The organism is Waltera acetigignens, from assembly GCF_025567015.1.
Lineage (GTDB): Bacteria > Bacillota > Clostridia > Lachnospirales > Lachnospiraceae > Acetatifactor > Acetatifactor acetigignens.
In genome coordinates this window covers 1-57,671 of record NZ_JAOQJO010000022.1, presented here as the reverse complement: position 1 = coordinate 57,671, position 57,671 = coordinate 1, and the positions used below count along the sequence as shown (strand labels likewise).

Here is a 57,671-nt window from a genome sequence, read left to right as displayed (position 1 = left end):
GAAGTCTTTTTTCGGTTCTTATCGCTCGCCCAGCTTTAAATTCGGCACCGCATTCAGATCATAACCGCTGCGGACACCCTTAATGTACTCGTAATAGCCGGCCACACCGATCATCGCCGCATTATCGGTACAGAAAATGGGGGAGGGATGATAAAATGCTATGTTACGTTTTCCGCATTCTTCCTCAAACGCTGCCCGCAGGGAAGAATTCGAAGCCACGCCGCCGGCAATGGCAAATTTATTCAGTCCATAAGCCTTCACTGCATGGAGGGAATGGCTCACCAGCACATCTACGACTGCTTTCTGGAAGGAAGCAGCCACATCCGCCTGATTAATCTCTTCTCCCTTCATCTGGCATCCGTTCAGATAGTTCAGCACTGCGGATTTCAGACCGCTGAAGCTGAAATCATATTCATTCTCCGCCACTGCTGCTCTGGGGAAGTGGATGGCATCCGGATTGCCCTCCTTCGACACCTTGTCAATCTTGGGACCGCCGGGATATCCCAGTCCGATGGCACGAGCCACCTTGTCAAAAGCTTCTCCCGCCGCATCATCTCTGGTCCGTCCGATGATCTCATATTCACCGTAATCCTTGACCACCACCAGATGTGAGTGGCCGCCGGACGCCACCAGACAGATAAAAGGAGGCTCCAGTTCTTTATTCTCAATGAAGTTGGCACTGATGTGTCCCTCAATATGATGTACTCCAACCAGGGGAATTCCGGTAGCAAAACTGATTGCTTTTGCCTCAGATACACCCACCAGAAGTGCTCCCACCAATCCGGGACCATAGGTCACCGCAATGGCGGTAATGTCTTCCAGCGTCACATGGGCATCGGCAAGCGCCTGCTCAATGACCTGATTGATCTTCTCGATATGTTTGCGGGATGCGATTTCCGGCACCACACCACCGTACAGGGTATGTAATGCAATCTGTGAGGAAATGACGTTGGAAAGCACTTCCCTGCCGTTTTTCACCACAGAAGCCGCTGTCTCATCACAGGAGCTCTCAATTCCCAGAATATAAATATCTTTTTGTTTTTCTGTCTCTGCCATTTTTCTGCCTACTTTGCTTTTAATTATTCTCCTGCTGTTCCAGACTATCATTCAACTGATCCGCCGTCTCCCAGCCGTAGATCCTCCATTTGCGGTTTTCATCCCTGCGAAGCAGATATACCAGCATGGTGGAACTCTTTTTTCCATTTTCCGTCATGCCATAGCCACAGGCAATCCGGGCAAAAGAATATCCGTCTGCTGTATAATAGTCCACATTGGTGCTGGACGCAAGAGAAACACTTGTTATTTTTCTCTTATTGTCCTTATAGTTCTTAACCTCTCCCTGTAATCGGGTCAGATAGGTATCTTCTTCGTTATTTGCCCGGAGTTCCTCATCGAACAGCTGAAGGGATTTCCTGCCCAGTTCCTGAAGTTCCTCCGTGGTACAGTCTTCATTGTAGAAGCATTTGATCAGATCATTGTAATATCTGATTACTTCCTTAGGTGTCGCAGGATAATTATTGGTCAGATCTCTGGAGAGTGCCGTATCCACCTCTGACATAATGGCCTCCTGCTGTTCTGTCCTGCTTTTTCCCGACAGATACGAATAATATCCCACTACCAGGACAATGAGGAAGATCAGAAAAACCGTAATTTTCGTCATCGACGTGTTGTTTTTTTTCATATTTTCCTACTTCCCTTCATCAAAGTTCAATTCCATGGTCCAGCCGTCCTTTGCCGCATAAGCTGCGGGGAAAATCTTCCGGACATCATCCATGAATTCCTCAGGTCTCGTCATAGAAGGGCTGTAATGTGTCAGCCACAGTTTCGGTGCCCCCACTTCTTTTGCGATCTTCGCCGCTTCGTACATTGTCATGTGCTTATGTTCTCTGGCTTTGACCAGCTTGTCGGGTTCGCCATACATTCCTTCCAGAATCAGCAGATCCGCTCCCTGGGCATTCTGACGGATGCTTTCAGTAGGACGGGTGTCTGTACTGTAGGTCACCTTCAGGCCCTTTCGTTCCGCTCCCAGTACCATATCCGGAGTGAAGACTCTTCCGTTTTCCTCCAGAGTCTCCCCCTTTTGCAGACGGCTCCAGAATTTCATGGGGATTTCCTGCTCCAAAGCTCTGTCCTTATCAAATCGACCCGCACGGTCAATCACCATACTGTACCCATAACAGAGCACATTGTGGTTCACTTTGAAAGCTTCCAGACGGAATCCTTCAAAAGAAAATGTCTGGGCATTCTCCGTGATCTCCATGCATTTTACTTCAAAAGGAAGCTCCGGTGCGATCACCCGCAGGGAAGCCACCACTTTGGCAAGTCCCCTGGGCCCGATCAGGAGCAGCGGTTCCGTGCGCTCTGCATTTCCCATGGTCAGAAGCATTCCCGGAAGACCGCTGATATGATCTGCGTGAAAATGGGTAAAGCAGATAATGTCGATGGGGTTCGGGCTCCAGCCTTTTTCCCTCATGGCAATCTGGGTGCCCTCTCCGCAGTCGATCAGAATACTTTTCCCGTTATAGCGCATCATCAGGGAGGTCAGCCATCTGTAAGGCAGTGGCATCATTCCTCCGGTTCCCAATAAGCAAACGTCTAACATCTTTCCTCGCAATCTTGCCTAAGCAGCATCTTTTTGTTCTTTCTGTCTATAAAAGCTCTGTCTCCGGCATTTCTTCCACCGGAACGGCAAACGTATGGATCCATTTGTCATAGCAGTCTTCGCACAGGTCAAACTTGTGTCTGAGCCCGTCTTTCCTGCTGAAATAGCCAAATCTCACATCTGCGGCGAAACATCCTTCACGGACGATTTCATTTTCTATCTTCAACTCCTTGCCGCAGCCGTTACAGATTACCTGCTGTAATTTACCGTTTTCTTCTTTTCGCATCCTGTTTCCACCTTTCTGACTGTAAATGTTACCTTTTGACCCTGGCATCATTATAATGGATAATCCGCCGGAAAAGTGATGGTAATACTTGTTAACGGCGCCACATGATCATGGCATCCTCTGTCGGTTTTTCATAAAATTTCGGGCGGATCCCCTCGGAGACAAAACCGAATTTCTCATACAAGTGGATGGCCGGTGCATTGCTCACTCTGACTTCCAGCGTATATGCTGTGATCCCGCGCTCATTGCCGAGGTGTAACAACTCTTCCAGCATTTTGCCGCCAATGCCCAGATTTCGATATTCCGGTGCTGTCACCACGTTGTCGATATTGCCCTCATGAAAACTGTCCGTCAGCCCGGCGCAGCCCGCGATATGACCGTCTGCCTCCGCCACGACATACAGGCAATAATCTCTCGTCAGAAGTCCTCTGAAATCTTCCGCCAACCATGGCATGCTGAAGGACGCAGCTTCGATCCGGCTCAGTTCTTCGATATCCGTATTCTGTAACTTACGAACTTCTATTTTCATGCCTGTGCCTCTTTTGCAGCCTTCTCCTGTTCCTCTCGTTCCCGCTCTGCCTGGCTCTTACGCAGGTATTCGGGTTCATGCTCCGCTGCGGTCACCGTTCTGCCATGTGCATAGTAGACAGCTCCCAGAGAAGCCACACTGGCAGCACGCTGACGATTATTTGCAGCCGGAGCAAAGGAGCAGGGAACCTTCAGTTTCTGTAAGATCTGTTCCCTGTAGACCGGAACGCCGTCTCCTAAGAAGATCACTTCCCGTCCCAGACGGTTTAATTCCTCCACCAGCTCGTCCACGGCAATAGCGCACTGCTCTTTGATACTGTGCATCACAAGTTGATGTTCTGAGCTTTCCTTTTCCGGGATCTCCTCTTTACAGAACTCATAAATTCCGGTATATACCTGATTCCTTCTGGCATCCATGATGGGACATACCAGCTTGTCCGTTCCCCAGAGGTTAAAAGCCAGTCCCTCCAGTGTCGGGACCTCTACCAGCGGAAGGTTCAGTGCCAGTCCCAGTCCCTTTGCCGTAGCCGCCCCGATCCGAAGTCCGGTAAAAGAACCAGGTCCTGCGGAAATGGCAATCGCATCAATGGTATGCAGATCCAGATCGATCATCTGCCGGATCTCATCCAGCATGGGTAATAATGTCTGGGAATGTGTTTTCTTGTAATCCGTGGTGTATTCCGCGATCAGGACGTCATCCTCCACGATGGCGGCGCTGGCCACCAGTCCGGAACTGTCCAAAGCTAATATTTTCATACTGTAGTCCTCTCCTCAATCGTGATCCGGCGGTAATCAAAGCCTTTCTCCAGATCCTTTTCTATGGTCACCTGCCTGTAATGTTCCGGCAGGATCTCTTCGATCAGATTCGCCCACTCGATCAGGCAAAGTCCTTCCCCGTAAAAACAATCCTCATAGCCAATCTCCTCCATCTCCTCCACATCGCCAATACGATAGACATCAAAATGGTAAAAGGGCATACGTCCTTCCTCGTAGATCTGCACAATGGTAAAGGTCGGGCTGTTCACCGGCTCCGTGATTCCGAGGCCATCTGCCACACCTTGGGTAAATACGGTCTTGCCTACTCCCAGATCACCGATCAGCGTGTAGACCTGTCCGGGAAGTGCTTCCCTGCCGATCCGTTGTCCCAGTGCAAAGGTCTCTTCCGCACTGTGGGTCTCTATGATCTCTTTTTTGCATTCTCTGTTATCTGCTGAATCGCCTGTTGTCATTTTCCTTACGCTTTCTATTGTTACGTGTTACATGTTACGGTTATGCAGTTACTGTTACTTTTTATATAATTCGTAACTATTCAGAGCCATGCAAAACTGCGTTCTGCGAATACCTGCATACAGACAGATAAGCAGTTTTATATGGCGAAGTAACCACATGCTCTATTCTTCTGCTGTATCCATGCATCTAGCTGCGGATCTTCACTTTTGTGGGCGGCATATGGGTGGAAATCATTTCAATAACATCCGTTGTCTTATCCTGCATCTGACTTTTAGGAAAAATTGTTGCATTATTTTTCGCCGTATACACAATGATGCTGCGTCCGGTGGATACCGCTTTCAAGCAATCCTCCCATTTCTGACAGGTGGAGCTGTCCCCCTGGGAGATGGTAATGCCGTTCTCATCCAACACATAATGCAGCGGTTCCTTGAAGACCGGATTGTTTACTGCCTGCTGTTTGCTCTTGATATAGAGTGTCCATGGGAGATATAACAGAATCACCACGCCAAGAATCAGATAGATCCAGTACTGTCTCGAGATACCCACGATCACGCCCAAAGCTCCAATCACTGCTCCCAGAAGTCCGGACACACTGTTGTAGCTGTGCCGCAATAAAAAGTCATATAAATCCCCCGATGTAATCTTCACATCCAATTCTACCATAATGAATTCTTTCCTTATAATAATGTGACTGCATAGTTACTTGCTATTATAATCCCATCCCCACCATCCGGCGACTGCGCATAGGATTGCATACTATAGAGAACATTATAAATTTTTTTCCATAAAAAAGCAAGTAAAGAACCGCAGGGATTCCAATATCTGTGACCTGCGGTTCTTATAGTTTACATTTTGTTTAATTATGATTTAACTTTTATCACATATTATTCATGCCGTAATGCTTCGATAGGGCTTAATTTCGCTGCCTTTTTCGCCGGATAAATTCCAAAGAAAATACCTACAGCCGAGGAAAACATACTGGCTCCCAGCACCGTACCCACACTCACCTTTGCGGTAAATCCAATCAGGCTGCAGATTCCGAAGGCTCCTGCCACACCGATCAGAATACCGATCAGGCCGCCCAGCAGGGTAATGATGGCGGATTCCGACAGAAACTGTAACAGGATGGATCCGGTCCTGGCTCCCAGAGATTTCCGGATACCGATCTCTCTGGTACGCTCTGTCACAGATACCAGCATGATGTTCATAACGCCGATACCACCTACCAGCAGGGAGATGGCTGCTACGAACACTACAAAGATAGTGATATAGCTTAAGATCTGATCCATCTGGCTCATAATATCATTAAAGTTCTGTACAGAGATGACATTCTGTCCTCTGACACCATGCCTGTTCTCTAGCAGACGCACCGTATCCTGCGCCACCTGAGAGGCATTTTCCGCGCCATCACTGACGATCAGCAGGTCCGTGTAATCCACATAGAATCCATACCCCTCAGAAATTGTGGAGATAGGTGCCTCCATGGTCACCGTACCGTTTCCTCCCATTCCGAACAGCTTCGATGCGTTGTCCTTACGGATACCAACGATCGTAAATTCCTGTGTCACTCCATACAACGTATAATCAAAACTCATTCCGATCACATTGGTATTACCAAACAGCGTTTTCGCGCTGCTCTCTGTAATGACACAGACCTTATTCGCCGTATAATAATCCGAATCGGTAAAATAACGTCCCTTGATGATCGGATCCTGGCTCGAATATTCCAGTCCCGCCTTACCGAAAGTTGCAGCAGCATCAAAGGTTCCCTTTCTGCCGGTGGCGCTTCCGCTGAAACTCCAGGACGGTGTTACCGCCTTGACATTTGGAACTTTCTCCAAAATGGCATCCATATCCTCTTCCGTGAATACCACCTCTGTTCCGTTTTCCGCGGTGTTACTACTATATACTGCGATCTGGCCGCCCGCCATAGAATTCAGTTCTCCGTTGATCCCACTTTTCACTCCATTACCTATGGAGATGATCATGATCACAGAAGAGATTCCTATGATAATGCCCAGCATGGTCAGAATCGAACGTCCCTTATTACTGCGGATATTCATCAATGCAATTTTGATGTATTCCCATACTTGTGTCATGGATCCGCCTCCTACTGTTCCATAGGCACAGCCGTTACTGCCATGCCCTCCTCCAGGCTGACACCCGTGAGGCTGTTCACAATGATCTGGTCTTCCTCAGTAATGCCATCCAGGACCTCTGTGTATTCATCGGAGGAGATTCCGCAGGTAATTGCCCTCTTAACTACCATGCCGTTCTCGATCACATAGAGGAAATCTCCGTTTTTATCCGCATTGATCGCTTCTACCGGGATCAACAATGTATCCTGTGCACTGTTGGTATGTACGGTCAGCTTAGCATCCAGTCCCAGAATGATCTTGTCATCCGGGTTAGTCAGATGTACTTCTACCCCTACCATGGGCGTATTGGATGCGTTCAGTGTTGCCATACGATTGATCTTACTGATCTCGCCTTCGTATTTATTGCCGGAGATGGTAATATCTACTTTCTGCCCGATGGCAAGTTTTGCCACATCGGACTTGGAAGCATCAAAGGAAACCTTCACATTCTGGCTGCTCTCCAGTGTGATCAGCTGTGCTCCTTCTGTTACGCTGGCTCCGGAGACACCGGTACACTCCGTTACAATACCGTCAAAGTCCGCAACAATTCCTTTTTTCGCCGCATCGTACTGTTCCTGTGCCTCCTGATAGGTCAGCTGTGCCAGATCCTTATCTGCCGCATAGGCTTGCGACTGATAGCCATTCAGGATCGTTCCCTCACTGCTGCCCTTCTGGCTCTGCATCTCGGCCTTGTAATTTTCACATTCCGTAATATGCTCCTGCACGGTAGCGATCTCATTCTGCATACTCACTACATAATCACTGGAATTAGCAATAGACTGCACGTAAGAATTTCTGGCCTGACTGCTGCTGATATCCTGTAATTCCTTATTGATTTCCTTGGCCCGTTCTGCTGTCACACCGTCCTGCAGTTCTTTGTTTAGGTCTGCCGCTTTTCTGCTCAGATCGTAGCTCTCCTCAGACAACTGTCTCTGGGTCTCCCTCTGGCTCGTACTCAGTTTATCCTGCAGTTCCTTGAGATATGCCTTGTAATCGGTAAGCTGCTGATCCAACACTGCTAGATTGGTATTGGCCTCATTCAGTTTTGCTGTACTTTTGCTGTTCTCTGTCATAGTACTGTTATAAGAAGCATTACTCTTATCCTGCTGTAAGGACGCCTCCTGCAGGCGCTGTTCCATCTGATCCATGTCGTAGGTCATCAGGACATCTCCTGCCTTGACGGCATCTCCTGCTGCCACATTGATCTCGCTTAATCTTCCGCTGACCGGAGCAAATAAAACGGTCTTTTCCTCACTGGCTACTTTTCCGCTGGTGCTGACATTTTCTTCGATGTCTCCGCGAAATGCATTAGTGGTGCTTACCATCACTCCAGCATTGCCGGAAAACGCACAGCTTACCATGCGTATCACGATCAGTACAATTATGATAGCCGCAATAATAACAGGTGCTTTTTTACGCTTTTTGCTTGGGTTCTTTGCCTTCTGTTCCTTTTTTGCTTCTTTTTGCTTTCTCTTTTCTGCTTTCTTCATTTCTTTGATTTTTTTAGCACTCAGTGCCTGTTCTGTTTTTTCCTGCTGTTCCATGATCCCTCACTTATGATCCTTTCTATATTCATTCATACTCTTATCTTTTCATAATTTGTTAGCCGTGACCGGCGGCATGGCATTGCATGTGAAAGATTTATTTTCCACTACGCTCCTGCTGTCTGCAGCTCCTCCACCGGAACGATCTGTCCGGAATCGGATTCCACTTTGCCGTCCTTGATCTTGATCACCCGTTTTGCCTGTGCCGCAATATCATTGTCATGGGTGATCAGGATGACTGTTCTCCCCTCATTATGTAAACCTTTCAGAATATCCATGATCTCTTTTGTGGAATTGGAGTCCAGATTGCCGGTAGGTTCATCCGCCAGGATCACCGGTGGTGCCTGAGCAATAGCTCGGGCAATGGCCACTCTCTGCTGTTGTCCTCCCGACATCTCCGAAGGCTTATGATCCATACGGTGTTCCAGCCCCACCTTTTTCAGTGCTTCTCTGGAAAGCTCCTGCCGTACACTTCTGGATACTCCCCGGTAGATCAGTGGCAGTTCTACATTTTCCACCGCAGTCAGATTGGGGATCAGATTGAATCCCTGGAAAATAAAGCCGATCTCCCGGTTGCGGATATCCGACAGTTCATCGTCTGTCAATGCGGATACATCCTGTCCATGGAGCCAATATTCTCCACTGGTGGGCACATCCAGGCATCCCAGCATATTCATCAGCGTGGACTTACCGCTTCCGGAATGTCCGATGATGGCCACAAATTCCTGTTCGTCGATGGTCAGGCTCACATGATCCAACGCCCGCACCTCATTTTCCCCAGGATTGTAAACCTTGCACACATCTTTGATCTCTACTAATGCACTCATTCCTCACATACTCCCATTTCATGATACATTTTCTGTGTATTCTTCATTGTGTCACTGTACTGTTTGCATAATACAATAATATCTATTGAGTGTCAACACATTTCTATAAGTATTTGCAACTATTCAGAGTCATGCAAAAGGAAAGCTCTGGAAGGGCGATTTTGCGCATGCGGTTCTGAATAGTTATTACAGCTACTATAACAGGGAAATCCGAAAAAAATGTTGGGAAAATTCTAAAGATTTTCTATATTGACAATATGTTCACAAAGTGTTATATTCCATGCATAAGGTAAAGTTCTTCAGGGTTGGGTGCAATTCCCTACTGGCGGTAATAGGTCATCCTTAAGTCCGCGACCCGCAGATGCATTCTGCGGCTGATCCGGTGTGAATCCGGAACCAACAGTACAGTCTGGATGAAAGAAGACGTATCACTTATATTTTTTTGTGATACCCATGCCCCGGAAGCTTGTATTCCGGGGCTTTTTTTGAAGGCTTTCCTTGATTTTCTCATAGGAAAGGAGTTCTGAAATGAACAAATTAATGCAAACTGTAACTGAAAATGTGGCCTATGTAGTCATCTTCCTAGCGGTCATCGTGGGGTGTTTCCTGGTGGCTGTGGTGCTGGAAAAGAGTGCCCAGAAGAAAAACGGAGTTTCTGAGCCGATCTTCAACACCAGAAAGCTTGCCATGATCGGTATGTTTTCCGCCATCGCCATGATCCTGCATGTGCTGGACTTCCCCATCTTTTTTGCCCCCGGCTTCTATAAAATGGACTTCAGTGAGCTGCCGATCTTAGTCGGTTCCTTTGCTTTCGGTCCCGTAGCAGGTGTCATGATGGAATTCGTGAAGATACTGCTGAAGCTGTGCATAAAAGGTACCTCTACCGCTTTCATCGGCGATCTGGCGAATTTCGTAGTGGGCTGCAGCCTGATCATCCCTGCCTCCGCTGTGTATTCCTTTAAGAAAACTAAGAAAAACGCCATCCTTGCCTGCATTGCCGGTACACTGGTCATGACGATATTCGGTACCGCATTCAATGCCGTATATCTGCTTCCCGCCTTCTCCAAGTTCTACGGAATGCCTCTGGATGCCATCCTGGCAATGGGTACCGAAGTCAATCCGCTGGCAAAGGAAGGCAGCATTGTAAGCTTCGTGGTGGCATGTGTGGCTCCCATGAATCTCATCAAGGGAACGCTGGTCTCTGTTGTGACACTGCTCATCTACAAGCCTTTAAGCCCTATTATCAAAACAGGTCATAAGGCATAATAAAGATTTTTCACTTTTCGTATCGTTTGGTGTTATTGGTTATAAAAAATTAAGAAGAAAGAGGGATAACATTTTGCTGTGTTATCCCTCTTTCTTCTTATGATAATACGATGTTGGGGTCAAAAGCCCCCGACTTTGATGCCTGCAGATTGTTCCGTGCTACGCATTCCCACTTCTCCGCTCCGCTTCGGTCCGTGCTAAACATGTGCCACTGGCACATAGCACCCTGCCCTCTATTCGCATATCGTGGGATTATCATCCCACTTTTATGCTCATATCGGGGCGGGTCATAACATTACTGCTTCTGGATCTTCATGGTCAGACCGATACGTTTCTTCGCCACATCCACAGTCAATACCTGCACATCCACAATATCTCCGACGCTGACAGCTTCCAGCGGATGCTTGATATAGCGGTCGGTGATCTGGGAGATGTGCACCAGTCCGTCCTGATGGACACCGATATCCACGAACACACCAAAGTCAATGACATTACGCACGGTTCCTTTCAGAATCATGCCGGGCTTTAAATCCTTCATATCCAGAACATCACTGCGCAGGATCGGCTTCGGCATATCGTCTCTGGGATCTCTGCCCGGCTTCTCCAGTTCCTTCAGGATATCTGTCAGCGTGATCTCGCCGATTCCCAGCTCTTCTGCCAGCAGTTTCTTATTCTTAATACGCTTTTCCAGTCCGGAAATATCTTTTGCATCATTTGATGCATTCTGTACTGCCGGTGCATTTTTCTTTGTAGAAGTTTCTGCAGAATTATCAAAGCTCACACCACCCATGGCCGCTGCCAGAGCCTTGCCCATAGCGGTATTGGTATTATGCACTCTTACGGTCTTACCTTTCTGCTCTTCCCGTTTCTTTGCCGTATTGGCTGCATTACTGCCGTTCTTCTGTCCGGAAGCCTGTGCCCCGCTCTTGCCGGAAGCTTTCTTAACTGCCGCCTGTTTCTGGGCTTCCTTAATGTCCTCCATTGTCAGTCCCAGCTTCGCCATCAGCTGCTCCGCTGCTTCGTAGGATTCGGGATGAACGCTGGTGGCATCCAGAGGATTCTTACCATCCGGGATCCGTAAGAAACCGGCACACTGCTCATATGCCTTAGGTCCCAGCTTCGGCACCTTTAACAACTGCTTTCTGCTTACAAAACGCCCGTTATTTTCTCTGTAATCTACAATATTCTTCGCAATAGTCTTGTTAATGCCGGAGACATATTCCAGAAGGGATGCGGACGCAGTATTCAGATCCACACCGACCTTGTTTACACTGTCCTCCACCACGCCGCTTAAGGCATCGCTTAATTTCTTCTGGTTCATGTCGTGCTGATACTGGCCGACACCGATGGACTTGGGATCGATCTTCACCAGCTCTGCCAGGGGATCCTGTAATCTTCTGGCGATGGATGCAGCACTTCGCTGTCCCACGTCAAAATTGGGAAACTCTTCTGTCGCCAGCTTACTTGCGGAGTATACGGAAGCACCTGCCTCGTTGACGATCACATACTGTACCGGACGATCCAGTTCCTTCAACAGTTCTACGATTACCTGCTCGGACTCTCTGGAGGCTGTACCGTTTCCTACGGAAATTAAATCCACATTATATTTTTTGATCAGTTTCTTCAGTTCAGCTTTGGACTCCTCCACCTTATTCTGCGGTGCTGTAGGGAAGATCACTTTCGTATCCAGCACTTTTCCGGTAGCATCCACTACCGCCAGCTTACATCCGGTACGGAATGCCGGATCCCAGCCTAAGACCACTTTGCCTGCGATAGGAGGCTGCAGCAACAGCTGCTCTAAGTTTTTACCGAAGACATTGATCGCTCCGTCCTCTGCCTTTTCTGTCAGATCGTTACGGATCTCTCTTTCAATAGCGGGTGCTATTAAACGATCGTAGCTGTCTTCCACTGCGGCACAGATTACCGGTGTAGTATATTCATTTTCCTTCGTGATCAGCTTTTTCTCCAGATAACGCAGAATACGTTCCTCCGGTGCATTGACTTTAACAGTCAGTACTTTTTCTGCCTCTCCGCGGTTCAATGCCAATACTCTGTGACCTGCGATCTTCTTCACAGGCTCTTCGAAATTGTAATACATCTCGTAGACACTCTGAGCCTTCTCATCCTTCGCCGTACCGGTCACAATGCCTTCCTCTACGGTGATATTGCGGATGTAAAGACGATGATCCGCATCGTCGGAGATCATCTCGGCAATAATATCCTGTGCTCCCTGCAATGCTTCCTCCGGAGTCTTTACTTCTTTTTCTTCGGAAACATACTTTGCTGCCTCGTTAAGCACCGGTTCTGTTGCCTCCTGGCGCAGAATGTATTCTGCCAGAGGTTCCAGCCCCTTCTCCTTTGCAATACTGGCACGGGTCTTTCTCTTGGGACGATAGGGGCGGTACAGATCCTCTACTACTACCAGCGTCTGGGCTGCCAGGATCTTCTCCTTTAACTCATCGGTAAGTTTTCCCTGTTCCTCGATGCTCTTCAACACCTGCTCCTTTTTATCTTCCAGACTTCTCAGATAGGTCAGTCTCTCATCGAGATTACGCAGCTGCTCGTCGTTCAGAGATCCGGTGGCCTCCTTACGGTAACGTGAGATGAAAGGGATGGTATTTCCCTCATCGATCAGCTTCACCGCTGCTTCCACCTGCCATTTTTCTACCTGAAGTTCTTCTTTGATTTTCTGTATAATATCCATAGTTCCTCCTGATGGCCTGTTGCCATTTTGTTTTGCGCATGGGTATATTATACTGGAAATCGGAAGTTTTCTCAATCTTTTCATTCTTATTTCATTTGCTTATTACAGGAAAAGATGGTACAGTACTTAATATAAGCGCGGCAGACAAATTCACCATATGCCGCCCGGAAATGAGGCTTTCTATGGATTATTATCAGAATCAGAATAACGAAATGAATCAAAATATACCACAGATCGATCCGAAATACAGGGGTTTGTCGATCGCTTCTATGGTCTGCGGCATCTGTTCCCTGGTATTATGCTGCACGGGACTGCTGTCCATTCCCACCGGTGCTCTGGGCATTCTCTTTGCATTGCTCACCCGGAAAAGAGGGCAACGCATGAACAATATGTGTGTTGCCGGGATCTGGCTGTCCTGTGTGGGACTGGCACTCGGTATCTTCATCACGATCAGCAGCATTGTCACGGTATTTACCGATCCTTCTTATAGGAATATGCTGGATCAGATGTACCAGCAGATGTACGGTGTCGATATGGAAGAATTCTGGCAATCTTACCTGTAAGACATGCCTATGTTTTCCGATGCATTCTGCGGTTACGAAATCAAAACCCGGAGCAGCCGGAATAACCAATAGAACGCAATAATAAAAAGAAAAGAGGATTTCTATGATACAATATGCATCCAGAGCCCAACTCAAAGAAAAAGCCAGAGATCAGATGGCAGGGCATTACGGCAATGCCATCCTGCTGTCCATCTGCCGGAGTCTGATCGTATTTTCCCTCTCCTTTGCCGTCAGCATGCCCTTCACTATGATCCTTACCGTACGGACACTTATGGGGGGAAGCGCAGAGACATCTCTGGCGGAATATCTGCTTTTGACAGCCTGTACGACTTTATTGTCGATTTTCACCGGAGTATTTCAGACCGGCATCACATTATTTTATCTGAATACTGCCTGCAGCAGACCTGCTGTAACTGCCAATCTGTTCTACGGCTTCAAATACTTATTCAAAAAATCGCTCGGGATCTCCGCAGTACTGATCCTGCTGAATACGGCATGTACACTTCCGTTTGATATCTGCTATTTTCTCCTGCGGTCAGGGAAAGGCTTCGACGCCATAACTATGGCAATCCTGTGCATTGTGCTTATGGTCATCGGTATGTGTATCTATATTCCGTTATCCCTTGGTTTATCCCAGGCTTACTATTTACTGTTGGATTTTCCCCAGTATAGCGCTATGGAGCTGATGAAATTAAGCTTCCGTATTATGAAAGGACATAAATGGGAGCTGTTCTGCTTACAAATGAGTTTCCTGCCGCTGGGATTTCTGTGTTTGCTGAGCTTCGGTATCGGAACTCTGTGGCTGGTGCCATATATGAACATGACCCAGACCTTATATTTTCTGGATCTGATGCAGAACGAGCACAGGCATTAATTGCCTGTGCTCTTTATTGTCTGTGCTATCACCGTGATGGTGTCCAGTACCATATCTTTCTGCGCATCATCCGTATAATTTCCGGTATACACATAAATTTTTCCATTTTTCAACTGATAGATCTGAATCTGGTCCGAAGCAATATTGTTACTTAAAAGTGCCTCACGGCCGCCCATGGCTTCTATCGTTTCCTCTGTCCACGCGCCGGTATCTACCATCATATCCAGTCCTTCCTGGGTCAGTGACATATTGTCCTCCAGATAGAACACCGGTGTACCTTCCATACTGCGCATTTCACTTTCCTTTATCACCATATAAGGAGCCTGTTCTTTTAAGCCATCCAACATTACCTGCAGAAGTTCCGGTTTCAACTGTGTGACCACGGTGTCATTCTCCGCCACCGAGATACTTGTGGAGCCGTCATCCGCTGTCCCTTTATAGAAGATCGTAAGCGGGTGATAATCCGTCGTCACCTGCTCCCACACTTCCCAGTCTTCTGCCGGATAGCTGAAACTGAACTTTCCATCACTTAAGCTCTCCAGTTCCATTCCCTGCAGATCTGCCAGCTCGATCACCGGATATTGGGAAGTCTGTACCCGATTCCGGACCAAAGGGATCACTTTTGCCGCCGTAACTATCACAGCCACAACGATCAGGGCAAGCACAATTCTGCTGCCCATGGACTCTCCTATCGCTTTTTTGCCCTGGTTTGTCTCTTTGTTTTCGTTTCTCATATGTAATTTTCTCCCTTATAAAAAATCACATTCCAGAAAGCTTTCACTCCTTCTGGAATGTGTCATTTACAAACTTGAATTTGTTAATTCTCTGTGTTCTTCTTATCTCCCTGCACGCTGATCCATTTCAGATAGCCATTGATGAAGATATCCAGTCCGCCGTCCAGTACTGCGTCCACATTACCGGTCTCCACATCGGTACGATGATCCTTGACCAGTGTGTAAGGCTGTAATACATAGGAGCGGATCTGGTTACCCCAGCCAATCTCCTTGACCTCACCGCGGATATCAGACAGCTTCTCGGCATTTGCTTCCTGCTTTAACAGATACAGCTTGGCTTTCAGCATCTGCATTGCCTTATCCTTGTTCTGGAACTGGCTTCGCTCATTCTGACATTGTACCACGGTTCCCGTAGGAATATGGGTGATACGAATGGCAGAGGAGGTCTTGTTGATATGCTGGCCACCGGCACCGCTGCTTCGGTAGGTGTCGATGCGCAGATCCTTCTCATCAATATCCACATCCAGATCGCCCTCGATATCCGGCATAACATCCAGCGATACAAAGGAAGTCTGACGTTTTCCCTGAGCATTGAAAGGGGAAATACGCACCAGACGGTGTACTCCCTTCTCGGATTTCAGGTAGCCGTAGGCATTCAGGCCGTTGACCTGAAAAGTCACTGACTTGATACCTGCTTCGTCACCATCCAGATAGTCCAGTACTTCGATGGCAAAGCCCTTGCGCTCCGCCCAGCGGGTATACATACGATACAGCATGCCGCACCAGTCACAGCTCTCGGTACCTCCGGCACCGGCATTGAGCTTTAAGATCGCATTGTTTTTGTCATATTCTCCGGATAATAATGTACCGATCCTGAGTTCGTCGAATTCCCTGATGAATTCATCCAGCTCCTCACGGATCTCAGGGATCAGAGACGCATCGTTTTCCTCATATCCCATATCGATCAAGGTCAGGATGTCATCGAACTGTGTCGAAAGCTTGTCGCACTCTCCCACAGTATCCTTCAGGTTCTTCAGTTCTTTCATTTTCTGATTGGAACGCTCCGGGTCATCCCAGAATCCGGGAGCCTCCATCTCACGTTCCATTTCTTCGATCCGCTTTGCCTTGTTAGCAAGGTCAAAGTGAATCCCTCACTTCCGCTAAAGGTGTTTCGTAGGACAGGATTTCTGTCTTCATCTGATCTAATTCAACCACTTAACGTCACCCACTTTCTTATTCTATTATTTTAATGATGCCAGGATCAAAAGGTCTAAGCCCACATGAGCTTGCTCATAGGTGGGTGAAAGACCTTGGGTAGGATTGTTCCGTGCTGCCGCACTATCTTCCGACTGTTGTCAGAAAGCATCAGGCTTTCCGTCCGCAGCAGTTCTTGTATTTTTTGCCGCTGCCGCAAGGACAGGGATCATTGGGATATACCTTTGCATTTTCACGCTTTACCGGTCCCTTCTGTAAGGAATCATCCTTGTTGGTACCGGTGATCTGGGCCTGCTGCTCACGCTCTACCTTCTGCTCGATCTTGATGTGGAACAGAAGTCTTACGGTCTCTTCACGGATGTTCTGGGTCATCTCGTCGAACATCTCGTAACCGCTCATCTTGTACTCTACCAGAGGATCTCTCTGTCCGTATGCCTGTAAGCCCACGCCCTGACGCAGCTGCTCCATGTCGTCGATATGATCCATCCACTTACGGTCAATGACCTTCAGCAGAACCACACGCTCCAGCTCACGGATCGCTTCGGGTTCGGGGAACTCGGCTTCTTTTGCTTCGTACAGCTTCACAGCTTCTTCCTTTAACTGCTGCTTTAAGCTATTCTTCTTGGGCTTCTTCACACGCTCCGGCGTCAGAGGCTGTAACGGGATCGTAGGAATGAGCAGGGTATTTAACTCATTGAAATCCCAGTCGGAGATATCTGCGTCGTCATTGATACAGATATCTACACAGTTCTCTGTAATATCGGTGATCATCTTGTAGATCACATCGCGCATGCTCTCGCCGTTCAGTACCCGCAGACGCTCCTCGTAGATAATCTCTCTCTGTTCACTCATGACACGGTCATACTCTAACAGATTCTTACGGATACCGTAGTTGTTGCTCTCGATCTTCTTCTGTGCGGATTCGATGGCATTGGTCAATGCTTTGTGTTCGATCTCCTGTCCCTCAGGGATACCTAAGGTATTGAACATGCTGATCAGGCGCTCGGAACCGAACAGTCTCATCAGATCGTCCTCCAGAGAGATGTAGAACTTGGACTCACCTGGATCTCCCTGACGTCCGGAACGACCACGCAGCTGATTATCAATACGTCTGGACTCATGACGCTCGGTACCGATGATCTTCAGTCCGCCGGCGGCTCTCGCTTCATCATCCAGCTTGATATCCGTACCACGGCCTGCCATGTTGGTAGCGATGGTTACCGCACCGTGTACACCGGCATCGGCTACGATCTCTGCTTCCAGTTCATGGAATTTTGCATTCAGTACCTTGTGCTGGATGCCGCGCTTGGTCAGCATTCTGCTCAGTTCCTCACTGGCTTCGATCGTGATCGTACCTACCAGTACAGGCTGTCCTGTGGCGTGTGCTTCCTCTACCGCATTCACGATAGCGTTCAGCTTCTCTCTCTTCGTCTTGTATACAGCATCCTGCAGATCCTTACGGATAACGGGACGGTTCGTAGGGATCACAACAACATCCATGCCGTAGATCTCACGGAACTCGGTCTCCTCAGTGAGAGCCGTACCGGTCATACCACACTTTTTATCGAATAGATTAAAGAAGTTCTGGAAGGTAATGGATGCCAGCGTCTTACTTTCTCTCTTCACCTTTACATGCTCTTTTGCTTCGATTGCCTGATGCAGACCGTCGGAATAACGACGTCCCGGCATGATACGTCCGGTAAATTCATCGACAATCAGTACCTGGTCATCCTTTACCACGTAATCTTTATCACGGAACATCAGATTATGGGCACGTAATGCCAGAATGATGTTGTGCTGGATCTCCAGGTTCTCGGGATCAGCGAAGTTATCAATGTGGAAGAATCTCTCAACCTTCTCCATACCTGCTGCGGTCAGGTTAATGATCTTATCCTTCTCGTTGACTACGAAGTCTCCGGTCTCTTCCTGTACCACACCCATAATGGCGTCCATCTTGGTCAGTTCCTGTACATCATCACCGCGCTTCATCTGACGTGCCAGCAGATCACACATTTCATATAAAGCGGTAGACTTGCCGCTCTGTCCGGAAATGATCAGAGGAGTTCTCGCTTCATCGATCAGTACAGAGTCCACCTCATCGATGATGGCATAATGCAATCCACGCAGAACCAGCTGTTCCTTGTAAATAACCATGTTATCACGCAGATAATCAAATCCCAGTTCGTTGTTGGTAACATAAGTGATATCACACTTGTAAGCTTCCTGTCTCTCCTCGGAGGTCATGCTGTTCAGTACCACGCCGACCTTCAGTCCCAGAAACTCATGTACCTGACCCATCCACTCCGCATCACGCTTTGCCAGATAGTCATTGACGGTAACAACATGGACACCCTTGCCTTCCAAAGCATTCAGATAAGCGGGAAGGGTAGACACCAAAGTCTTACCTTCACCGGTACGCATCTCTGCGATACGTCCCTGATGCAGGATGATACCACCGATCAGCTGTACTCTGTAGTGTTCCATGTTCAGAACACGCTTTGCAGCCTCTCTCACGGTTGCATAAGCCTCCGGAAGCAGATCGTCCAGAGTCTCTCCCTCGGTCAGACGCTTCTTGTACTCCTCGGTCTTACCCCGCAGCTCCTCATCGGAAAGTGCCTGCATCGCAGGGCGAAGTGCCTCGATCTTGTCCACCAGAGGTTCAATACGCTTCAGTTCTCTGGAACTGTGCGTGCCAAATATCTTCTCAATAACGCTCATTTTTTCCTCGTTTCCGCACCCTTTTGACAATAAAATGTCCATGGGTCTTCGCATAATTCAAAGGTTATTGTAGCAGATTTTCCTCTATGTTTCAACCTTTCTGTGCCTGCAGAGCCGTGAAAAGACTGTAAAAATTTTATGAACAGCTCTCTTCATCTATTCTGTCCCGGAAAATTGACAGTCCGGGGAAAAATTATTATAATTGAAATAAGTAAGATTTACGAAAGCACCTGATGATTTTCAGGTTACCGAAAGGCACAAGGATTACGGTCTATGAAGAGATTATCCATCACACAATTGATTCCCGGAATGATTGTTGCAGAAGATGTCTACAATCTGGATCATGAACTTCTGATTCCGAAGGGCACGGTTCTCACGGACAAGCTCATCACGAAGCTGGATCTGTACGGTATTCTCACAATCTTCGCCGAAGATGTACTCCCGGCATCGGATCTTTCTGAAACGGAATCCTCCCACTATGAACGGATCAAAAGTTCTCCGGAATTTCATCTGTTTAAAGAAGATTTTGAGAATGAAGTCGAACTTTTCCGGGAAAATATGAATCTGGTCGTTCAGAAGAATACAGCCCTGGATGTGAAAACTCTGCTGAAAAACACACTTTCCATTGTTTCGAATCATTCCGGCAGCATCAGTATTCTGGATATGCTTCAAAATATGCGGGAATACGATGATTCCACCTATACCCACAGTCTGAATGTGGCACTGATCTGTAATATTCTGGCGGGATGGCTGAAGCTTCCGAAAGAAGACGTGGAACTGGCTACTGCCTGCGGTCTGTTCCATGACATCGGCAAAATGCTGATTCCCTATTCCATCATCGCCAAGCCCGGCAGACTGTCCGAGGAAGAGTTTGCCACGGTAAAAAAACATCCTGCTCTGGGATATGAATTACTGCAGTCTCAGGATGTGGACGTGCATGTGAAAAATGCAGCTCTGATGCACCACGAACGTAGTGACGGCAGCGGTTACCCCGCGAAATTAAAAGGGAACCAGATCGATCCTTATGCACGGATGGTAGCCATTGCGGATGTCTACGATGCCATGACGGCAGCCCGCTGTTACAGAGGACCTTTGTGTCCGTTCTGTGTGATTGAAATGTTCGAAACGGAAGGCTTCCAGAAATACGATGTTTCCATTCTGCTTCCTTTCCTGGAAAACGTGGTAAATTCCTGCCTGCAAAACCGTTGTCTGTTGAACGATGGACGAAAAGTCACAATCATTTACATCAATAAGGAAAAATTGTCCCGCCCTGTAGTACAGTACGGCGAGGAATATATCAATCTGGCAGACCAGCCGGATCTGAAAATTGAAAAGCTGTTGTAAGTTATCATTTGAAAATTATTTTTTACGCACAATTTTGTACCTCACATTGTACTATAATACAAAGCACTAAAGCATATATTATGTGCCAGTGGCACATGTTTAGCACGGACCGAAGCAAAGCGGAGAAATGGGCTTGAAAATGCGGAGGTACGGAAAGGTATAGGTATTCTATTTATGTCAGACACAATTCATTTGTATGTAAATATGTCCGGAAATACAATTCCGGGCACTTCTTTTGCCACCATCGGAGAAGCATTGGCTTCCCTGCCGGATGTTCCTGCCTCAGAATCCGGAAAGCAGTTCCCGGCTCCCGTTTCAGAGCTGCCGCCGGTGATCCTGCATATCGGTAAAGGAATTTATCGGGAAAAGCTGGTAATCACCCGTCCGAATATTACTTTTGAGGGTACCGGCGGTGACGAGACGATCCTTGTCTATGGAGATGCTGCCTTCGATCTCATGCCGGAGGGGGATAAGCGAGGTACCTTCCGTACTGCTTCCGTCCGGATCGACACTCATGACTTTACCGCCAGAAACCTGACTTTCCAGAACGATTCCGGCTACGGCCACACCGTAGGGCAGGCACTGGCCGTCTATGTGGACGGTGACCGCAATGCCTTTTATAACTGCCGGTTCTTAGGCAGTCAGGATACGATCTTCGATGCCCCCCTGCCATTAAAAGAGGCTCAGCCCGGCGGATTCAAGGGTCCCGGAGAATTCAAGCCCCGGACCATAGGACGCCATTATTATGAAAATTGCTTTATCCAGGGTGATGTGGATTTCATCTTCGGCAGTGGAATTGCCTGGTTTGAGCATTGCACGATCTTCTCCAAGCTGCCCGGAGACCGGATTCCACCGGAAAGTCCGGAGTCTGAAGTAATCTACGGCTATGTGACTGCTGCCTCCACCCCGCAGGAAGAGCCCTACGGCTACGTGTTCCATGAATGCAAATTAGAGAGCGACTGCCCGCCCAATTCCATCTATCTGGGACGTCCCTGGAGAGAATGGGCAAAGACAGTGTTCCTGCACTGTGAACTGGGTGCACATATCCACCCCGCCGGCTGGCAGGACTGGAAAAAGCCCCACGACCACTTCTACTACGGAGAATACAACTCCTACGGCCCCGGTGCCTCCCCTGCCACCCGCGCCGACTTCTCCCACCAACTGACGGATGCGGAAGCTGCGGAGTATACCGTGGAACGGGTGATGAAGGGTTGGGAGCCACAGACATTCTGAACCTTTGCGTGAAATGCTTTTTCGAGCATTCAAACCGTCCGATGCGGTCCATTGTGAAAGGAGTTCCGACATTTATGTATGGAGAAGAATTGTCTCGTCAACTGGCACTGGATTACTGCTGTAGTCCCGCAGATGTTGCTGATTCGGAGAACCATTTTTCAATTTATGCTCCACAGGAAGGACGCCGCCGCTTTCAGGAGGCTTTGATCCGTGGCTTGAAAATTGCTGTCGTCAATGGGAAATTATTATTTACCGGTTCCGAAGAAATTGTTGCAGAATGTAGAAAGCGTTATGCCGATGTAACCGGTGAATGGTTCTTCGATGCGAAAAGACTTCGGGAAATAGAAGAACTGCTGTTGCCGTTCCACCTCCGTGTTGCGCAGGCGCATCCTTTTTTTCTGCCGGAAGCCGATGTCATGCCTTCCTCTGGCATTCCTTTGCCAGATGCGTCTGATGCTCTCGCCTTCGATTTGATTCGGTATGACCAAAATGCCATTCTGCAGTTCCGGGAAGACAACCGCTTTGATGAGGCATTTGCCTTCGATCCCTATGCCCCGGATGTTCTGGGTATTGCCGCAGCAAAAGACGGACAGATCCTTGGCATGGCCGGTGCCAGTGCCGACAGTCCTCTGTTCTGGCAGATTGGTATCAATGTTGATTCCCATGCTGTCGGAATGCATGTGGGTTCTACTCTGGTAAGACTTCTGGCGCAGGATATCATCGCTCAAGGTGCCGTTCCCTATTACGGCACAAGCATGTCACATATTGCCTCCCAACGGGTTGCCCACAGAGCCGGATTTGCTGTGGCGTGGGCGGAATTGGTTGCGGAGGAAATAAAGTAAATGGAAAGTTAGTTAAATACATTGGCAAAATCCACGAACTCCCGGAGCATGCGATACACATGTCTCGATGTAAGGTCTCCGGATGTGAATTTTCTACGAAAAGTGATGAGTAGTTCTCGTCATGACGGGGCCGCCTACAGTCGACATCCATGTCGACAATCGGCTGACGCGTACATCGTGTCCGCTTTCCCCCTGCCTTTCAGCACTTTTCTAGAAAATATCAACATCCTCCGACAAACATCTTCGACATGGCACCGCATACGCCGGGAGTTCTGCGTTTTGGAAAGCTTTCAAAAAAACCAGTAGCCCCGGCTGGGTATAAGAATAAGCAGTGCCGTAAGCAGACGTCGGTACCATAGCGTCCCAAGGGACGCATTGCGTTCGTATTGTGACCGCTTATGTACCGCTACGCTCTGCGACAGGAGCGCATCGTACTAAAAAAGTACGAGCGTGCCGCGTTTCTTATACCTTGCCAAGGGCCACGGGGATTTGATAGCATTTCTTTACTAACTTTCCAGTTAATTTCCCGGCATTCTCGCTTCGGTAGATTGCCAATTCCCCTTGATTCTTCTATACTGAAATCAAATATCAGTTCGTATGCAACAATCAGGAGGGGCACATGGATAAAACAAAAATAGGGACTTTTATCAGAGAACAGCGGATGGCTCTTGGAATGACGCAGCAACAGCTGGCCGAACAGTTACATATCACGAACAAGGCAATCTCACGTTGGGAAACCGGCAATGCTTACCCCGACATTTCTCTGTTGGACGATCTGGCGGCTGCGCTGTCGGTATCGGTTGAAGAGCTTTGTCGCGGTGAGCGGATTGCCCTGCCCTCTGCTGACACCAATACACTCCTGAGCGATGTCATCACCGAGGTAAGACAACAGAAAAAAGACAGAGCCGCGAAATGGCTTCGCATCCTCTGTCTTAGTATTTTTTCCGTGATCCTTCTTGCGTTTCTCTTCTTTACTGGTGCGTTCTTATTTATACAAAATGAAGCAAATTTAGACGAAGCACTCTTCACCCTGGCTTTGGGTGCCTTTGCCATCGGGCTTATGCTTTTCCGGGACGGGATTCCGATCCTTCTGCTTGCCATCGCTCTACCGCCGTTACTTTGCAGACGCCCCCGGCAGCCGGCGAAGACCATCGTCTGTATTCTGCTGTTGGTTCTGTCCGTCCTCTGGCTGATCTTTGGCGGACACTTTCTCTGGTTCCAGTTATTCTAGCCTTTCCATCGTTTTGCATAATCTTTCCGTCCGCTGACGATGGCAGAATAAGCATCAAAAGAATTTTATTCCTAATTACTTTCCAAACAGTGTACTCAAAATTCCTCTCTTGATGACCTGGGCACCGGTGTTAATCAGCTGACGCTCGATCTGGGCCTGTCTGCGTTCCGCTGCCTTTTCCTTCTTTTTCTGTGCGGCTTCCCATTCCTTCTGCTTCTGCTTTACGGTGGATTCCTGCAGTTTTGCCTGCTGCTTTGCCAGCGCTTCCTTATCTTTTTCCAGCTGTGCCCGCTCTGCTGCCAGCTGCGCCGCTTTCGCCTCATGCTCCATGGCATCTGTCAACACTTCGTAGGCAGAAATATTGTCCACCGCCTCATCGTAGCGTCCCATGCCGTCTCTCGCCATCAGATTCCTGCGCTCCGTCTCATTCACAGGTCCCATAAAGCTCTGGGGGCAGATGATGGAGGTACGCTGGGCAATGCCGGGCACGCCGTTCTCATCCAGAAAGGAAGTCAGTGCCTCACCTACGCCCAGTTCCATGATGACTTCTTCTGCCTTAAAGGCAGGATTGGCCCGCAGGGACTGTGCTGCTGCCCGGACAGCTTTCTGCTCCGCCGGAGTGTACGCCCGGAGGGCATGCTGTACCCGGTTGCTTAACTGTGCCAGCACGGAATCGGGAATATCACTGGGGCTCTGGGTCACGAAATAGATACCCACGCCCTTGGAACGGATCAGCTTTACCACCTGCTCGATCTTCTGCACCAGTATCTTCGGTGCATCAGCAAACAACAGGTGTGCCTCATCGAAGAAAAATACCAGCTTCGGCTTTTCCAGATCTCCCGCCTCGGGAAGCTTCTGGAATAATTCTGACATCATCCATAACAGGAAGCTGGCATACAGTGTGGGATTCTGCACCAGTTTTACGCAGTTCAGCACATTGACAATACCTTTGCCGTACACATCCGTACGCATCCAGTCATAAATATCCAGATCCGGTTCTCCGAAAAAGAGATCTCCGCCCTGATTCTCCAGAGGCAGTAGCGCCCGCAGAATACCGCCCACGGACTGCTTGGAGATACTTCCGTAGGTGGTCAGATAGTCATCCTTGTGTTCTGCCACATAATTCAGCAGAATACGCAGATCCTTTAAGTCGATCAATAAAAGTCCCTTGTCATCCGCGATCCGGAAGACAATATTCAATACACCTTCCTGCGCAGCGGTGAGCCCCAGAATACGAGATAAAAGCTCCGGTCCCATATCGGAGATGGTGGCTCTCACCGGATGGCCGCCCTCCTGATAGATGTCCCAGAAGCAGACCGGATAAGCCTTATAGGAAAAACTGTTGCGGATACCGAATTTATCAATCCTCCTGTCCATGGATTCCGAAGCCACACCGGCTGTGGCAATTCCGGAGACATCCCCCTTCACATCACACAAAAATACCGGCACTCCCGCATCTGAAAAAGATTCTGCCATAGCCTTCATAGTGATCGTCTTGCCGGTGCCGCTGGCTCCTGCGATCAGTCCATGGCGGTTACTCATATTCAGCGGCATATTCACACGCTGACCATCTGCCAGGCCCATATAGATCTGTCCGTCTGTATACATAATTGTCCCTCATCCTCTCTATTTTATCTCTATTTTCCTGCTGTCCTATCCCGTAGGGATATCAATAGAAGATATCTTCTACGACTTTTTGAAACGTTTCTTCCCCGTCATATGCTCCACTTTCAGGCAGAATATCTCCGTCATGGCTACGACTTCCGGTCGGAATACGAAATTCTCCGTTCTGTCAGGATAGTACTGCTTCATCAGAAGATTCAATGCTTTCTGTTTTTCCGCATCCGACAGGATCTCTATAGTTCCCTGACCGATCACGCTCTCGTATTCCATGGTGCACTGGCAGCCATCTTCTTTCTCCGACAGCACCAGTCTGTGGGAGCAATCCATCTCGAAGCTTGCCCTGACATCCTTACGGATCAAGTCATATTTTTTTCCTTCTTTTGCCCCGTGAAAATAGAGTGTCACTCTGCCGTCCGTCTCTTCCATTCCGAAATTCAACGGCAGAAGATACGGATAGCCATCCTCATCATTCAGTGCAAGTCTGCACACATCACACCTCTTCATGACATCTGTCATTTCCGAAAATTCTGTAATCTCACGATCGTTACGACGCATTGTATTCCTCCTGTGCTGCATTTTGTTTTTCTGTCAATATCTGTGCGCCCGACAGGCTTTGCGGCATATAAATGCCGGGTAGGCCATCATTGGAATTTCATATACTCTTTCACAGATATATTTACTATAGCGCATAAACAAGATATAATGCAACTATATCCTTCCGTAAGGAATTTTGAAAGGAGTTTTATTTTGCAAAACAAAGTATCCCATTGTTCTATTTTCCCACCGGATCTCAGTGCTCTGACGCTGCATATCCTCGCTATGGCGTTCATGTTCTGTGATCACCTGTGGGCTACCCTCGCCGGAGATGCCTGGTGGCTGACCGGCATCGGCAGACTGGCATTTCCCATGTTCGCCTTTTTTCTGGTGGAAGGCTTCTTCCATACCCATGATAGGAAAAAATATTGCATGCGCCTGCTTCTTCTGGCCATTCTTTCTGAGCTTCCCATCAATCTGATGTACAGTGGGCTGTTATTCTACCCGTTTCATCAGAACGTGATCTGGACACTGCTCACAGGCTTCCTGTGTATCTGGGCAATAGATACCCTACGGAAAAAATGTCCGGTCTGGCTGTGGATTCCGTCGATCCTGCTGCTATCTGCAGTGGGCTACGTGCTGGCAACCCTCCTCATGTTCGACTATTACGGAGAAGGCGTTCTGACTGTTATCGTATTCTATCTCTTCCATGGGAAAAATTGGTGGCAGCTTGCCGGACAGTTTGCCGGGCTCTACTGGATCAATGTCATGCTGTTGGCAGGAATGCAGATTCCATTACAGCTTTTCGGTCATGCCTTCGAGATTTCAGAACAGGGACTGGCGCTGTTGTGTCTGCCGCTTCTGTGGTGCTACCATGGACGCCAGGGCGCGCATAACCGTAAGATCCAGCTTGCCTGCTATGCCTTTTATCCGGTACACATGCTGGTACTGGGGATTCTGTCAAAGCTGATTTTTAGTTAAAATCATAATGCTGACAGAAAGTCTATTCCCTAAAGTAAAAAACTCCCGATGGAATCATTCCACCGGGAGTTCTATATTTTTACTCTAAATTAGTACTGCTTCACCTGTTCTTCGCCGTTCATGACACGCAGAGCGCCCTGAGCCAGAGCTAACAGCTCGTCCTCACCGGGATATACGGTCACAGGAGCGATCCAGCCGCATCTCTCTTTCAGCTTAGCCACTACATCCTCACCATATGCAATGCCTCCGGTGATAACGATCTGGTCTACCTTGCCGTTCAGCACACAGGCCATAGCACCGATGTCTTTGGCTACCTGTAACAGGAATGCCTGCTTCACCTCCGCTGCCTTGGCATCGCCTTCATTGGCACGCTTGGTAACTTCACGCATATCGTTGGTACCCAGGTAAGAATTCAGTCCGCCCTTGCCGATCAGCTTTGCACTGATCTCCTTCTCGGTATATTTTCCGGAGAAGCACATTTTTACCAGTGCTGCACAAGGCACACCGCCTGCACGCTCCGGAGAGAATGCACCATCACCGTCAAATGCACTGAATACGTCTACAACCTTGCCGTCCTCATGTGCGCCTACGGATACACCGCCGCCCATGTGCACGACTACCAGACGTAAGGACTCATAAGGCTTGCCGGCCTCTTTTGCATATCTCTTGGCAACTGCCTTCTGGTTCAGGGCATGGAAGATGCTTCCTCTGGGGATCTCTTCCAGACCGGAATATCTTGCGATGGGCATCAGCTCATCTACTACAACGGGGTCTACGATGTAAGAGGGAACGCCGATCTCATCACCGATCTCTCTTGCCAGAATACCGCCTAAGTTAGAAGCATGCTGACCCTGTACACCTACTTTTAAATCCTCCAGCAGATCATCGGTTACCGCATAGGTACCACTGGGGATGGGCTTTAACAGACCGCCACGTCCTACGATCACGTTGAAGCTCTTCAGATCGCAGTTCTTCTCTGCCAGCAGATCGGTAATGATCTTCTTACGGAAATCCTTCTGTTCGAAAATAGTATCGTATTTGGAGATCTCCTCGGTAGAATGTCTCAGGGTTTCTTCAAATAATAAGTTCTCATCCTCAAATACACCGATCTTGGTGGAGGTGGAACCGGGGTTGATGATCAGACTCTTGATTGCCATTGTGTGTTTCCTCCTATATTCACTCTTATATTCGCTCTTATGCTTTACCGCTTTGTCCACTACAGCATCTATACCTGCCGACAGCAGTTCTCCCGCAGCTTCCACAGCGACTTCGATCACGATATCCATAGCTTATTTCTGATTCTTTTTCATCTCTTCTGCTACAACTGCAGCCAGTGCCAGGGAGTATACCTTGGTCTCGAAGGTATCGGAACGGCTGGTCAGGACTACGGGTACCTTGGTACCGGTCAGGATGCATCCGTTCTTTACTTTTACCATATGTACGATTGCTTTGTATACCAGGTTGCCGGCATGGATATCCGGGAACAGCAATACATCTGCATCACCCTGGATCTTACGGTCGGTAGCTCCCTTATGCTTGGCTGCCTCGGGATCGATCGCCAGGTCAAGAGACAGCGGGCCGTCTACGATACAGCCGGGGATCTGTCCTTCTTCACACATCTTAGTCAGTTCTGCCGCATCTACGGTAACGGGCATCTTGGGATTTACAACCTCAACTGCTGCTAAAGGTGCTACCTTAGGCTCTGCAACGCCGCAGGCATTACATACCGGAATTGTGTTCTTGATGATCTGAACCTTCTCCTCCAGTGTAGGATAGGTCATGAATGCAACATCGGTCAGGAACAGAAGTCTGTCAATGCCGGGAATCTCAAATACACATACATGAGACAGGGTTCCACCGGTACGAAGGCCTACTTCTTTGTTCAGTACGCTCTTTAAGAAGTTCTTGGAGTCGATCAGGCCCTTCATATACATATCTGCACGGCCGTCATGTGCCAGCTTTACAGCTTTCAGGGAAGCTTCGATCATATCCGGCTCATTGATGATCTCATAATCGGAGAGGTCCATATTCAGTCCGGCTGCAATCTCACGGATCTTTGCCTCATCACCTACCAGGATTGCATCTGCAATGCCCAGTCTCTTGGCCTCATGTACAGCTTCCAGTACTGCACTGTCCTGTGCAACGGAGACTGCGACGGTCTTCTTCCCACACTCTTTTACTTTTGCTACGATGTCATCAAAATTCATTTTCTTCCATTCCTTTCCGCCCCTCGTGGGCTCCAAGTATGAATACATTCCACACATTATTCGCAAAATCGCACGATAAATCGTGCTTTCGCTGCTGCGCAGCTATTTTTGCTCATATGTGCGGCGGTGACTCTATTCGAGTCACCTAAAATCAAGCAAAACTGCTTTTTACATGCAAGCATGACAAAGCAGTCCCGCTTGATTTCATTGTCTTCCGAATAGTCACTCTAATCGTTAAAATAATAACACACTGGAATACAAAAATCAAGCTACTATGACAAATATAGCCACCTCTAAATGAGGTGGCTGATATCTGCCAGGGTCGGTACGCAGGCGTACAGACATTTTTTTAATTTTTCATCTGGCTGTGTCTGATCCGGCACCATCACGACCTTACAGCCGGCGCGGTAAGCACTCATGACTCCGTTGGGAGAATCCTCCACGGCCATGCACTCTTCCGGTGCCAGTCCCAGCTGCTTGCAGGCATAGAGATAAATATCCGGGGACGGCTTACCTTCTGCTACCATAGTGGCCGAAATCAGTTTCTCAAAATACGGCCGAAGTCCTGCCATCGCCAGATATTTTTCCGTCCGCTCCAGATCCGTTGCTGTGGCAACCGCTGCAGTGATATGCCTTTTTTTCAGATCTTCCAGAAGCTCCACGGCACCGGGCTTGCATTTGATGCCATCCCGGTCCAGTGTTTCTTCCATCATCTCTTTTCGTTTGTCACGCACCACATAATAGTCAAAATCTTCACCGTACCAGTCCTTGAGCTGTCTGGGGGCAAAGGGGCGTCCCAGACTGCGCATCGTAAGTGCCTGCTCATCTGTCATGGTATACCCACAGGCTGCCAGTGCCTTCGGCCAGAAAATACGGTAATATTTTTCGGTATCGATCAGCGTACCGTCCATGTCAAATAAAACTGCCTGAATCATTATTATTCCTCTGCGTCAGCCGTCTGTCCGGCATCTTCTGCTGCATCCGTAACATCAGTACCTTCTGCTGGGCTGTCCTTTGAATCACTTTCGTTTGTGCCGCTCTGGTCCTCGTCAGCTTTTCCGGCTTTCCGGTCACGTTTTGCCGCCTTGCGCGTCTTCCGGCGTTTTGCCGCTTTTTTCCCTAACAATACGATCAACAGGATCACGACTGCACCACCGACGATGCAAAGTACGATCAGCAGTGTATGACTGCCCTCGGCCTCTACCGTGCGGAAGCTGCCGGGCACTTCCATGGTAAACTGTCTATAGCTGCCGATCACAGTGGATTCCACTTCCGTGTACTCTCCATCCTGTGCTACCTCTATGACAGTGTTATCCGCATCCTCACAGTAGACACGCAAGGTTGCTTCTCCGGTATAGTCCGGTGCATCCTCTTCCATGGAATTGGTCATGGATACTGTATAAGTATTTCCCTCTACCTGCAGATGCAATGCTGCATTGGGATAGAAGTTGCCTTCTGCCATAACCAGTGCCTTATTGTTATCGTTTTTCTCTGCGGAAGCAATGGATGCGGTCCATTCCTCATACTCTGCTTCCAGCACTTTATTACCGGTAATATCACTGAAATCATAATCCGGCCATACACCGTAATAGCCATCCTTCTCCGGTACTTCCGGAATCTGGTCTGCCGACAGATAATCCCCGTAACCGCATTTATAGGAAGCCACTTCTACACCATCCGCCTGGAAGGTAATGGTAAACTGTGAGAAAGCGTCCGGAACGTCTTTGCTGCAGAATTCCTGGTAGGACAACGGGGTAGCACCGCCCTGATAACCAATGCCGTCTACGCCACCGGCTCCGCCTTCCACATAATAGTTGCCATACAGAGTTCCATCATCACTGACTTTTCCGGCAATGCTGCCCTGGCCTTCGCCGGACATATCCAGATCATTGTACGCATAGCTGTAGAAAATATCACAGCCTTCTCCGGCAATACCTCCGATATTATTTTTACCGGTGATCCTGCCCATGCTGTAACAGCTGCGGATCGCATAGCTGGCAGATCCGGCAATTCCTCCCACATAGCTGCCTCCGGTACTCTCTACGGGTGCATAAGACTCACAGGAAATGACTGCGCCATATTCTGCTTTACCGACCACACCGCCGACATAGTCTTTTTTACCGGTCACGTCTCCAAGGTTGCGGCTGTCTCTGATGACTGCCTTGACCGTCTGCTCCACATCGAAACTCTCCGTTCCGGTTAACGTGATATCGTCCTCAGGGTCAAAATCGTATTCCGTTGCCACCTGTCCAACGATACCGCCCACATTCGTATCGGCTTCCACCGTACCGCGGTTCACACATAAGGTGACCTTTCCCTTCTGGAAGCTGGAAGTATCATAGCGCGCTTCTTCGGTTCCTTCCGGTTCTGCGGTGTCATCCTCCGCATCGGGATCTCCGGGGTTCACCTCTTCCTTGCTGGCGGACTCATCCGAAGTATCTTCTACAGAAATTCCTTCATACCGGAAGAGATCATCCCGGATTTCGCTGACCAGATTCCGCAGAACTCTGGCCTGATCCATCAGCTCATCCATGTGGGCACTGGTGCTGTCTGTCCCGGCTTCCAGTACATCCCCCAACTGACCCAACTGGTCAAAAGCCTTGTCGAGCCTGTCATTCAGTGTATCCAGATTATCTTTGATACCGCCACTGCGATCCGTGAAAGCATTCGTCATGTTATCCAGACGCTTGGTGGCATTCTCTCCGAATTTTTTCAGTGCCGATTTATAGCTCTCCGTATCGTCCGGTACGGTGATGGTAATGTTTCCGCCACTGACGTCATGATCGCCGTCGCCACCCCAGTTACCATTCCAAATATCATTTCCACTGATGGTAACATCATGACTGTTGCCGTTATTCTTGTCATTATCCGCCTGCTTGTTCAGATCGTCATTCAGGACTTTCAGATCGTTGCTGACGCCGTTCAACTCTTGATTGTAAATATACCACAGATCATGAGCGGTCCCGGTCAGAGAACTTCCCGCATTGTTGGCATCCTTCAGGTTCGAACTGATACTCTTGGCAATACTGGATGCCTGTTTGCTATAGCTGCTCACATCTTTCTGGGTGGCATCCAACATATCCAGGAATTTGTCTGTCTCCGTATCCAGTTCCTTCAGCTTGTCACTGAGATACTGGATTTCCAGGAACGGCTCCATCTGACCCACGATACCGCCCACATCTTTTCTGCCCTGCACATATCCGGTGTTGGTGCAGTTCTGCAGATAGCCCTGATGCAGTCTGCCTACGATACCTCCGGTATTGTAGCCTACGTGCTGGTAGCCGATGGCACCGGAATTGGAGCAATAATAAATCTTACCATCCGAAATACCTGCGATACCGCCGGTGTCCGTATGAGCTGCCACATTGGAGGTACTGTTGATCTGCTCCAGATTGTCCATGGTGATATCTTCCAGATCATAAGTCACTTCCGTGCTGTACGTATTGATATTGCCATTGTTGCTGCAGTTATTCAGAATACCGTGGTTGTTGCCCACAATACCGCCTGCGGAATGATTGCCGATCACATTTCCGGAGGATTCACACCGACGGATCTCTCCGCTCTCGGCATTGACTCCGGCAATACCGCCGACATCCGTATCACCGACCACATTTCCGGTAAATTTACAATTTTCAATGCTGCCATAGTTCACACCGACGATACCGCCGACCTGATCCTGACTTCCAGAGGGAGATACTTCCCCCGTGACCGTAAGGTTGCGGACTTTTGCTCCCTCCTGCACATAGCGGAACAATCCCACTGCCGAACCGTCTCCGGTCAGTTTCACATTGGAAATAGTAAAACCGCTGCCGTCAAAGATTCCTGCAAACGTAGGAATACTGAGTTCACCTGTCATGCTCAGAACAATGTCGTTCTGCAGCACTACTTTTTTATCTCTGGACCAACTGTCCAGTACACAGTTCTCCACCAGTTTCCGCAGATCCTCCTCCGTGCTGATCTCTATGACTGCATAATCCTGCTCCTTTATCGTGCTGCTATAACCGCTGCCGCCTCTGTACTGCTCATAGGTCAAAGTTTCTGCTGCATAGGCGGTGGCCGGTGTCTGCAGGATCAATGCTGCTCCCAGCAGGAAACATAATAATCTCTTACTGTTCATCTTCTGTTCCCTCGCTTTCTGCTGTTTTTTCTTTATCCGAAGCTTTCTTATCCGCAGCTTCTGTATCTGCTCCGGTTGCTTTCTGTCCGGCTGTCTCATCCTCCGGCAGCTCCTGGGCTTCCAGTCTGGGATAGTTTTCTTCCGGGGCATCGTCCCGCTCCTCCATCGTCACGGTATCCTTGGGACGCACCACCGCACCCATCTCACCATCAATGACACCGATGAAATCACCCTCCAATACACCATTGACATAACCCTTGATGTGACCGTTCATACGGATTCTTCCGGCGGAGGGCAAAGGCTTTGCCAGATCCCGTTTCAGTGTAAATGCTGTCTTCTGAATAATGATATCTCCGATCAGCAGTGTCTGCGGCAATGCCAGCAGTACCAACAAAATAGATGTCAGAGTACCACGACCAAGAGCCAGTCCGATGGCCGCTACCGCTGCATTGGAAGATACATAGCTGATAATAAATCCCGCAGATACCAGCATGGATCCGCTGGTAACAATGGTAGGGAACGCCTGGTTCAGTGCTTCGATGGCGGCTTCCTTGATCGGCATATAGGTCTTCAGATCCATGTAACGGCTGGTGATAACGATAGCGTAGTCGATCGTTGCACCCATCTGGATCGCAGATACTACCAGATATCCCAGGAAATATACATTTTCATTCAACAGATACGGCAATGAGAAGTTCATCCAGATACTACCCTGAATCGTTACAACCAACAGTACCGGCAGACCGGCGGACTGGAAGGTGAACAGCAGGATGATCATAACGAACAATGCTGTCAGCACCGTGATGATCGTATTATCCGTTGCGAAGGAATCGCCCAGATCCTTATCACTGGTGGCGTTACCGACTAGCAGAATGTCATCTATATTATAGAACTTTGCCACGGTATTACGGATCTGATCCAGTGCTGCTGTGGTCTCTTCTCCCTCATAAGGAACATTCAATTCCAGAACAAATCGGGAATTGTCCTCGCCCAGCAGCTGATCTTTCGCAATACAGATCTGGGAATAAGCATCCGTCAGAGTTTCTTCCAGATCATCGTCCAGTGTGATGTTGCCGCTTTCTTTCTGATCATAAATGAACAGGAACATATCAATAAACGGAACTTCGTATTCACTGACGCCACTGACCAGCGCACCATAATCGCTCTGATCCAGTGCATATGCCGAATACAACATATCCGCCACTTCAATATCCAGATCGATCAGTTCCGCAAACTGTCTGGGATTCAGCTTATCCGTCAGCATATAGCCGTCCATGGCCTCTATATTGCCAAGTCCCTGACAGGATTTCACCACATCCAGCTTTTCCAGAGCTTTCAGTGTCTGTGCCTCTTTTTCATAATCACCGTTCGGCACAATGACCGCCAACTGGTTCACCATACCGAATTCCTTATTTACCATGCTGACGGAAAATTTATTATCACTCATAGTACTGGATTCCAGAGTGTTGGTATCGTACACGTAGTTTGCCTTATTGGACAGGAAAAATGCTATAATAACACCTACGATCAGAATAGGCGGTATAATGTAGCGGGTAGCCACACAAAACTTACCGACTGCTGTGATCTTCGGAACGAAGCTCTTGTGATGGGTGTTGTCGATGGCCTTGGAAAAGGTCAACAACAGTCCGGGCATCAGGAAGAATACGGCTACCATACTGAAAATAATGGATTTTGCCAGAATGATACCCATATCATAACCAATTCTAAACTGCATGAACATCATGGCTACCATACCGGAGATGGTGGTCAGGGAACTGGAGGAAATCTCCGGGATTGCCTTACTCAAAGCAACAATCACAGCCTCTCTGGCATCCTTGTCCTCATGTTCTTCCATAAAACGGTGGGCCAGAATGATGGCATAGTCTACCGCCAGACCTAACTGCAGTACCACCGCGATGGAGTTCGTAACAAAACTGATGGTTCCGAACCAGTAGTTCGTACCTTTGTTCAAAATAGCTGCCACGATAAACGTGGTCAGATAAACCGGGATTTCCGCATAAGTCGTAGAGGTAAATAACAATACGGCTACGATAACCACTGCTGCCAACAACAGAATGACGATCATATCATTATTCAAGTCATCCGCGTCACGCTCTTCCTGACCGATATCGGAAGAATAGTAAACATCATAATCGGACAATGCATCCAATACCTCATCCAGATGCTGCTGTGTAGCTTCCGTGTCTGCTTCCTCATCAAAAGTGACAGACAATAAAGCCTCCATGTCATGATAATGATCCTCGGTGTCATCGAAATCCAACATGCTGACACCGTCCATCTCCTCCACCTGATCTGCCAGTTTCTGTGCCTCGTCAAACGTCACGTTACAGATCAGGATCCGGGCGGAGCCATACGTGGTAAATTCCGAATCCATCAGATCCAGTCCCCTTCTGGTCTCTGTTGTGTCCGGCAAATAAGTGGTCAGATCGTTATTGACCTTGACTCTGTTCATGGATAATACGCAAAATATGCATAAAACAATAAAGATCAGATAAAATCCTTTTCGTTTGTCTACAATGAGCGTGGCAAGTTTCATCATAAAGGAATTATCTTTTTTGTCTTTTTCTGCGTTGTCTGCCATAGTTCCCTCCTGCTTTTTCTCTCTTTGTACCCTTATTTATGTATTTGATTTTATACACCTCTAGTTTAAAATGTTTTTGAACATCTGTAAAGACTTACTACAAAGATGAGAAATTGTATTAATGTCATTTAATGAACTTGTGTTGATTTTCTGCCACATGCAAAATATAATAATGGGGAAGAAAAAGCAAGCTACAGATTTTTTGTGATTGTTTATTTTTAGACATTTTCGCGATGTTCGTCTATTATTTTAGAAAAAATTCAGATTTGTATTACATATAGGAAATGATTTCTTCTTTTCCCGGAAAGGCTGGTGGATTGTCTTATGGAAAAAATGGATCGCCGTGTGCGCAAGACAAGAGCTCTCTTATTACAGGGGCTGGTAAAAATGTTAGAAACCCATGATATTCAGGATATCTCCGTCAAGGAGCTGACTGAACTGGTGGATATCAACCGCGGAACCTTTTATCTGCATTATGATGATATCTACGATATGCTCCATAAAATCGAGGATGAAATGTTCCTGGAATTTAATGAAATCATGGAGCAGAAACCGGTCGTTACCAATTCTCTGGCCTCTCAGGGGCCGTTGTTGGAATTCTTCCATTTTCTGGACCGAAACAGGGATCTGGCCAAGGTCATGATCGGCCCTCATGGGGATCTGGCTTTCGTCAATCGTCTGAAAGATCAGATTGAAAAGCGCACCCTCCAGGTTCTGGAAAGTGCGCAATCCGATGCTAATTATGAATATCTCTGCTCCTTCATCATCACCGGCTGTGTCGGTGTCGTAGAGACCTGGCTGAAAGAATCCGATCCCCAGTCCCCGGAAGAAATGGCAGAGATTCTCGGTACCATGCTCTCACGTCAGCTTAATTTTGCTCCGGGGCCTGCATAGGCTGTGTCGGCTCCGGCATACCAACGCTTAAAGAAGTTACGATCTCACCATCCAGGAAGAAGGATACGGTATCACCTACCTGAAGTTCATCCAGAGTGGCATCTTCTCCGTCAATCGTAATGATCGTATCGTCATTGACTGTGATAGTCATAGTATCTCCGCTGAGAGTTAAGGTCATCTCATCCAGCATGTCTTTCTCTGGTTTCTGACCGTCCGGTGCTTCTCCGTTGGGCGCACTGCCATTGCCATCAGGAGTCTGGCCGTTCGGCTTTTCTCCGCTAGGAGCTTCGCCGGTAGGGGCTTCACCATTGGGAGCGCCACCGTTGCCGTCAGGAGCCTGGCCATCCGGCTTTTCTCCGCTAGGTGCCTCACCAACAGGTGCTTCACCCTCCGGAGCTTCCGGCTTCTCTGCCAGTGCGATGGAGATCACATTGCCGTCAATCGCTGTAATCTGACCGAGATAAGATTCCACCTTCTCTTCACCGCTCTCCGTGTCCTCCGTCGTACTCTCCGGTGCGATCGTCTCCTTCTGTTCTGCTGATTCACTTGCTACGCTCTCCGTACCCGCAGATGTTGTTCCTCCGCATGCCGTAAATCCCGTCATCACCATAGCAGCTGTCAACACTGCACACATTACTTTTGTATTCACCTGGGGTAAATTCCATCTTCTCATATTCTCATTCCTCCTGTTCCATTAAAAATCTTGTGAACATTTCTTTCCCCTTATCTGCCTCTTATAATAAAAGACATCTGCGAAGGAATTGTGAGAAAAATGTGGTGATTCTGTGAACTTTTCAGGCATGACATCCATGTCATGTATGCAGTGTTGACAGTGTCAGATCATGTGTCGATTTTGCTGTTTTGTTGTAAATATTCAAGGAATGCGGTACAGCCTTCCAGAACATCCGCATAAGTTGTCCCAAAATCTCCCGTGTACCATGGATCCGAGATATCCCGTTCCGATCCCGCGTAGGAAAGCAGCTTCGCTACTTTCCCCTCCGGGTCTCCCCCGAATATCCGCAGCATGTTGCGGATATTCGCACCATCCATACCAATCAGATAATCATATTCCGCATAATCCGCTCTCGTCACCTGCCGGGCCCGCTTCCCCTCACAGGAGATCCCATGCCTCGCCAGCTCCGCCTTCGCCGGCGGATACACCGGATTCCCGATGCCGTTCCAGATTTCCTCTGTGCTGGTGGCCGCGGAAGCGATCTGAAAGTGATCGGCAAAATTTGCGTCGGATACCAATTTTTTCATAACAAATTCTGCCATGGGGGAACGACAAATGTTGCCGTGGCAGATGAATAATACTTTTATCATTGTTGCGTTTCTCCTTAATTTGCCCGGAAATTCCCTGTTTTGCGAGGGTTTTCGGGTGTTTTATGTCTTACTCTGAAATGACGGAATATAGTGGCAAATCAGAGCAGAGTTTAGCAAATTATTACTACCTGTTAGTAGTAAATTTAGTAGTAAAAGAGAATTGCTTACTACTAAGGATTATTCATCAATCTTTTTAACAAGATATGATGACAATTCGTTGATTTTTTCTTCTTCATTTTCAAGTATGTATCTCACAACAATATCTACAATATCTTCTCTGTCTTTTCGCATAGATTTAATTTCATTTAACAAGAAACCATAAAATGCCTTTCCGTCTGAATCATCTTTTGTATTTGTCCTAACGTATTCCCGAATAATTTCATTAAGAGGTCTTTTCTGAAACAAATATGTATCAAGCATTACAAACAACTGATTATCAACTTTATCTACCAAATGTGATTTTAAGTACTTTTCAAGACTAGCAATTGGAAGAAAATCAATTTTTATTCCAGAATATTGTTTATGATTTGATATAAATTCCGGTACACTTCCTTTAATATCACGATCTAATACTACCGCCAACTTTGTTCCTCTGTGAAGTAAATTTGAAGAAGTAACATCATACGCCATAGTAATTGTATTTGTCCATCCACCTGTTGGCAATATTTTAATTCTGATGCTACGTGCAATATTTTTACTAACCATTATTTTTTCGATAATTAATTTTGCCAAATCATCTTCCACTAAAACAACCATATCATTTCCATATCCATCGTCCCCATATAAATTTCTTGTTGCATATGCAGGATAACAAGGATTTGTAACTACAATAGAACCATCAAACATCTTTGTAAGGTAATATATATTTTGTGCCTTTATTTCTCTGAGTAATTCAAGCGAATGTGTAGAAAAGAAAATTGACAAGTTAATTTCGTCTGCAACTTCCTTTAAAAATAAAATCAATCTACGTAATGCCGAAGAATGAAGTGCAAGTTCAATTTCATCAAGAAATACTATACAAGGTCTTCCATCATTATGCTCTAATCTCTTTTTTCTAAGTATCTCAAGAGAATTCAATATACTCAGTAAAAGATTTTCACCTGTAGACATTCTTGGCTGACTAACAAACTCACCCTTTGCTGTTTTATAAAAATATGTTGCACGTGACAATCCTTTTTGTTCAGCTGCTGATTTTTTAACTACAAACAACTCCTTATAATAATTCACATTGTTATGAAGAATTAATCCCAAATTATTAACTACAAACTCTCTCGCTGGATAAGTGTCTTTTTCAGTAAATGAATCAAGTAAATTAATCACTGACATTTTTGTATCTTTAAATCTATTTCCAAAAATAATACTTCCCTCATAAAATCCGTTTATTTTCATCTTTTTATCAGAATTCTCTTGTTCCCATTTTTTACCATCATAATGCCAGCTTCGAGTAGCACCATTGATATCAAATTCAATAACCGCGTCCTTAGGTCTTCCAAAATGCTCGTACATTGGCATCGAATAAAACACTGTTGATGCACAAGAAATTAATGTACTTTTTCCAGAACCATTTTCACCTGTAATTGCATATATACCTTTATCTAAAGGAAAAGAAAAGTCAAACTCATTTATTCCTTTTATGTTTTTAATTTTCATAACTAATTCCATCTCAATGCCTCCAATGCAAAAATAGTCTAAAATATATTATACATTCTGAGCCAGTTTTTTTCCACAAAAATAACGCCCCGCCATAAGCCAGAGCGTCATCTATCTTCTATATTAAATTGCCATAAACATTTTCTGTGATATCGCTTTCGTATCATTTTTCTTTTCTATCTCAGCCTGTGCCTTCCGGAACTCCTCCATCCGCTTCAATTCTTCCTCTGCATCATCAAATCCGATATGTGTGTACACATTCATCGTAACCGATATATCCGAATGCCCCATGAGGTACTGCAGCGTCTTTGGATTCATTCCCGATTTTGCCATATTGGAACAATAGGTATGTCGGCACACATGAGGCGTAATGTTCGGCATCTGCACCCGGTAGATATCATTGTATCTGCCGACCATGTGATTGAATCGGTGCTGCCAATGCATTGCCACCAAAGGCATATCATTTTCATCGTAGAACAGGAATCCACTATAGCCATCAATAACCTTCTCAACCTTGGGTGGTACTCTGTCCTCAATGATTGTCTGAAACATCAAAGCCACATCCTCTGTGATGGGAAGCTTCCTTGTTCCGGCATCTGTTTTTGTGGTTTCAATAATATACCGCATATCCGATGTTCTTTGTAGCTGATGGTCGATGTTAACAATTCGCTTCTCCAAATCGATGTCTTTCAGTGTCAGACCGCAGAATTCAGATATTCGCATTCCTGTATGAAAGAGAATGTAGACCACTTCATAATATTTACAGTACACCACATCGTCATGGACAAACTTTAGGAACTTTCGCATCTAGTCTTTGGAAATTGCTTCTCTCGTAACCGAATCGTTTACCAACACCCCGGCAAGCTGAAATCCGAATGGATTTTTCACTATGATATCGTCATCCACCGCCATCTGAAAGGCAGGTCGTAACACTCCCCGGATGGTATGGATGGAACTGTAGCTTTTTCCATCTTCCTGCTGTAGTTTTATAAGAAACATCTTTGCATCGGAGGTTTTCACACTACGGATTGTTTTCTTGCCGAAAGGCTCCTTTGTAAGCACCCCCTGCACTGTCACATACCCCTGTCGGGTACTCTGCCTTACTCCGGTCTTTGTTTTTAAGTATCGGTCTACCAGTTCACAGACTGTCATCTGCCCGTCTACGATATTCACAAGGATATCCAAATCCGTGTTGACCTGCTTTTCCAATTCCCGGAGTGACAAGCACGGCTTTTTGCCCTTCGGCAATTTGTCTGTTGGCTCAAGCCTCCAACTATAAACAAAATGTGGTTTACCATCAATATGATATTTGTACTGATATTTTCCATCTGCTCTGACGCTTTCTCCCGGCCGAAGAACCCTTCGTTTGGAGTCGCGCCTTGTCTGTCCTCTACCTGCCTTTGCCATTAAGTTCTCCTCCTTTCCACGCTTCTCTACCCAATAATTGTTACCATCGGAACGAGCCAGTAAATCCACCTGATTATAGCCTCTTAATATACATTCACGCATCCCCCAACGCTTTGCTGTGTGCATAAACTTACCGGTACTTTTATGTTTGCACCCCTGCCTGTATTCGCAGGGCTTATCCTGCCAGCGTTCTTTTTTGCCTTCATATTTTCTGACGGAATTGATTACAATGTGAACATGAACATTCCCGGTACCGTTATGACCATCCGGATGCACCGCCAGAATTGCCTGATGTCCCGGCAGAAATTTCTCCACATATTCTTTGCCAAAATCCATTGCCTCCCGCATGGTAATATTGTCTTCCGGCGCAAAACTAATGATATAATGATGGACTTTTACATCCTTTGTAGCATTGTTTTTGCCATAATACCGATTGACCTCAATACATTCTGCACCGAAGGTATCAACCTCGCAATTGATACCCTCGATATAAGAAATTGTCACGCATTATCATTCGTCCCTTGGTATCCTCCAGGGGTTTCATGGTATGCTCATCAAATTTGCAGGTAAGATACTCCACAGCCGCAGAATAATATCTGTTCTTTACCGGTATGTGTTTAATGATTGCCATTACGCACTCCTCCTGTAATGATACTTGCCACAGCAGACATCCTCTACCTGCTTCAACATCCGAAAACGCATATCATTCCAATCCTTTATCACTTCCTGTAAATCATAATATACCGAATAAACACTGCCGCCGGCATTCAGATGATGTGCTATCTGATTCAAATTGGAACCAATCTTACCAAGCTCCGCTGAAATCTCTCTTAATACTGCCACATCTCCATACTGTGGTATTTTCCTGCTAAGGGCACACCTTCTGATATACTCCGACATACTGATGCCTGCCTTATTTGCTTTTTCCTGAATCCTTGCTTTCTCCTCTTCTGAAAGCCACATATTAAATTGAACTCCATTTCTTGCCATATAAATCCTCCTCTAAATCTGCTTTGTCTATCCTGTGCCAGATACGGCACTTATCTTTCGCCGTCGCTTACGCTCCGCCCTCCGGTTATATGCTCACTCTCCTAAGGTCGTTCACGAATACGCGCGCTAACGCTTGCGAATACGCTCCATTTAAGTCGCGAATAGTAGAGCAAGTTCCGCCCCGTGTAAACACGGGGCAGAACTTGTTGGGGATTTGACATCCCCAAGCCCCAGCTTCCATATGAAATTTACTACTCACTTATGCACCACCGTCTGACAAGCAGACGTACAGCCAATCGCCAGAAGCGATTACCTGACGCCACTTTGTCAGCCTTGACGATACTCAAGATATTTTATAAATAACCAAAGAAGTCACTTAAGAAATCATCCACCTCTTCCGACAGTTCTTCAACTGCCTCCGGTGGTGCCATACCTACATCTGTTTCTTCCGGTTCATCTGCATCTGTAACAGCTCCTGCCACAGCCACAAGACCACCTTTACGCACTGTTGCATCCAACATAGTCTGCATTCGTTCCAACACATTATCTGCTGTAATGCGGGCACATTCCTGTATTCGATTGTCCCAGTCCTTAACATTATCCGGTTCTGTCTTTTCCCGATAAAGGCTTTTAATGCCTTCCCGGAAAATATCAGATTCCGTTGCATAATCACTGGTTGCCAGTAAATATTCAAACATCCGGATTACTTCCTTCTGTGCATAATCTTTATTACTCAGCCTGATGGTCCAGCGACATCCGCCTTATGTTTTCTGCATTATACCGACCTACCTTTTATTCATCTGATGAGTTGCCAGAAGTTCATAGCCTTTGGCATTCAGTCTGATATCCTCAAGATAAGCTGCATTTTCTCTTGCATTTCCAAATCTTCTCATAATGATTGCCCCGCCACCTACATAAAGAATGTTGTAATAGGCAAGGTCAAACCCACTCTCTTCAAGCATACCTTCTATATCCGTTGCAAATGCTTTCAGCTTCGATATGATAATCTCTTTAACATCCTCAGGAATTACCACATCCTTACCAAGTATGAAATTCTGCACCACACTTTCCGGAACTCTACCACCTGTAGCCTCTGCAACAGCCGCATTGATTTCCTGAAACAGGGTAATTATGGAGTTGGGTACGGTGACGCATTTATCCGGTTGCACCTTTCTCTCGTCAATAAAGATGATATCCTTGGTCCAAGAACCGATATCCGCTACAATATATCGTCCATGCATGTTGCCCATACGGTCTGCCACCGCCGCAAAACACTGCGGAAAACAATATACATTTTCAATTGTTATGACATAATCCTTCTCTTCAAACTCAATAAAATGTGGACCACTTCGTTTCAAATACGCTACCAGCTTCGCCTGTTCCTTGCCAAATCGCTTAAAAGGAACTCCCACACCCAACACTACATGCAAGGTGCGTGGCAGTCCTCTTGTCTTAATTTCCTTGGCTACAGCTACCAGCTTCAAAGGGAAGAAATCCTCATCCGCTGTCTTATCCTCGTGAACTGTCTTACGCTCCCCACCAATGCAGTAATAACTGCCATCATAATAAAATCCGTTCTCTGCTACCGGTGGTCTGCCGTTACACCTCACTACTCCGTTACCAAAAATGTGATGTTTGGTCTTCATAAACGAAAACCCATGATCAATGCCGATTACAACCGGCTTGTCCTGTGAATTATTTTCTTCGTACATACTCTGTACCTGCCTTTCTGCCCTGCGGGCGTTTTATTTTGTAGGTATAGAATATAAAAAATCCACCCAACCTACATTGAATGTAAATTGAGTGGAAATTGAGAGAAAATTGAATTCATAATTTACATTATGAGAAGTTCGCCGATGGAACCGTAAAATGTATCGAGGAAGAAATACCGTTTGAAGTGCCGGAGGGGTGGGAATGGACGAGATTAGGCAATTTAAGCTCCTTGATTCAGTATGGTCTTAGCAATTCAGCCGAAGCACAAGGAACGCATCGTTTACTTCGTATTACAGATATTCAAGACGGAAAAGTAAATTGGAAAGATGTTCCGTTTACAACGGTGGAGAATGCAGAGAACTATCTTTTAAGAAAAGATGATATTGTATTCGCAAGGACAGGTGCTACTGTCGGTAAATCGTTTCTTGTAACAGAATTGCCGTTTGAATCTGTATACGCTTCATATCTTATCAGGATAAGATTATTTGATTGCATTTCACCAAGCTACTTATACCAGTTTTTCAATAGCTATTGTTATTGGGAACAGATAACTGATAAATCTGTTGGTGTGGGACAGCCCAACTGTAATGGAACATCATTAAAGGAACTTTTCATACCATTGCCACCACTACACGAACAAAAAAGAATTGTTCCTGCTGCCAATGCTCTTTTGAAATATGCTTCGGTTATCGAATCAGAAAGGGCTTCACTACAAGAAATAATCAATCTCGCCAAATCCAAGATACTTGACCTCGCCATCCGTGGTAAACTTGTTCCGCCAGACCCGAATGATGAGCCTGCGTCTGTGCTCCTTGAACGCATAAGAGCCGAGAAGGAAGAACTCATCAGGCAAGGCAAAATCAAGCGTGATAAAAAGGAATCTTTTATCTTCCGAGGTGATGATAACTCTTATTATCGCTATAAAAACGGAAAGGCTGTTTGTATTGATGATGATTTGCCTTATGAAGTTCCAAATGGATGGATATGGGCTATATTGCCAGAGGTAGTATTATTTCAGGAAGGTCCAGGTATTCTAAAAAAAGATTTCAGAGATGAAGGTATTCCTTTAATTCGTATTTCTGGTTTGCAATCTGATAAAGTCCTTTTGGACGGATGTAATTATTTAGACCCTGTTATGGTTGAAAACAAATGGAAACATTTTAAACTTGAATTGGGAGATGTAATATTGTGTACAAGTGCCTCTATAGGCAAAGCCTCTATTGTCGGTCCAGAAGCTGTAGGGGCAATACCATACACTGGCCAAATAAGATTTAAAATGACCCAAAGCCTTATACGAGAATATTTTTTATATTTTGCCAATTCGGATACTTACCTAAATCAGATTGATCGTATGAAGACTGGAAATTGCATACAGCATTATGGACCAACACATTTAAAAGAAGTGTATATACCAATACCACCTATTGAGGAGCAAGAACGAATTATAAAACAATTATCTTCATTACTTTCATCACTTTATGAAATAGAAGAAAGCATTACCATGTAACAATCTTATCAATCAAGGACTGCTGCTCTGTGGCGGTCCTTCTTAAATAGATTCTTGTTGTTTCTATACTTTCGTGTCCCATAAGGTCCGCAAGCAAAGCAATATCATTGTATTTTTCCAAGAAATTCTTTGCATACAAATGTCTAAATGAATGCGGGTAGATTACCTTAGAATCCAAACCATACTTATCAGCATAATTTTTTAATTGTTGTGATATGCCACGTGTAGTAATGCGTTCACCAAATCGATTTAAAAATAGATATCCAGTTGTACGTTGTTCTTCTAATAACCATTTCTGTGTTTCTTCCCTAAGCTTCTTTGGAATATATAACCGGCGTAGCTTGCCACCTTTGCTGTATAAGTCAAAATATCCAAGATTAACATGCTCGATTTTAATACGGATAAGTTCACTTACTCTTGCTCCGGTAGCTCCTAAATACCATACAACAAAGTACCACTGCATATTACCATCTTTTTTCAACTGTTTCTTTAAAAATGTGTAATCCGCGTTACTTACAACATTTTCTAAAAATGTTTTCTGCTGAATTTTTACTGCACTTAATCGTAATTTGTCCTTTCCAATGTAGTCCAAATACTTGTTGATTGCTTGTATCCTAAGGTTTACGGTTTTAGGTTTGAAAAATTCCATCAAATATCCTTTATACGCATGAAGATTCTCGGTATTAAAATCTTTGTAATTGGATATAAAATAGTCTACTGTCCATAAATATACAGAAATCGTATGCTGTGATAGATTTTCCTTCTTTAAATAGTCTTCAAATGATAGTTTCATCCTGTACCTCCAATTGATATGAATGTTAGCGAAATTCTTTGTCAATTGGAATTATAATACGGTCAAGAATGCTGTTTTCTCTTATTATGAGAAGAGAGGGGATGAAATACGTTGTATAGACGAGGAATTACCTTTTGAGATACCTGATAGGTGGGAGTGGATGCAACTGGAAAATTGTTGTTGCAAGGAGATTCGTCGAGGGAAATCACCGAAGTATATTGAGCAAAGTGAGACGCTTGTTTTTGCGCAGAAGTGTAATACGAAGTATAATGGTATTGATATTGGTTTAGCCTTTTATTTAGACGAAAGTACCTTGAATAAATACCCAGAGGATGAATACATGCAGGACGGAGATATCGTTATAAATTCCACTGGTACAGGTACATTAGGTCGTGTTGGATTTTATCGTGCGACGGATAATTACAATAGCTTATCTATTGTTCCAGATTCACATGTAACAGTTATCCGTTCCAGTCGAGAAATCCATGCCTTTTATTTGTTTGCATTTATGAAAGCAAATCAATCCGAACTTGAAAAGAAGGGTGAAGGCTCCACTAATCAAAAAGAACTGAAACCTCTCACTTTGAAAGAATTGTATGTTCCGGTTCCTCCATATGAAGAACAATTAAGGATTGCGGTATCGATAAATAATGCATTTTCACTTATATCAAAGTTGGAAAAGAGCCTCAAATAAGGCTCTCTTCCAATTTTTCTATTGTAGCAAAAGTAGTTTTCAAAATATAGCAGATTCTTCTTTGTTCATCAATTGGTGGTATAGGATAAAGCCAATTTTCGATATCGTTTCTACTAATTGACGGTGAATTATCACCTTTCATATATTGATTTAAGCCATCCACGACATACTTTGATATCATTAGATAAAACATATAATCTGGTAATAATAGTCCATTGGAATTACATACATAAAAACCTGTCGATGCAATTGAATGGCTGTGTATTTCTTCTATTAGTGCAATATTTTCAAGATAAGGTCTGACTAGCGAAAATAACACACTTCCAGAGTTAATTGCTCTGCTGGCTCGACTAGGTGCTTCTATTACAGGAATGCGCTTTGTTTTCTTTATGCAATGCAACCTATTATCTATAGAATCGATATCAATATAATCAAAAAATTCACCTTGAGGCTTGGTGGTTTCCATTCCAGAAAAGCATGAACATCCCCTACACCATATCCAATTATCAGGAAGATTAAAAGGAATTTCTGTATCAATATTTTCTATGTCATCCCCTATCTTCTCATAATAAGAGTTATCATCACCTCGGAAGATGATGGATTCTTTCTTATCACGCTTGATTTTACCTTGTTTTATCAGTTCTTCTTTCTCCACACGAATACGTTCTAAGAGTACGGATGCTGGCTCGTCATTCGGGTCTTGAGGTACAAGCTTGCCACGGATAGCAAGGTCGAGGATTTTAGATTTTGCTTTTTTTACAGAAGCTGTAAGTTCATTTTTAAGGACATCTATGTTGCGAATCTTATTAATACTATCAGCAAGAATGGATACTATTCTCTGTTGTTCTTCTACAGGTGGAACGGGAACTAAATATGTTCTCAAAAAATTTAGAGAAACAAATGGTTGTAATCCTCCAGAGGGCTTGTTTTTCATATCTTCTTGTGCATAATCAAGAAAATACATTACAAAATGATTGCTTAAATTCTTACTAAATGTAAACTTGAATAAAGCAACATTCTTTATTGAAATCAAAATATCTTCAGTAACCATAGATGGATTCCCAATTGTTCCAATCATTGCAAATAGGATATCACCAATATTTACACCGGAGCGATCATTTATACTGATAGCATCTTTTTCTGATATATATTTTACATTGCTATAATCAATACCACCTTCAACAAGATTTTTACTGGTGATCAATGGTATTCCCTTATCCACATATGTTGGAGTATCATGTGTTCCATCACGAACATCTACTATAGAATTCAACCTGCACCAAGCCCACCCCTCCGGCAACTCAAATGGAATCTCATCTTCGATACATTTCACGCTTCCATCCTGGAACTTCTCATAATGTAAATTATCCTCACCCACAAAGATAATTGTATCATTCTTAATATCCTTAGCCTTCAGTTTTCCTTCTTTTACCATCTGCTTTTTCTGCTCACGGATACGCTCCAGTAATACAGATGCAGGTTCATCACTCGGATCTTGTGGAACTAATTTACCACGAATAGCAAGGTCAAGAATTTTTTGTCTTAATGCTTTTGTATCCATTATTCTTCCACCTCTCCTATAAGTACTTCAAGCTCGTTTACAGCCTTAGATATATTTGCTGATTTTTCTTTTATCTGTTCCAACAACTCTGCCAGAGTATAATCATCTGCTCCGGTATCACTCTTCATCCAAGTAATATCAAGGCTTGTCTTATCTCTTGCCAAAATTTCTTCATAAGTGAACTTTCTCCATCTGCCATTCGGATTTTCTTCACTATATGTTTCTTTACGGGCTGATAAATCACCATCCGCATAACAAGCTACGAAGTCATCAAAATCCTCTTTTTTCAGTGGATTGGTCTTACCAAAAGAAGGCATATCATTTCTAAGGTCATAAATCCATACTTCTTTTGTATTATCCTTATCGGTCTTTCCTCTTGTGAAGAAAAGCACATTTGTTTTTACACCCTGGGCATAGAAAATACCTGTAGGAAGTCGCAGGATTGTATGTAAATTACACTTTTCCATCAAGTCCTTACGAATACGCTCACCATCGCCATCTGCGAATAATACATTATCCGGAAGAACTACTGCAGCTCTCGCCTTGCCATCAGTATTTAAACTTCTGTAAATATGTTGTAAAAAGTTCAATTGCTTATTGCTTGTAGGAAAAGTAAAGTCATCTCTGGTTGCACGCTCTCCACCTTTTTTAGTTCCAAAAGGCGGATTTGTAAGCACCACGTCATAACCTTTCATTTCTTTACCAGCATTAGACAATGTATCTGCTAGTTTTATTTCACCCTCAATGTCATGTAGCATGGCATTCATTAATGCAAGCCTATGTGTATCATGTACAAGTTCACACCCTGAAAAAGCTTCTTCTCTTTCAAATCTTGCGGTATCGGCATCAAGTTCAAAGAAATCATCTGTATTTTCACGTACATACTGACTTGCAGAAATCATAAACCCAAATGTACCACATGCAGGATCATTACACCGTTCTCCCGGTTGTGGTTTAACCAACCTTGTCATTACATCTATAAGAACCCTCGGTGTAAAATACTGACCTGCACCAGATTTCTTTTCATTCGCATTTTTCTCTAATAAACCTTCATAGAGATTTCCCAATCCCTCTTCACGAGCAGAAAACCAATCGAGCCCATCAATAGTTGTAATAATCTTCTCAAGATTTTTAGGCTCATCTATATTAGTTGCTGAACCCTGATAAATCTCACGCACACGTCCGGTACAATTCTCGCCGAGATGATTTAATAACTCTTTATAAAACTTTTTCAGTTCTACACCACTTTTAGCTTTCAGAACATCCCAGCGATATCCTTCCGGAATCTGAGATTCTGCTCCTGTTTCTTTTGCCATTTTTAAGAACAATATATATGTAAGCTCCGTTACATATTGATGATATGTTATACCATCATCTCTTAAAACATTACAGAGATTCCATAGCTTTGATACTATTTCCTGTGTTGTCATGCAGTTCTTCCTCCATCATCGTACAGATACTCATTGAGTTCTATAACAACGCTTTCTAATTTATTTCCAAATACTTTATTTATCTTTGCAAAGCCACCTTGTGACTTAAAACGGCTATCTTCATCAAAAACCTGCACATTAAGTACCGCTTCATTCAAAAGATAATCTTCCATACGCTTAATCCAGTTTTGTTCCTGCATAGTAAAGGTATGTGCCTTACGCAATCTATCGACAGCTTTCCTGATTCTTGCCTCGTGGCTAATTAGCACAGAACCAATTGCATAGCGGCGAATTAAGCTGATAATGTCTGCTGCCATCTCCTCATTTGTAAGCTGAGAAATAGCAGTATTCAATTGTTGCACTGTATAGCCTTCTCTATCCAAAGTAAGCAACAGAGATTTCAAACTGTCTCGTGTAAGTTCGCGCGGTCTTGTACATATAATTTTCAAAGCTGCAATTTCATTAATGTTCGTCTGTACATAATTTGAGAATGCATCCAAATAATCTTCTGGCCTGGCATCCTGATTTCCATAACCTCTTGTATGACTAATCAATTCATCTTCTTTATCTGAAATTACAACAGGTCTGCCACCATTTATTTTGCTCTCTTGTAGCATTTTGAACAAATCATAATATGCAAGCAGACGTTTCTTTGCATCTTCCGGCTTTCTATTTTGTAAATCCACAACAAACTGTGTCGGATCCATACCACCAGACATATCAATAAAGTGTTCCATTGTTTTTGAATCAATATTCTTCTTTTTACGCTGTAATTTTGCAATTACCTGATTAATCTGATTCTGTACATGAGCCTCATCTTCCATCCCCTGCAAACTATCCAACAACTGTGTAAATGTTGTAGCCGGATTAGCCACTACCGGTTTCATAGTGCTTACATCTTCAAGTGCATCATATACACCAACAGGGTCATATATTTCAAAGTGTGTTTTATGAATTTCCTTACATAAACGCGTTGCTCTTCCCAACATCTGCTCAAAAAGAATTCGTGATTTTACCCGTCTCATAAATACAAGTGTAGATATGGACGGAACATCAATACCTGTCGTTAGCAAATCCACAGTAACCACTATTGATGGATAATCCTCATTCTTAAATCTCTTAATAGCTTCCTGTATTTTCTTTTTATTTCCATTTGCAACACTACCGGTAATTTTCATAATAGCATCATTGTCTACACCATACTGCGTATATATGTCTTTGAGAATTGAAACTATCAAATCTGCATGATCATCATTTACCGCATAAATCAAAGTCTTTCCCTGTTCTCTCGGAGATTCCGGGTCTATATTCTTTGCAATTTCTTCCAAAACAGCTCTATTAAAAGGTTCTGTAATGACCTGTCTGTTAAATGAATCCACATCAAAATCCAATTCATCATCAATAAGTTCACTGTTAGTAATTTCTCCCGTAACAGGATCATATATTGTCACAGTTTCTCCTTGTTTATAATGAATGCCCTCCGAACTCAATTTTGTTTTTAATTCATGTGGAGCGTCATGGTCTACAAGGTATCCCTCAATAACCGCTTCTCTATAAGTATACTTAAACACCGGCTGACCAAATATCTCTGTTGTCTGCAATGCTGGTGTGGCTGTAAGTGCAATTTTAATGGCATTAAAATATTCTATAACAGCTCTGTATTTACTTTGATATTCTCTCTGATCTCTGTAAAGAACTTCATCCTCACACATTTCCTTATCAAGGATGTATCCTCTATGCGCTTCGTCTATTATGAGTAAATCATAATCTGACACAGCAGGCATAGTTTCACCATTATTGTACATAATGCGCTTAACCATTCCCTGTACTGTTGATATATGAATTCTTGTCTCTTTATCAATAGTTTTATCTTCTAAGCCCTTAATATTGTAAATATCATCAAGCGTTAAAAGATCTTCCATCTTTACTTCTTCGAATACATCCTGCGCTTGTTCGCCTAAAGCGGTACGGTCAACAAGGAACAAAATACGACGGAAACGTTCTGTTTTTAAGAAACGATAAATCATACCCAATACCGTTCTTGTTTTGCCCGTACCTGTTGCCATTGCCAGCAATGCAGTCTGTTTTCCGCTAATTACAGCTTCCTCTGCCGCCTTAATTGCATTTAACTGATATGGTCTTAAATTTAACCCGTCCTTGTCTGTAAGTAAATCATACGGCATCTCTTTTAGTTCCTTATTTCTACTATCAACATCAGCCGCAAGAAGTTCTTCCATTCCATCAGGGCTCATCCAACCATGTAATGCCATAGGTGAATTATCCGGTTTTCTTAAATCCAAAAACCAAATACCGGATTTTGTTCTATACTGTTCCAAATATGGTCTGCCATTTGTAGCAAACGTAAACGGAACCTTAAACTCTCCCCATTTACCTATAACATACTTTTCATCCTCTTCTCGGATGCATCTCGGATAATCTTTCCCCTGATAATCAATAACAGAAGGTATATCCTTATGAATTGCTTTTGCTTCTATAATGCCCACTAATTTTTCACCAATAAAAAGAGCATAATCCGCATAACCACGATTACCAACTGTTGAATTGGTAGGATATTCTGCGATAGCAAGTTTTCTTCCCTTTGTGGGTCTTACACCCTTAGAATATCGAATATTTTCTGTATCCGCTTCCCAACCTACCATTCGTAACTGTTCATCAATTAAAAAGCGAGTTTCAGCTTCTGTCTTAGGTCTCTGATTCGCAACCTTATTTGCCTGCTTTTTACGTTCGTCCCGAGCAACTTTTGGAGCATTTGCCGCATTTTCTTCAGCCTGCTTTGCAAGTTCTGCTTCTTTCTTTTCTTCTGCCTCCTTATCCACGGAAACTATCATTACATTTTCTTCTGGCATAACAAAATCCTTATGGGTATAACTCCAATCCCCATAAGTCTGCATAAACCACTCACACATGCCATATGCCATAAGCAGGAAATTCTTACTATCTGTTACCGAAGAATAGTTCTCGTGTACCGCCTTATTTCTGACTTTTCTAAGTCCATGCAATATGGTAGCCAAATCTCTTGTTAAAAGGCCTTCTCTGACTAAGGTATCAATTCTAGCCACAGCAGTATTATCCTGTGGCAGTGCGATTCTGTCATATGTAAACATAAGATTTACAATAGTTTCACCAATCATCCCCAATTTCATCAAGCATGAATTGGAATCTGAATAACAGTACTTTTCTGCAAGTTCTCCAAAGTTTGCAAGTACTGGAAAATCTTTTTCCAAAAATTCAAAATTTGAAACCATAACTACCTCCTATCCTTCGTTAAACTTCTTGATAATTCTTATTATCGGAAGTTGGTATACAAAAAATTTACAGCCTCTCATAATACTTCTGTATCAACGCTGCCATCATTTTACGTCTTTCAGTTAAAAATTCATCATAGTTCTCAACTGTCATATTCATAATATTTTGTGGAATACAGTTCTCCTCAAGGTTTGTTGCAAGCAAATCTCTGTCTGCAATATTTCCAAGTACAATATTTCCACCGTCACACTGATTCAAAACCTTTCCAAAATATACATTCGGCGCATCATCACTAATTGCTTTATTTACCTGTGTATCAAGGTATATGTAATTCGCAACCTGGTTATATTTCGTCTTATTATCCACGCCATTATTTTTCAGATAACTGCGCGGGAATATATGATGCACATCCCCGGAAATAGTAATTAAATCTGCAACTTTCGTACCGTTCATCAACATAGAATTACAGTTCATATTAATCTGTGCTGCTAAAAATGTATTAAACGCCGGACTGTTAACAGATGATGTTTCCAAATTCTGAGGCAATGTAACTGTCCAGAAAGTTTCTGAAAGTGCTGATGCTTCAACATCTGCTAAAAATGTTATAAATCCTTTCTCACCAATAGTTCTCATATCACGGTCCATCTGTGTTTCCGGTGAACCAATATATCTTGAAGTCACGGTTGAAAGAACAAACCATTTCTGCACATATCTCTTTATCTGTACATTGGGAATTGCTGGGTCATCTAACAACATCAGATACAATGTATAGACAAAGTCCAATGTCATCCTTGAATTAAGGAGCTTGCTCGATACATACCCGGCACCCTTAATTGCCATAACAAACTGAGAAAAATTGTACTGGTTGATAAAATTCATAATACCCGCGTCCAATTTTCCATAAGACTCTTCTACAATATCTTCTCTAAATTCCTTCGTAACAAAATCTCGTCCTGAGAGCAAACTAACCAAATCTGCTAATTTACCTCTTCTAAACTGATGCATAAATGATACTCTAAGCATATCTCCATAATCCGGATCGTAGATATCATCATAATCTTTTGCTAACCATTTTATTTTATCCGCATATTTAGAAGCCTGGAATTCCGCATCATGTGTTAGCTGTGAATAGAAATCCGGTTTTACCGCCAAATGACAGAAATAATCCACAGTCTTTCTCATGAGGCTACCTGAATGAATTGTATCTGCTGCCATTTTAGACATTACGAAGTCCGACTGGCTAAGAGCTGTACCTTTAGAATTAATACGGATAAAGATTTCTGTAACTTCGTCAATATCCAAAGCCGCATCCAATTCAATAACACCTATCTGACGATTGGCAATTCCCTTCAATGCAGTTACAGCCTTATTCACTTCATTGGGTTTTATACCTTCATTCACTTCGCAATATTTCATTGCAAAATCAAAAGAATCAAATTCAGTATCAAACACAACTGAAATATCCGGTATCCAACGCTTATCCTTTAAATGAGACGCATCCTGCACAGCAAAACTCTTTGTCTCATCCTCCGCCAAAAGATTAAATGCTATCTTTATTCTGTCCTTGTTAAAGTCATCATCTAAAACTTCTTTTCCGGCAATAGCAGCCATTAATGCAGTAACTCTTTGCTGACCATCAATCAGCACTTTTTTTCCATTTGCTTTACCGCCATCCTTTGTCTTAACATCGGGATTTTTCCAAGTAATAATATATCCGGTTGGATAACCATTGTACAATGAGTCAATTAAATCTCTTACCTGACTTCTCTTCCACACAAATGGTCTCTGAATTTCAGGAATAACAAAATCCTCTGCATCAATCAAACCAAGGATTGCACTAACTGAGTATTGCATTAATGTAAACTTTTCGCCTGTCATATGTATAACCTCGATACTTAAATCTATTTATTATCGACTTCGTTAATAATTTTCAAATAATCAATCTTACTGTTTATATTATCAAAAGCTTGTCTATCTACATAATACTTCTTCGGCACCTGTTCTTTTATGATTGAATCCAACATATCCGCTATCTCGTATTGAATGTCTTCATTACACATGCTTTCATTCACCCGGAAATGTGTGCCGTTCGAATGTACATCATACAAAAAGGTCTTTTTAGAAGTTCTCCACATATACCTTTGTTTTTGCGGTGTAGGGAGATATAGTTTGAACGATATATCACCAAATTCATAACCAATAACAACATAACCAACTATATGATTATACTCCCACACTCTTTTAGGATAAGTTTCAATTTCTAAACATCTTTGGAACGTTTCTTCTATTATGTCTGGAAAAACCTCTCGACGTAATGTATCTACATATTTTTCATACCTTACACGTAATGTACTTTTATCTAACGCATATATGGGTATTTCAATAAATTTATGCATTTACTTATTCTCCTTACTTTCTGGCACAATATCCAAAATATCATCCATCTTACAATCCAGTGCCAAACAAATCTTTTCTAATATCCCTACACGTACATCTTCATTTCTGCCAAGCTTTGCCATTGCATTTGTACTGATTTTAGCCTCTCTTATAAGCTCTGTTTTCATCATCCCACGCTCATTTAAGATACGCCATAATTTATCATAGTTAACCGCCATTTTAATCCTCCAATTTTGATGAACAATCTGACATTTATACTGCATAATATTATAGCACTTTTTGCCGTGTTTCTCAATCAGAAATTGAAGTTTGCAAATCTCAATAGTTTTTTCAACAAAAGACATAAGTTCAATCAAAATAAATATACTGTGACATCATATACCTAAAAATCCTTTATTTCACGTTGTTTATGTGTTAATATAGGTGACAAATATATTATATATTATAAATAGTGTCGTGTGACATATTAGGAGAAAAGTAAAAATGAATCGTATTGAAATTCTATTAAAGCAATATGGCCCTATGCTTTCTGGGGATTTAGCCAAAAAATATGAAAAGAAATACAATGCTAGTAATGAGGCCGCAAGGAAAGCAATATCTCGCGCCCGCTCACCCATTCAAAAAATTAAATATTTTCCATTCGAAAAGAATCAAATCTTTTGCTATTTGGAAGAACAATATAATACATCTAGTTACAAAAAAATGCTGTATTCTTCGCTAAAGAAACATTCTTCCACTATAGCCCCTTTATTAATTGCCTTAGAAAACAATTATGGAATTATATCCAAAAACTCATTTGCAATTTATTCCAATTCACCCATCAAGAAAACCAAAGGACATCGTCTGTTTTCAAGAAACATAGCTGATTTATTAACAGCTGAAATAATTTATGAATATGACACCGAATACTACATTTTAAATGGTTCATATTCTGGAAGCACATTCGATCTTACACACTATAATAGCCATAACAGAATATGTAAAATAATTGTAAGTGATTTTATTTCATGGGCTGCGAAATTGAACTTAATTGCTTATAATTCAGCCACCATCTTTCCCAATATTGCTGAGTTCTCCCATTTTCAATGGAACGCAACATGCCCTTCATATGTACAGCCAATATATAATCAGTTAGAACAAAAACCTGGCTTTTTAATTGCTGATGTCATTTATAAAGATACGATTTCCGTTTCTGATATTACTTATTTTATTGGAAAAATAAATATAATACGACATTTTAAAAATGCTCCAAACTTCTTTCCCGTATTACTTGTTAATAATGTTGAACCCGATGCATTAAGACTATTGAAAGAACAGAAAATATTTGTCGGAATACTCTCTAATATATATGACAACAACTATACTAGCCTTCTCTCCGATATATATAATGTTTTTCAAAATGCAACCGCCATCTTACTAAAAGATGCCTCAAAAATTGACTTACTACTTGAAAACATTGCCAAAAACGAAGGACGATTTAATAATGCAATGGGAGACTTATTTGAATACATGGTTGGTTCCTTCTATAACAAACTAGGCGTGTCATATATTGAAATGAACAAGCTTATCCCCAATGATAGAGGAACCCAAAACGAAATTGATGTTCTTGTATGCAAAGACAATAAAGTTATTATTATTGAGTGTAAAGCAACAAAATCCTCGTTATCATTTAAATATGTCCAAAAATGGTTATCTGAAATTGTACCAACATTTAGGAAATGGCTACAAAACACTTACCCTCAAAGAACATATGAGTTTCAAATCTGGTCATTAGGTGGTTTTGACGGACAATCGGCTACTTTGCTAGAAAAGCACAAAGAAACTACTACTAAATACACATTATCATATTATTCAAAATCAGATATTCTAAATATCGCCAAAAAATATGGTGACCATAATTTCATAAATCAAGTTAAAAAACACTTCTCATAATATTTGCAAAAAGGGATAAGCCATTTAAGACTTATCCCTCTCCGTTATTTAACGTATACCTTTTGTTTTTATTACACCCAGTTTTTTATTGTAAACGTCAAATCCTGCGCCTACCCTTAAATTTAACGCCGCTTTTATGAGCGGCGTGGTTTCCGGCATTCCTCGGGAAG

At 44.5% G+C, this 57,671-nt stretch carries 48 protein-coding genes, 3 pseudogenes and 1 riboswitch; of the genes and pseudogenes, 13 read left to right on the top strand and 38 right to left on the bottom strand.

The genetic code is table 11. The features are described from left to right. Positions 1–18: 18 nt before the first annotated feature. From tsaD to OCV96_RS17180, 11 genes are all read right to left on the bottom strand, one after another. Positions 19–1,056, bottom strand: coding sequence for a tRNA (adenosine(37)-N6)-threonylcarbamoyltransferase complex transferase subunit TsaD (tsaD, locus tag OCV96_RS17230; protein ID WP_022312450.1), 1,038 nt, complete (start codon positions 1,054–1,056; stop codon positions 19–21). Between the two features lie 19 nt (positions 1,057–1,075). Continuing rightward, positions 1,076–1,681 carry a DUF6715 family protein gene (locus OCV96_RS17225; protein ID WP_022312449.1) on the bottom strand — a complete coding sequence of 202 codons (606 nt, stop codon included), beginning with the start codon at positions 1,679–1,681 and terminating at the stop codon, positions 1,076–1,078. 6 nt (positions 1,682–1,687) lie between these two features. Next, positions 1,688–2,602 (bottom strand): ribonuclease Z, encoded by a 915-nt coding sequence (locus OCV96_RS17220; protein ID WP_117467048.1) that lies wholly within the window; start codon positions 2,600–2,602, stop codon positions 1,688–1,690. A gap of 46 nt (positions 2,603–2,648) precedes the next feature. Next, positions 2,649–2,888: a hypothetical protein gene (locus OCV96_RS17215; RefSeq protein ID WP_118505389.1), complete on the bottom strand. Its 240-nt coding sequence runs from the start codon at positions 2,886–2,888 to the stop codon at positions 2,649–2,651. Between the two features lie 91 nt (positions 2,889–2,979). Further along, positions 2,980–3,417 (bottom strand): ribosomal protein S18-alanine N-acetyltransferase, encoded by a 438-nt coding sequence (rimI, locus tag OCV96_RS17210; protein WP_262595036.1) that lies wholly within the window; start codon positions 3,415–3,417, stop codon positions 2,980–2,982. After that, entirely contained in the window at positions 3,414–4,172 is a 759-nt protein-coding gene (gene tsaB / locus OCV96_RS17205; protein ID WP_118539865.1) for a tRNA (adenosine(37)-N6)-threonylcarbamoyltransferase complex dimerization subunit type 1 TsaB, read from the bottom strand. Before tsaB ends, rimI begins: the two co-directional genes overlap by 4 nt. Next, the gene (gene tsaE / locus OCV96_RS17200; protein WP_022312444.1) at positions 4,169–4,645 is read right to left on the bottom strand and encodes a tRNA (adenosine(37)-N6)-threonylcarbamoyltransferase complex ATPase subunit type 1 TsaE; all 477 of its coding nucleotides are present in this window, start codon (positions 4,643–4,645) and stop codon (positions 4,169–4,171) included. Before tsaE ends, tsaB begins: the two co-directional genes overlap by 4 nt. A 187-nt stretch (positions 4,646–4,832) precedes the next feature. Further along, on the bottom strand, positions 4,833–5,309 hold the full coding sequence (locus OCV96_RS17195) for a YcxB family protein (protein WP_022313092.1): 477 nt from the start codon (positions 5,307–5,309) through the stop codon (positions 4,833–4,835). Between the two features lie 221 nt (positions 5,310–5,530). Then, positions 5,531–6,745, bottom strand: coding sequence for an ABC transporter permease (locus OCV96_RS17190; RefSeq protein ID WP_227064461.1), 1,215 nt, complete (start codon positions 6,743–6,745; stop codon positions 5,531–5,533). Between the two features lie 11 nt (positions 6,746–6,756). Beyond that, positions 6,757–8,328 carry an efflux RND transporter periplasmic adaptor subunit gene (locus OCV96_RS17185; RefSeq protein ID WP_262595035.1) on the bottom strand — a complete coding sequence of 524 codons (1,572 nt, stop codon included), beginning with the start codon at positions 8,326–8,328 and terminating at the stop codon, positions 6,757–6,759. Between the two features lie 107 nt (positions 8,329–8,435). Next, positions 8,436–9,155 carry an ABC transporter ATP-binding protein gene (locus OCV96_RS17180; RefSeq protein ID WP_022313089.1) on the bottom strand — a complete coding sequence of 240 codons (720 nt, stop codon included), beginning with the start codon at positions 9,153–9,155 and terminating at the stop codon, positions 8,436–8,438. Between the two features lie 291 nt (positions 9,156–9,446). After that, positions 9,447–9,584, top strand: a riboswitch (FMN riboswitch). Between the two features lie 99 nt (positions 9,585–9,683). Here OCV96_RS17180 and OCV96_RS17175 point away from each other — a divergent pair. After that, positions 9,684–10,421: an ECF transporter S component gene (locus OCV96_RS17175; RefSeq protein ID WP_022313088.1), complete on the top strand. Its 738-nt coding sequence runs from the start codon at positions 9,684–9,686 to the stop codon at positions 10,419–10,421. Positions 10,422–10,531: 110 nt separating this feature from the next. Beyond that, a pseudogene (locus tag OCV96_RS19675) lies at positions 10,532–10,808 on the top strand (hypothetical protein). Here OCV96_RS19675 and OCV96_RS17165 read toward each other — a convergent pair. After that, positions 10,717–13,125 (bottom strand): Tex family protein, encoded by a 2,409-nt coding sequence (locus tag OCV96_RS17165; protein ID WP_262595034.1) that lies wholly within the window; start codon positions 13,123–13,125, stop codon positions 10,717–10,719. The pseudogene OCV96_RS19675 and the gene OCV96_RS17165 sit on opposite strands and share 92 nt — an antisense overlap. Before the next feature lie 182 nt (positions 13,126–13,307). Between OCV96_RS17165 and OCV96_RS17160 the strand changes: the two genes are divergently transcribed. Beyond that, the gene (locus OCV96_RS17160; RefSeq protein WP_022313149.1) at positions 13,308–13,688 is read left to right on the top strand and encodes a DUF4190 domain-containing protein; all 381 of its coding nucleotides are present in this window, start codon (positions 13,308–13,310) and stop codon (positions 13,686–13,688) included. A gap of 103 nt (positions 13,689–13,791) precedes the next feature. Beyond that, on the top strand, positions 13,792–14,562 hold the full coding sequence (locus tag OCV96_RS17155; protein WP_262595033.1) for a DUF975 family protein: 771 nt from the start codon (positions 13,792–13,794) through the stop codon (positions 14,560–14,562). Here OCV96_RS17155 and OCV96_RS17150 read toward each other — a convergent pair. The 3 genes from OCV96_RS17150 to secA all read right to left on the bottom strand — a co-directional run bounded on the left by OCV96_RS17150 (position 14,559) and on the right by secA (position 19,229). Continuing rightward, the gene (locus tag OCV96_RS17150) at positions 14,559–15,296 is read right to left on the bottom strand and encodes a hypothetical protein (RefSeq protein ID WP_022152925.1); all 738 of its coding nucleotides are present in this window, start codon (positions 15,294–15,296) and stop codon (positions 14,559–14,561) included. The two genes, OCV96_RS17155 and OCV96_RS17150, sit on opposite strands and share 4 nt — an antisense overlap. An 83-nt stretch (positions 15,297–15,379) precedes the next feature. Continuing rightward, positions 15,380–16,511, bottom strand: a protein-coding gene (gene prfB / locus OCV96_RS17145) for a peptide chain release factor 2 (protein WP_118539859.1) whose coding sequence is annotated in 2 segments (ribosomal slippage) — positions 15,380–16,435 and positions 16,437–16,511 — 1,131 coding nt in all. Because the reading frame shifts where the segments join, the coding sequence is not laid out codon by codon here. Between the two features lie 150 nt (positions 16,512–16,661). Beyond that, a complete protein-coding gene (secA, locus tag OCV96_RS17140) occupies positions 16,662–19,229 on the bottom strand; it encodes a preprotein translocase subunit SecA (RefSeq protein WP_262595032.1) in 2,568 nt (855 codons plus the stop codon). Positions 19,230–19,502: 273 nt separating this feature from the next. Between secA and OCV96_RS17135 the strand changes: the two genes are divergently transcribed. The 4 genes from OCV96_RS17135 (at position 19,503) to OCV96_RS17120 (ending at position 23,879) form a co-directional block, all read left to right on the top strand. Next, positions 19,503–20,573, top strand: a complete 1,071-nt coding sequence (locus tag OCV96_RS17135) for an HD-GYP domain-containing protein (protein ID WP_022312111.1) — start codon at positions 19,503–19,505, stop codon at positions 20,571–20,573. A 174-nt stretch (positions 20,574–20,747) separates the two neighbouring features. Then, positions 20,748–21,806, top strand: coding sequence for a pectinesterase family protein (locus OCV96_RS17130; RefSeq protein WP_022312112.1), 1,059 nt, complete (start codon positions 20,748–20,750; stop codon positions 21,804–21,806). A gap of 74 nt (positions 21,807–21,880) precedes the next feature. After that, positions 21,881–22,648, top strand: a complete 768-nt coding sequence (locus tag OCV96_RS17125; RefSeq protein ID WP_262595031.1) for a GNAT family N-acetyltransferase — start codon at positions 21,881–21,883, stop codon at positions 22,646–22,648. A gap of 619 nt (positions 22,649–23,267) precedes the next feature. Continuing rightward, positions 23,268–23,879, top strand: a complete 612-nt coding sequence (locus tag OCV96_RS17120; protein ID WP_262595030.1) for a helix-turn-helix domain-containing protein — start codon at positions 23,268–23,270, stop codon at positions 23,877–23,879. Positions 23,880–23,954: 75 nt separating this feature from the next. Here OCV96_RS17120 and OCV96_RS17115 read toward each other — a convergent pair whose 3' ends face one another. Together OCV96_RS17115 and OCV96_RS17110 are read right to left on the bottom strand one after the other, a co-directional pair. Beyond that, positions 23,955–25,487 carry a DUF853 domain-containing protein gene (locus OCV96_RS17115; protein ID WP_262595029.1) on the bottom strand — a complete coding sequence of 511 codons (1,533 nt, stop codon included), beginning with the start codon at positions 25,485–25,487 and terminating at the stop codon, positions 23,955–23,957. A gap of 78 nt (positions 25,488–25,565) precedes the next feature. Further along, entirely contained in the window at positions 25,566–26,057 is a 492-nt protein-coding gene (locus tag OCV96_RS17110) for a pyridoxamine 5'-phosphate oxidase family protein (protein ID WP_227064713.1), read from the bottom strand. Positions 26,058–26,249: 192 nt separating this feature from the next. Between OCV96_RS17110 and OCV96_RS17105 the strand changes: the two genes are divergently transcribed. Beyond that, on the top strand, positions 26,250–27,017 hold the full coding sequence (locus OCV96_RS17105) for a TraX family protein (protein WP_227064714.1): 768 nt from the start codon (positions 26,250–26,252) through the stop codon (positions 27,015–27,017). An 89-nt stretch (positions 27,018–27,106) separates the two neighbouring features. Here the strand turns inward: OCV96_RS17105 and buk are convergent, their stop codons facing one another. From buk to OCV96_RS17080, 5 genes are all read right to left on the bottom strand, one after another. Then, positions 27,107–28,174 (bottom strand): butyrate kinase, encoded by a 1,068-nt coding sequence (gene buk, locus OCV96_RS17100; RefSeq protein ID WP_118505623.1) that lies wholly within the window; start codon positions 28,172–28,174, stop codon positions 27,107–27,109. A 132-nt stretch (positions 28,175–28,306) separates the two neighbouring features. Then, the gene (ptb, locus tag OCV96_RS17095) at positions 28,307–29,224 is read right to left on the bottom strand and encodes a phosphate butyryltransferase (protein ID WP_022154277.1); all 918 of its coding nucleotides are present in this window, start codon (positions 29,222–29,224) and stop codon (positions 28,307–28,309) included. Between the two features lie 293 nt (positions 29,225–29,517). Beyond that, a complete protein-coding gene (locus tag OCV96_RS17090) occupies positions 29,518–30,159 on the bottom strand; it encodes an HAD family hydrolase (protein WP_227064715.1) in 642 nt (213 codons plus the stop codon). A gap of 2 nt (positions 30,160–30,161) precedes the next feature. Then, the gene (locus OCV96_RS17085; RefSeq protein WP_262595028.1) at positions 30,162–33,440 is read right to left on the bottom strand and encodes a GLUG motif-containing protein; all 3,279 of its coding nucleotides are present in this window, start codon (positions 33,438–33,440) and stop codon (positions 30,162–30,164) included. Next, positions 33,331–35,943 carry an efflux RND transporter permease subunit gene (locus OCV96_RS17080; protein ID WP_227064717.1) on the bottom strand — a complete coding sequence of 871 codons (2,613 nt, stop codon included), beginning with the start codon at positions 35,941–35,943 and terminating at the stop codon, positions 33,331–33,333. The genes OCV96_RS17085 and OCV96_RS17080 overlap by 110 nt, the downstream gene beginning before the upstream one ends. A gap of 324 nt (positions 35,944–36,267) precedes the next feature. Between OCV96_RS17080 and OCV96_RS17075 the strand changes: the two genes are divergently transcribed. Further along, positions 36,268–36,837, top strand: coding sequence for a TetR/AcrR family transcriptional regulator (locus OCV96_RS17075; RefSeq protein WP_022312205.1), 570 nt, complete (start codon positions 36,268–36,270; stop codon positions 36,835–36,837). On the opposite strand, the gene OCV96_RS17070 is transcribed toward OCV96_RS17075, so the two are convergent. From OCV96_RS17070 to OCV96_RS17030, 9 genes and pseudogenes are all read right to left on the bottom strand, one after another. Next, positions 36,812–37,510, bottom strand: coding sequence for an ICP22 family protein (locus OCV96_RS17070; protein WP_262595027.1), 699 nt, complete (start codon positions 37,508–37,510; stop codon positions 36,812–36,814). The two genes, OCV96_RS17075 and OCV96_RS17070, sit on opposite strands and share 26 nt — an antisense overlap. Positions 37,511–37,677: 167 nt before the next feature. Beyond that, positions 37,678–38,160, bottom strand: coding sequence for a low molecular weight protein-tyrosine-phosphatase (locus tag OCV96_RS17065; RefSeq protein WP_262595026.1), 483 nt, complete (start codon positions 38,158–38,160; stop codon positions 37,678–37,680). Between the two features lie 177 nt (positions 38,161–38,337). After that, positions 38,338–39,822 carry an ATP-dependent nuclease gene (locus OCV96_RS17060; protein WP_262595025.1) on the bottom strand — a complete coding sequence of 495 codons (1,485 nt, stop codon included), beginning with the start codon at positions 39,820–39,822 and terminating at the stop codon, positions 38,338–38,340. A 111-nt stretch (positions 39,823–39,933) separates the two neighbouring features. Then, positions 39,934–41,217, bottom strand: a pseudogene (locus OCV96_RS19670) (tyrosine-type recombinase/integrase). A 240-nt stretch (positions 41,218–41,457) separates the two neighbouring features. Beyond that, a pseudogene (locus OCV96_RS19665) lies at positions 41,458–41,721 on the bottom strand (relaxase/mobilization nuclease domain-containing protein); the annotation flags it as partial. After that, the gene (locus tag OCV96_RS17045) at positions 41,681–41,848 is read right to left on the bottom strand and encodes a hypothetical protein (protein WP_227733987.1); all 168 of its coding nucleotides are present in this window, start codon (positions 41,846–41,848) and stop codon (positions 41,681–41,683) included. The pseudogene OCV96_RS19665 and the gene OCV96_RS17045, both read right to left, overlap by 41 nt. Then, positions 41,848–42,207, bottom strand: coding sequence for a plasmid mobilization protein (locus OCV96_RS17040; RefSeq protein WP_227733986.1), 360 nt, complete (start codon positions 42,205–42,207; stop codon positions 41,848–41,850). The genes OCV96_RS17045 and OCV96_RS17040 overlap by 1 nt, the downstream gene beginning before the upstream one ends. Before the next feature lie 353 nt (positions 42,208–42,560). Then, positions 42,561–42,905: a hypothetical protein gene (locus OCV96_RS17035; RefSeq protein WP_227733984.1), complete on the bottom strand. Its 345-nt coding sequence runs from the start codon at positions 42,903–42,905 to the stop codon at positions 42,561–42,563. 87 nt (positions 42,906–42,992) lie between these two features. After that, the gene (locus OCV96_RS17030) at positions 42,993–43,919 is read right to left on the bottom strand and encodes a ParM/StbA family protein (RefSeq protein ID WP_227733983.1); all 927 of its coding nucleotides are present in this window, start codon (positions 43,917–43,919) and stop codon (positions 42,993–42,995) included. 230 nt (positions 43,920–44,149) lie between these two features. On the opposite strand from OCV96_RS17030, the gene OCV96_RS17025 reads away from it, so the two are divergent. Beyond that, a complete protein-coding gene (locus tag OCV96_RS17025; RefSeq protein WP_262595024.1) occupies positions 44,150–45,427 on the top strand; it encodes a restriction endonuclease subunit S in 1,278 nt (425 codons plus the stop codon). Here OCV96_RS17025 and OCV96_RS17020 read toward each other — a convergent pair. After that, positions 45,417–46,220, bottom strand: a complete 804-nt coding sequence (locus OCV96_RS17020) for a tyrosine-type recombinase/integrase (RefSeq protein ID WP_227732475.1) — start codon at positions 46,218–46,220, stop codon at positions 45,417–45,419. The two genes, OCV96_RS17025 and OCV96_RS17020, sit on opposite strands and share 11 nt — an antisense overlap. 160 nt (positions 46,221–46,380) lie before the next feature. On the opposite strand from OCV96_RS17020, the gene OCV96_RS17015 reads away from it, so the two are divergent. After that, positions 46,381–46,914 (top strand): restriction endonuclease subunit S, encoded by a 534-nt coding sequence (locus OCV96_RS17015; protein ID WP_262595023.1) that lies wholly within the window; start codon positions 46,381–46,383, stop codon positions 46,912–46,914. On the opposite strand, the gene OCV96_RS17010 is transcribed toward OCV96_RS17015, so the two are convergent. From OCV96_RS17010 to OCV96_RS16985, 6 genes are all read right to left on the bottom strand, one after another. Beyond that, positions 46,907–48,475, bottom strand: a complete 1,569-nt coding sequence (locus tag OCV96_RS17010) for a restriction endonuclease subunit S (protein ID WP_262595022.1) — start codon at positions 48,473–48,475, stop codon at positions 46,907–46,909. The two genes, OCV96_RS17015 and OCV96_RS17010, sit on opposite strands and share 8 nt — an antisense overlap. Then, the gene (locus tag OCV96_RS17005) at positions 48,475–49,905 is read right to left on the bottom strand and encodes a class I SAM-dependent DNA methyltransferase (RefSeq protein WP_227732485.1); all 1,431 of its coding nucleotides are present in this window, start codon (positions 49,903–49,905) and stop codon (positions 48,475–48,477) included. The genes OCV96_RS17010 and OCV96_RS17005 overlap by 1 nt, the downstream gene beginning before the upstream one ends. Beyond that, entirely contained in the window at positions 49,902–53,171 is a 3,270-nt protein-coding gene (hsdR, locus tag OCV96_RS17000; RefSeq protein WP_262595020.1) for a type I restriction-modification system endonuclease, read from the bottom strand. The genes OCV96_RS17005 and hsdR overlap by 4 nt, the downstream gene beginning before the upstream one ends. A gap of 67 nt (positions 53,172–53,238) precedes the next feature. Beyond that, positions 53,239–55,050 carry a GmrSD restriction endonuclease domain-containing protein gene (locus OCV96_RS16995; protein WP_227732488.1) on the bottom strand — a complete coding sequence of 604 codons (1,812 nt, stop codon included), beginning with the start codon at positions 55,048–55,050 and terminating at the stop codon, positions 53,239–53,241. Positions 55,051–55,073: 23 nt separating this feature from the next. Continuing rightward, complete coding sequence (locus OCV96_RS16990) at positions 55,074–55,568, bottom strand: hypothetical protein (RefSeq protein ID WP_227732490.1); 495 nt, start codon at positions 55,566–55,568, stop codon at positions 55,074–55,076. Next, positions 55,569–55,787, bottom strand: a complete 219-nt coding sequence (locus OCV96_RS16985; protein ID WP_227732491.1) for a helix-turn-helix domain-containing protein — start codon at positions 55,785–55,787, stop codon at positions 55,569–55,571. Positions 55,788–56,052: 265 nt separating this feature from the next. Here OCV96_RS16985 and OCV96_RS16980 point away from each other — a divergent pair, with 265 nt between their 5' ends. Further along, a complete protein-coding gene (locus tag OCV96_RS16980; protein ID WP_227732493.1) occupies positions 56,053–57,501 on the top strand; it encodes an NERD domain-containing protein in 1,449 nt (482 codons plus the stop codon). Positions 57,502–57,671 lie beyond the last annotated feature (170 nt).

Excerpts from the sequence above, each read along its gene's own strand:
- tsaD (WP_022312450.1), bottom strand. The coding sequence starts at position 1,056 with ATGGCAGAGACAGAAAAACAAAAAGATATTTATATTCTGGGAATTGAG.
- OCV96_RS17225 (WP_022312449.1), bottom strand. The coding sequence starts at position 1,681 with ATGAAAAAAAACAACACGTCGATGACGAAAATTACGGTTTTTCTGATC.
- OCV96_RS17220 (WP_117467048.1), bottom strand. The coding sequence starts at position 2,602 with ATGTTAGACGTTTGCTTATTGGGAACCGGAGGAATGATGCCACTGCCT.
- OCV96_RS17215 (WP_118505389.1), bottom strand. The coding sequence starts at position 2,888 with ATGCGAAAAGAAGAAAACGGTAAATTACAGCAGGTAATCTGTAACGGC.
- rimI (WP_262595036.1), bottom strand. The coding sequence starts at position 3,417 with ATGAAAATAGAAGTTCGTAAGTTACAGAATACGGATATCGAAGAACTG.
- tsaB (WP_118539865.1), bottom strand. The coding sequence starts at position 4,172 with ATGAAAATATTAGCTTTGGACAGTTCCGGACTGGTGGCCAGCGCCGCC.
- tsaE (WP_022312444.1), bottom strand. The coding sequence starts at position 4,645 with ATGACAACAGGCGATTCAGCAGATAACAGAGAATGCAAAAAAGAGATC.
- OCV96_RS17195 (WP_022313092.1), bottom strand. The coding sequence starts at position 5,309 with ATGGTAGAATTGGATGTGAAGATTACATCGGGGGATTTATATGACTTT.
- OCV96_RS17190 (WP_227064461.1), bottom strand. The coding sequence starts at position 6,745 with ATGACACAAGTATGGGAATACATCAAAATTGCATTGATGAATATCCGC.
- OCV96_RS17185 (WP_262595035.1), bottom strand. The coding sequence starts at position 8,328 with ATGGAACAGCAGGAAAAAACAGAACAGGCACTGAGTGCTAAAAAAATC.
- OCV96_RS17180 (WP_022313089.1), bottom strand. The coding sequence starts at position 9,155 with ATGAGTGCATTAGTAGAGATCAAAGATGTGTGCAAGGTTTACAATCCT.
- OCV96_RS17175 (WP_022313088.1), top strand. The coding sequence starts at position 9,684 with ATGAACAAATTAATGCAAACTGTAACTGAAAATGTGGCCTATGTAGTC.
- OCV96_RS17165 (WP_262595034.1), bottom strand. The coding sequence starts at position 13,125 with ATGGATATTATACAGAAAATCAAAGAAGAACTTCAGGTAGAAAAATGG.
- OCV96_RS17160 (WP_022313149.1), top strand. The coding sequence starts at position 13,308 with ATGGATTATTATCAGAATCAGAATAACGAAATGAATCAAAATATACCA.
- OCV96_RS17155 (WP_262595033.1), top strand. The coding sequence starts at position 13,792 with ATGATACAATATGCATCCAGAGCCCAACTCAAAGAAAAAGCCAGAGAT.
- OCV96_RS17150 (WP_022152925.1), bottom strand. The coding sequence starts at position 15,296 with ATGAGAAACGAAAACAAAGAGACAAACCAGGGCAAAAAAGCGATAGGA.
- secA (WP_262595032.1), bottom strand. The coding sequence starts at position 19,229 with ATGAGCGTTATTGAGAAGATATTTGGCACGCACAGTTCCAGAGAACTG.
- OCV96_RS17135 (WP_022312111.1), top strand. The coding sequence starts at position 19,503 with ATGAAGAGATTATCCATCACACAATTGATTCCCGGAATGATTGTTGCA.
- OCV96_RS17130 (WP_022312112.1), top strand. The coding sequence starts at position 20,748 with ATGTCAGACACAATTCATTTGTATGTAAATATGTCCGGAAATACAATT.
- OCV96_RS17125 (WP_262595031.1), top strand. The coding sequence starts at position 21,881 with ATGTATGGAGAAGAATTGTCTCGTCAACTGGCACTGGATTACTGCTGT.
- OCV96_RS17120 (WP_262595030.1), top strand. The coding sequence starts at position 23,268 with ATGGATAAAACAAAAATAGGGACTTTTATCAGAGAACAGCGGATGGCT.
- OCV96_RS17115 (WP_262595029.1), bottom strand. The coding sequence starts at position 25,487 with ATGTATACAGACGGACAGATCTATATGGGCCTGGCAGATGGTCAGCGT.
- OCV96_RS17110 (WP_227064713.1), bottom strand. The coding sequence starts at position 26,057 with ATGCGTCGTAACGATCGTGAGATTACAGAATTTTCGGAAATGACAGAT.
- buk (WP_118505623.1), bottom strand. The coding sequence starts at position 28,174 with ATGGCAATCAAGAGTCTGATCATCAACCCCGGTTCCACCTCCACCAAG.
- ptb (WP_022154277.1), bottom strand. The coding sequence starts at position 29,224 with ATGAATTTTGATGACATCGTAGCAAAAGTAAAAGAGTGTGGGAAGAAG.
- OCV96_RS17090 (WP_227064715.1), bottom strand. The coding sequence starts at position 30,159 with ATGATTCAGGCAGTTTTATTTGACATGGACGGTACGCTGATCGATACC.
- OCV96_RS17085 (WP_262595028.1), bottom strand. The coding sequence starts at position 33,440 with ATGAGACAGCCGGACAGAAAGCAACCGGAGCAGATACAGAAGCTGCGG.
- OCV96_RS17080 (WP_227064717.1), bottom strand. The coding sequence starts at position 35,943 with ATGGCAGACAACGCAGAAAAAGACAAAAAAGATAATTCCTTTATGATG.
- OCV96_RS17075 (WP_022312205.1), top strand. The coding sequence starts at position 36,268 with ATGGAAAAAATGGATCGCCGTGTGCGCAAGACAAGAGCTCTCTTATTA.
- OCV96_RS17070 (WP_262595027.1), bottom strand. The coding sequence starts at position 37,510 with ATGAGAAGATGGAATTTACCCCAGGTGAATACAAAAGTAATGTGTGCA.
- OCV96_RS17065 (WP_262595026.1), bottom strand. The coding sequence starts at position 38,160 with ATGATAAAAGTATTATTCATCTGCCACGGCAACATTTGTCGTTCCCCC.
- OCV96_RS17060 (WP_262595025.1), bottom strand. The coding sequence starts at position 39,822 with ATGGAATTAGTTATGAAAATTAAAAACATAAAAGGAATAAATGAGTTT.
- OCV96_RS17045 (WP_227733987.1), bottom strand. The coding sequence starts at position 41,848 with ATGGCAATCATTAAACACATACCGGTAAAGAACAGATATTATTCTGCG.
- OCV96_RS17040 (WP_227733986.1), bottom strand. The coding sequence starts at position 42,207 with ATGGCAAGAAATGGAGTTCAATTTAATATGTGGCTTTCAGAAGAGGAG.
- OCV96_RS17035 (WP_227733984.1), bottom strand. The coding sequence starts at position 42,905 with ATGTTTGAATATTTACTGGCAACCAGTGATTATGCAACGGAATCTGAT.
- OCV96_RS17030 (WP_227733983.1), bottom strand. The coding sequence starts at position 43,919 with ATGTACGAAGAAAATAATTCACAGGACAAGCCGGTTGTAATCGGCATT.
- OCV96_RS17020 (WP_227732475.1), bottom strand. The coding sequence starts at position 46,220 with ATGAAACTATCATTTGAAGACTATTTAAAGAAGGAAAATCTATCACAG.
- OCV96_RS17015 (WP_262595023.1), top strand. The coding sequence starts at position 46,381 with ATGCAACTGGAAAATTGTTGTTGCAAGGAGATTCGTCGAGGGAAATCA.
- OCV96_RS17010 (WP_262595022.1), bottom strand. The coding sequence starts at position 48,475 with ATGGATACAAAAGCATTAAGACAAAAAATTCTTGACCTTGCTATTCGT.
- OCV96_RS17005 (WP_227732485.1), bottom strand. The coding sequence starts at position 49,905 with ATGACAACACAGGAAATAGTATCAAAGCTATGGAATCTCTGTAATGTT.
- hsdR (WP_262595020.1), bottom strand. The coding sequence starts at position 53,171 with ATGGTTTCAAATTTTGAATTTTTGGAAAAAGATTTTCCAGTACTTGCA.
- OCV96_RS16995 (WP_227732488.1), bottom strand. The coding sequence starts at position 55,050 with ATGACAGGCGAAAAGTTTACATTAATGCAATACTCAGTTAGTGCAATC.
- OCV96_RS16990 (WP_227732490.1), bottom strand. The coding sequence starts at position 55,568 with ATGCATAAATTTATTGAAATACCCATATATGCGTTAGATAAAAGTACA.
- OCV96_RS16985 (WP_227732491.1), bottom strand. The coding sequence starts at position 55,787 with ATGGCGGTTAACTATGATAAATTATGGCGTATCTTAAATGAGCGTGGG.
- OCV96_RS16980 (WP_227732493.1), top strand. The coding sequence starts at position 56,053 with ATGAATCGTATTGAAATTCTATTAAAGCAATATGGCCCTATGCTTTCT.